The 57,671-nt window shown below is 44.7% G+C and carries 49 protein-coding genes, 8 tRNA genes, 1 rRNA gene, 6 pseudogenes and 1 riboswitch (1 of these 65 running past the window's edge); of the genes and pseudogenes, 8 read left to right on the top strand and 56 right to left on the bottom strand.

The window, feature by feature from the left end:
* Positions 1-66: pseudogene (locus tag H8S54_RS17480) on the top strand (sodium ion-translocating decarboxylase subunit beta); its annotated part reaches 1,059 nt to the left of the window's first position; the annotation flags it as partial.
* Positions 67-494: 428 nt separating this feature from the next.
* Here the strand turns inward: H8S54_RS17480 and H8S54_RS17475 are convergent.
* Positions 495-1,346 (bottom strand): annotated as a pseudogene (locus H8S54_RS17475) (ATP-binding protein); the annotation flags it as partial.
* 35 nt (positions 1,347-1,381) lie between these two features.
* Positions 1,382-1,825 carry a DUF1700 domain-containing protein gene (locus H8S54_RS17470; RefSeq protein ID WP_021926365.1) on the bottom strand — a complete coding sequence of 148 codons (444 nt, stop codon included), beginning with the start codon at positions 1,823-1,825 and terminating at the stop codon, positions 1,382-1,384.
* Between the two features lie 268 nt (positions 1,826-2,093).
* Positions 2,094-2,176, top strand: a riboswitch (ZMP/ZTP riboswitch).
* A gap of 124 nt (positions 2,177-2,300) precedes the next feature.
* Between H8S54_RS17470 and H8S54_RS17465 the strand changes: the two genes are divergently transcribed.
* Complete coding sequence (locus tag H8S54_RS17465; protein ID WP_021926364.1) at positions 2,301-3,986, top strand: formate--tetrahydrofolate ligase; 1,686 nt, start codon at positions 2,301-2,303, stop codon at positions 3,984-3,986.
* 103 nt (positions 3,987-4,089) lie between these two features.
* On the opposite strand, the gene H8S54_RS17460 is transcribed toward H8S54_RS17465, so the two are convergent.
* The 4 genes from H8S54_RS17460 to H8S54_RS17445 form a co-directional block, all read right to left on the bottom strand.
* Positions 4,090-4,962 carry a phosphoribosylaminoimidazolesuccinocarboxamide synthase gene (locus tag H8S54_RS17460; protein WP_021926363.1) on the bottom strand — a complete coding sequence of 291 codons (873 nt, stop codon included), beginning with the start codon at positions 4,960-4,962 and terminating at the stop codon, positions 4,090-4,092.
* Positions 4,963-5,225: 263 nt separating this feature from the next.
* Entirely contained in the window at positions 5,226-5,519 is a 294-nt protein-coding gene (locus H8S54_RS17455; RefSeq protein ID WP_262579337.1) for a GGDEF domain-containing protein, read from the bottom strand.
* Positions 5,520-5,554: 35 nt separating this feature from the next.
* A complete protein-coding gene (locus H8S54_RS17450) occupies positions 5,555-6,301 on the bottom strand; it encodes a tetratricopeptide repeat protein (RefSeq protein ID WP_117853115.1) in 747 nt (248 codons plus the stop codon).
* Positions 6,294-6,722 carry a GGDEF domain-containing protein gene (locus tag H8S54_RS17445; protein ID WP_117853112.1) on the bottom strand — a complete coding sequence of 143 codons (429 nt, stop codon included), beginning with the start codon at positions 6,720-6,722 and terminating at the stop codon, positions 6,294-6,296. The genes H8S54_RS17450 and H8S54_RS17445 overlap by 8 nt, the downstream gene beginning before the upstream one ends.
* Positions 6,723-6,954: 232 nt before the next feature.
* On the opposite strand from H8S54_RS17445, the gene H8S54_RS17440 reads away from it, so the two are divergent.
* Positions 6,955-7,755 (top strand): Cof-type HAD-IIB family hydrolase, encoded by an 801-nt coding sequence (locus H8S54_RS17440; protein WP_186901922.1) that lies wholly within the window; start codon positions 6,955-6,957, stop codon positions 7,753-7,755.
* A gap of 78 nt (positions 7,756-7,833) precedes the next feature.
* On the opposite strand, the gene xylB is transcribed toward H8S54_RS17440, so the two are convergent.
* The 4 genes from xylB to H8S54_RS17420 all read right to left on the bottom strand — a co-directional run bounded on the left by xylB (position 7,834) and on the right by H8S54_RS17420 (position 12,519).
* Positions 7,834-9,294, bottom strand: coding sequence for a xylulokinase (xylB, locus tag H8S54_RS17435; RefSeq protein ID WP_021926358.1), 1,461 nt, complete (start codon positions 9,292-9,294; stop codon positions 7,834-7,836).
* An 83-nt stretch (positions 9,295-9,377) separates the two neighbouring features.
* Entirely contained in the window at positions 9,378-10,859 is a 1,482-nt protein-coding gene (locus H8S54_RS17430; protein ID WP_117853106.1) for an L-fucose/L-arabinose isomerase family protein, read from the bottom strand.
* 63 nt (positions 10,860-10,922) lie between these two features.
* Complete coding sequence (locus H8S54_RS17425) at positions 10,923-11,540, bottom strand: DUF4867 family protein (RefSeq protein ID WP_186901921.1); 618 nt, start codon at positions 11,538-11,540, stop codon at positions 10,923-10,925.
* A 121-nt stretch (positions 11,541-11,661) separates the two neighbouring features.
* A complete protein-coding gene (locus tag H8S54_RS17420) occupies positions 11,662-12,519 on the bottom strand; it encodes an AraC family transcriptional regulator (RefSeq protein WP_186901920.1) in 858 nt (285 codons plus the stop codon).
* A 227-nt stretch (positions 12,520-12,746) separates the two neighbouring features.
* On the opposite strand from H8S54_RS17420, the pseudogene H8S54_RS17415 reads away from it, so the two are divergent.
* Positions 12,747-12,980 (top strand): annotated as a pseudogene (locus H8S54_RS17415) (type II toxin-antitoxin system HicB family antitoxin); the annotation flags it as partial.
* Here the strand turns inward: H8S54_RS17415 and H8S54_RS19520 are convergent.
* Positions 12,894-13,100, bottom strand: a pseudogene (locus H8S54_RS19520) (DUF6783 domain-containing protein); the annotation flags it as partial. The pseudogenes H8S54_RS17415 and H8S54_RS19520 overlap by 87 nt on opposite strands.
* On the opposite strand from H8S54_RS19520, the pseudogene H8S54_RS19515 reads away from it, so the two are divergent.
* A pseudogene (locus tag H8S54_RS19515) lies at positions 13,065-13,142 on the top strand (DUF6783 domain-containing protein); the annotation flags it as partial. The pseudogenes H8S54_RS19520 and H8S54_RS19515 sit on opposite strands and share 36 nt — an antisense overlap.
* Positions 13,143-13,198: 56 nt before the next feature.
* Here the strand turns inward: H8S54_RS19515 and H8S54_RS17410 are convergent.
* From H8S54_RS17410 to H8S54_RS17390, 5 genes and pseudogenes are all read right to left on the bottom strand, one after another.
* On the bottom strand, positions 13,199-15,718 hold the full coding sequence (locus H8S54_RS17410; protein ID WP_186901919.1) for a glycoside hydrolase family 3 protein: 2,520 nt from the start codon (positions 15,716-15,718) through the stop codon (positions 13,199-13,201).
* Positions 15,719-15,731: 13 nt separating this feature from the next.
* The gene (locus H8S54_RS17405) at positions 15,732-17,300 is read right to left on the bottom strand and encodes an alpha-L-rhamnosidase-related protein (protein ID WP_186901918.1); all 1,569 of its coding nucleotides are present in this window, start codon (positions 17,298-17,300) and stop codon (positions 15,732-15,734) included.
* Positions 17,301-17,471: 171 nt separating this feature from the next.
* Positions 17,472-19,028, bottom strand: a complete 1,557-nt coding sequence (locus H8S54_RS17400) for a glucosyltransferase domain-containing protein (RefSeq protein ID WP_186901917.1) — start codon at positions 19,026-19,028, stop codon at positions 17,472-17,474.
* A gap of 190 nt (positions 19,029-19,218) precedes the next feature.
* Positions 19,219-19,452 carry an HPr family phosphocarrier protein gene (locus tag H8S54_RS17395; RefSeq protein WP_021926350.1) on the bottom strand — a complete coding sequence of 78 codons (234 nt, stop codon included), beginning with the start codon at positions 19,450-19,452 and terminating at the stop codon, positions 19,219-19,221.
* 23 nt (positions 19,453-19,475) lie between these two features.
* Positions 19,476-20,734 (bottom strand): annotated as a pseudogene (locus H8S54_RS17390) (MFS transporter).
* A 307-nt stretch (positions 20,735-21,041) separates the two neighbouring features.
* Between H8S54_RS17390 and H8S54_RS17385 the strand changes: the two are divergent.
* Positions 21,042-22,106 carry an AraC family transcriptional regulator gene (locus tag H8S54_RS17385; RefSeq protein WP_117853097.1) on the top strand — a complete coding sequence of 355 codons (1,065 nt, stop codon included), beginning with the start codon at positions 21,042-21,044 and terminating at the stop codon, positions 22,104-22,106.
* A gap of 50 nt (positions 22,107-22,156) precedes the next feature.
* Here the strand turns inward: H8S54_RS17385 and H8S54_RS17380 are convergent, their stop codons facing one another.
* The 12 genes from H8S54_RS17380 to H8S54_RS17325 form a co-directional block, all read right to left on the bottom strand.
* Positions 22,157-22,429, bottom strand: coding sequence for a hypothetical protein (locus tag H8S54_RS17380; protein ID WP_186901916.1), 273 nt, complete (start codon positions 22,427-22,429; stop codon positions 22,157-22,159).
* A gap of 641 nt (positions 22,430-23,070) precedes the next feature.
* Positions 23,071-24,318: an AGE family epimerase/isomerase gene (locus tag H8S54_RS17375; RefSeq protein WP_186901915.1), complete on the bottom strand. Its 1,248-nt coding sequence runs from the start codon at positions 24,316-24,318 to the stop codon at positions 23,071-23,073.
* Positions 24,319-24,564: 246 nt separating this feature from the next.
* A complete protein-coding gene (locus tag H8S54_RS17370; RefSeq protein ID WP_021926343.1) occupies positions 24,565-24,987 on the bottom strand; it encodes a flavodoxin in 423 nt (140 codons plus the stop codon).
* Positions 24,988-25,080: 93 nt separating this feature from the next.
* The gene (locus H8S54_RS17365) at positions 25,081-25,632 is read right to left on the bottom strand and encodes a DUF3793 family protein (RefSeq protein WP_021926342.1); all 552 of its coding nucleotides are present in this window, start codon (positions 25,630-25,632) and stop codon (positions 25,081-25,083) included.
* 10 nt (positions 25,633-25,642) lie between these two features.
* Positions 25,643-25,930, bottom strand: a complete 288-nt coding sequence (locus H8S54_RS17360) for a DUF2325 domain-containing protein (RefSeq protein WP_021926341.1) — start codon at positions 25,928-25,930, stop codon at positions 25,643-25,645.
* 367 nt (positions 25,931-26,297) lie between these two features.
* On the bottom strand, positions 26,298-28,382 hold the full coding sequence (locus H8S54_RS17355; protein ID WP_243176885.1) for a heavy metal translocating P-type ATPase: 2,085 nt from the start codon (positions 28,380-28,382) through the stop codon (positions 26,298-26,300).
* An 80-nt stretch (positions 28,383-28,462) separates the two neighbouring features.
* Positions 28,463-28,786 (bottom strand): DUF6110 family protein, encoded by a 324-nt coding sequence (locus H8S54_RS17350; protein WP_021926339.1) that lies wholly within the window; start codon positions 28,784-28,786, stop codon positions 28,463-28,465.
* Between the two features lie 241 nt (positions 28,787-29,027).
* Positions 29,028-29,435: a metal-dependent transcriptional regulator gene (locus tag H8S54_RS17345; RefSeq protein ID WP_243176883.1), complete on the bottom strand. Its 408-nt coding sequence runs from the start codon at positions 29,433-29,435 to the stop codon at positions 29,028-29,030.
* Positions 29,436-29,535: 100 nt separating this feature from the next.
* Entirely contained in the window at positions 29,536-30,009 is a 474-nt protein-coding gene (locus H8S54_RS17340) for a Fur family transcriptional regulator (protein ID WP_186901914.1), read from the bottom strand.
* A 152-nt stretch (positions 30,010-30,161) separates the two neighbouring features.
* Positions 30,162-32,315, bottom strand: coding sequence for a ferrous iron transport protein B (feoB, locus tag H8S54_RS17335; protein ID WP_186901913.1), 2,154 nt, complete (start codon positions 32,313-32,315; stop codon positions 30,162-30,164).
* A 179-nt stretch (positions 32,316-32,494) separates the two neighbouring features.
* Complete coding sequence (locus tag H8S54_RS17330; protein ID WP_021926335.1) at positions 32,495-32,716, bottom strand: FeoA family protein; 222 nt, start codon at positions 32,714-32,716, stop codon at positions 32,495-32,497.
* Positions 32,717-32,742: 26 nt separating this feature from the next.
* Entirely contained in the window at positions 32,743-32,955 is a 213-nt protein-coding gene (locus tag H8S54_RS17325; protein ID WP_021926334.1) for a FeoA family protein, read from the bottom strand.
* A gap of 334 nt (positions 32,956-33,289) precedes the next feature.
* Between H8S54_RS17325 and H8S54_RS17320 the strand changes: the two genes are divergently transcribed.
* The gene (locus H8S54_RS17320) at positions 33,290-34,183 is read left to right on the top strand and encodes an LD-carboxypeptidase (RefSeq protein WP_186901912.1); all 894 of its coding nucleotides are present in this window, start codon (positions 33,290-33,292) and stop codon (positions 34,181-34,183) included.
* A 210-nt stretch (positions 34,184-34,393) separates the two neighbouring features.
* Here H8S54_RS17320 and H8S54_RS17315 read toward each other — a convergent pair whose 3' ends face one another.
* The 4 genes from H8S54_RS17315 to asnB all read right to left on the bottom strand — a co-directional run bounded on the left by H8S54_RS17315 (position 34,394) and on the right by asnB (position 40,953).
* A complete protein-coding gene (locus tag H8S54_RS17315; RefSeq protein ID WP_117853082.1) occupies positions 34,394-35,566 on the bottom strand; it encodes an NAD(P)-dependent malic enzyme in 1,173 nt (390 codons plus the stop codon).
* 232 nt (positions 35,567-35,798) lie between these two features.
* A complete protein-coding gene (locus tag H8S54_RS17310; protein WP_186901911.1) occupies positions 35,799-38,132 on the bottom strand; it encodes an ABC transporter permease in 2,334 nt (777 codons plus the stop codon).
* An 11-nt stretch (positions 38,133-38,143) separates the two neighbouring features.
* Positions 38,144-38,842, bottom strand: coding sequence for an ABC transporter ATP-binding protein (locus H8S54_RS17305; RefSeq protein WP_186901910.1), 699 nt, complete (start codon positions 38,840-38,842; stop codon positions 38,144-38,146).
* Positions 38,843-39,063: 221 nt separating this feature from the next.
* Positions 39,064-40,953: an asparagine synthase (glutamine-hydrolyzing) gene (asnB, locus tag H8S54_RS17300; protein ID WP_021926329.1), complete on the bottom strand. Its 1,890-nt coding sequence runs from the start codon at positions 40,951-40,953 to the stop codon at positions 39,064-39,066.
* Positions 40,954-41,303: 350 nt separating this feature from the next.
* Between asnB and H8S54_RS19510 the strand changes: the two genes are divergently transcribed.
* On the top strand, positions 41,304-41,396 hold the full coding sequence (locus H8S54_RS19510; RefSeq protein ID WP_408610300.1) for a DUF6783 domain-containing protein: 93 nt from the start codon (positions 41,304-41,306) through the stop codon (positions 41,394-41,396).
* On the opposite strand, the gene lepB is transcribed toward H8S54_RS19510, so the two are convergent.
* The 24 genes from lepB to H8S54_RS17180 form a co-directional block, all read right to left on the bottom strand.
* Positions 41,380-41,937, bottom strand: coding sequence for a signal peptidase I (lepB, locus tag H8S54_RS17295; protein ID WP_021926327.1), 558 nt, complete (start codon positions 41,935-41,937; stop codon positions 41,380-41,382). The two genes, H8S54_RS19510 and lepB, sit on opposite strands and share 17 nt — an antisense overlap.
* Positions 41,938-41,950: 13 nt before the next feature.
* Positions 41,951-42,391 carry a helix-turn-helix transcriptional regulator gene (locus tag H8S54_RS17290; RefSeq protein WP_021926326.1) on the bottom strand — a complete coding sequence of 147 codons (441 nt, stop codon included), beginning with the start codon at positions 42,389-42,391 and terminating at the stop codon, positions 41,951-41,953.
* A gap of 219 nt (positions 42,392-42,610) precedes the next feature.
* Entirely contained in the window at positions 42,611-43,915 is a 1,305-nt protein-coding gene (locus H8S54_RS17285; RefSeq protein WP_117853076.1) for a DUF4179 domain-containing protein, read from the bottom strand.
* A complete protein-coding gene (locus tag H8S54_RS17280; RefSeq protein ID WP_186901909.1) occupies positions 43,912-44,469 on the bottom strand; it encodes an RNA polymerase sigma factor in 558 nt (185 codons plus the stop codon). The genes H8S54_RS17285 and H8S54_RS17280 overlap by 4 nt, the downstream gene beginning before the upstream one ends.
* A gap of 218 nt (positions 44,470-44,687) precedes the next feature.
* Positions 44,688-44,761 (bottom strand) — tRNA-Arg (locus tag H8S54_RS17275).
* A gap of 173 nt (positions 44,762-44,934) precedes the next feature.
* Positions 44,935-45,384 (bottom strand): hypothetical protein, encoded by a 450-nt coding sequence (locus H8S54_RS17270; RefSeq protein WP_173765102.1) that lies wholly within the window; start codon positions 45,382-45,384, stop codon positions 44,935-44,937.
* Positions 45,385-45,509: 125 nt separating this feature from the next.
* Entirely contained in the window at positions 45,510-46,901 is a 1,392-nt protein-coding gene (locus tag H8S54_RS17265; protein WP_021926322.1) for an aminopeptidase, read from the bottom strand.
* A 229-nt stretch (positions 46,902-47,130) separates the two neighbouring features.
* Positions 47,131-48,861, bottom strand: a complete 1,731-nt coding sequence (locus H8S54_RS17260; RefSeq protein ID WP_186901908.1) for an ABC-ATPase domain-containing protein — start codon at positions 48,859-48,861, stop codon at positions 47,131-47,133.
* Between the two features lie 589 nt (positions 48,862-49,450).
* On the bottom strand, positions 49,451-50,182 hold the full coding sequence (locus H8S54_RS17255) for a histidine phosphatase family protein (protein ID WP_021926320.1): 732 nt from the start codon (positions 50,180-50,182) through the stop codon (positions 49,451-49,453).
* 44 nt (positions 50,183-50,226) lie between these two features.
* On the bottom strand, positions 50,227-50,943 hold the full coding sequence (locus tag H8S54_RS17250; RefSeq protein WP_173765099.1) for a GDSL-type esterase/lipase family protein: 717 nt from the start codon (positions 50,941-50,943) through the stop codon (positions 50,227-50,229).
* Positions 50,944-51,129: 186 nt separating this feature from the next.
* The gene (locus tag H8S54_RS17245) at positions 51,130-51,444 is read right to left on the bottom strand and encodes a hypothetical protein (RefSeq protein ID WP_186901907.1); all 315 of its coding nucleotides are present in this window, start codon (positions 51,442-51,444) and stop codon (positions 51,130-51,132) included.
* A gap of 166 nt (positions 51,445-51,610) precedes the next feature.
* The gene (locus H8S54_RS17240) at positions 51,611-52,369 is read right to left on the bottom strand and encodes a sugar phosphate isomerase/epimerase family protein (protein WP_186901906.1); all 759 of its coding nucleotides are present in this window, start codon (positions 52,367-52,369) and stop codon (positions 51,611-51,613) included.
* Positions 52,370-52,437: 68 nt separating this feature from the next.
* The gene (locus tag H8S54_RS17235) at positions 52,438-53,682 is read right to left on the bottom strand and encodes a heme ABC transporter ATP-binding protein (protein WP_243176882.1); all 1,245 of its coding nucleotides are present in this window, start codon (positions 53,680-53,682) and stop codon (positions 52,438-52,440) included.
* The gene (locus H8S54_RS17230) at positions 53,679-54,719 is read right to left on the bottom strand and encodes a FecCD family ABC transporter permease (RefSeq protein ID WP_021926315.1); all 1,041 of its coding nucleotides are present in this window, start codon (positions 54,717-54,719) and stop codon (positions 53,679-53,681) included. Before H8S54_RS17230 ends, H8S54_RS17235 begins: the two co-directional genes overlap by 4 nt.
* A 121-nt stretch (positions 54,720-54,840) precedes the next feature.
* The gene (locus H8S54_RS17225) at positions 54,841-55,752 is read right to left on the bottom strand and encodes an ABC transporter substrate-binding protein (RefSeq protein ID WP_186901905.1); all 912 of its coding nucleotides are present in this window, start codon (positions 55,750-55,752) and stop codon (positions 54,841-54,843) included.
* Between the two features lie 278 nt (positions 55,753-56,030).
* On the bottom strand, positions 56,031-56,657 hold the full coding sequence (locus tag H8S54_RS17220; protein ID WP_021926313.1) for a lactate utilization protein: 627 nt from the start codon (positions 56,655-56,657) through the stop codon (positions 56,031-56,033).
* 74 nt (positions 56,658-56,731) lie between these two features.
* Positions 56,732-56,817, bottom strand: a tRNA-Leu gene (locus H8S54_RS17215).
* Between the two features lie 3 nt (positions 56,818-56,820).
* Positions 56,821-56,893, bottom strand: a tRNA-Val gene (locus H8S54_RS17210).
* A 39-nt stretch (positions 56,894-56,932) separates the two neighbouring features.
* Positions 56,933-57,006: transfer RNA gene (locus H8S54_RS17205), tRNA-Asp, on the bottom strand.
* 20 nt (positions 57,007-57,026) lie between these two features.
* A tRNA-Ile gene (locus tag H8S54_RS17200) sits at positions 57,027-57,100 on the bottom strand.
* Between the two features lie 4 nt (positions 57,101-57,104).
* A tRNA-Thr gene (locus tag H8S54_RS17195) sits at positions 57,105-57,177 on the bottom strand.
* 79 nt (positions 57,178-57,256) lie between these two features.
* Positions 57,257-57,328: transfer RNA gene (locus H8S54_RS17190), tRNA-Glu, on the bottom strand.
* 18 nt (positions 57,329-57,346) lie between these two features.
* Positions 57,347-57,419, bottom strand: a tRNA-Asn gene (locus H8S54_RS17185).
* 84 nt (positions 57,420-57,503) lie between these two features.
* Positions 57,504-57,671, bottom strand: a 23S ribosomal RNA gene (locus H8S54_RS17180); the annotation flags it as partial.

The following is a 57,671-nucleotide window of genomic DNA, read 5'->3' as shown; positions in this document are numbered from 1 at the left end:
GGTGCCAATGTATCCGGACAGATTGCCTCAGTCATAGCCGGAGGCATGGTCATCAATCTGGCTGCTTCCTGCGATCAGGCAAACACCGTAATGGCTGCCCTTACCATCATGGGAAAAGGCATGGCAGGAATCTTCGCCGCTATCCTGATCATCCTCCTTCTGGTATGGATTCTCAGGAAAGTCAGCCGTTAATCCTCCTGTGACTCATCTTCCTCTTTCTCCCTGTCATAATTTTCCAGGAAGGAATGACGGACGCCATACTGCTTGTAGCCAACAACGGTATCAATATTGACGTTCTCAACGCTTTTGAAAATATTGCCTTCTACAAACGGGTTCACCTGCTTCAGGTCGCGGATCAGTTCCTTAATCTCCACACGCTTGGAGCGGTTCTCGTTGTTGCAGGTGGTACAGGTATCTGTAAACTTGCATGCGCACTGGATAAAATGCAGGTCATTGTAATCCCGCCATGCCTTGATGTCGTCTTCACGCACCAGATACAAAGGACGGATCAGCTCCATGCCCTCAAAATTGGTGCTGTGAAGCTTCGGCATCATAGTCTGCACCTGCGCGCCGTAAAGCATTCCCATAAGAATGGTCTCAATTACATCATCATAATGATGGCCCAGGGCAATCTTGTTGCAGCCCATTTCTTTTGCAAAGGCATATAAATGGCCTCTTCGCATTCTGGCGCAGAGATAGCATGGAGACTTCTCTACATTAAATACAGATTCAAAAATATCTGACTCAAAAATGCGGATGGGAATGTTCAGCTTCTTCGCATTCTCCTCGATCACCTGGCGGTTGGCCGGGCTGTAGCCAGGATCCATAACAAGGAACTTCACCTCAAAATCAAATTTATTGTGAAGCTTCAGTTCCTGGAAGCATTTTGCCATAAGCATGGAGTCCTTGCCGCCGGAAATACAGACTGCAATCTTATCTCCCGGCTTCACAAGCTCATAGGTATTGATAGCCTTGGTAAATTTGGACCAGATTTTTTTCTTAAATTTCTTGCGGAGGCTGATCTCCACATTCTTAGCAAAATCCTCATCCTGGGAATTCTTCATCACGTCCATAAGCCAGGCAATATAGCCGCGCTCCAGGCTCACTGCATCCAGGCCTTCTTCCGTCAGATTCTCAGCCACTTCCTTGCTGTTGATTCCGCGGCTGCAGCAGATGACAAGCTTCTTCGCCTTATCCACATCCGGATTGCTCAAAATTTCTTCTGGCTTACAGGCAACTGCGCCCTTCACTGCGCCATGGGAAATCTCGATTTCATCGCGGATATCAATGATCTGATAAGAATTTTCGGGTAACTGTTTTAATTCTTCTATTGTTATACTGCTCATTGAAAAACCTTTCCTCTAAAAAATGTCTTAATCCATTAATTCCGGTTCTTGATCAGTGACAGGATAAACAGGATCACTGCCAGAACAGCGAAGAACGGAATCACCGCCACCAGAATATGGAACAAAAGAAATACGATGATCAGCAGGCCTACAACGCCAAGCAGCTTGCTGTACCAGGTATCAAAGCGCCATACATGGGCATGCTTCCCGCCGGAGCTCTGTGTGTCCTCTGTCTCGTCTGAATAAGTGCTGTACTCTGCATAGTCAGCCTGACCATCATCCACATCTGTATCAAGTAAAGTCCTGGCGATCAGCCTTGGATCTCCAAGCTCCGCAAGAACCTGCTGTTCATCACGGCCGCTTCTCACCTGGGACTGAATATAATCCTCATAATAACGCACATGTGCAGCCACCTTGCCCTCATGCATCTGACCGGACAGCTGGCTTCTCAATGTATCCAGAAATTCAGTTCTGTTCATCTGATTGATTCAACCTTTCTATAACAGATTTGTCATTAAAAATTTCATATTATATTCTAACAATACTTGTCCCCATACGCAACTGTCCAAGTCATAAAATTTTTATGAAGCCCTTCTGAAAGCATTCTAAATTACAAGATATATATGGAATGTCTTTTTAAATTTTTGTTACTTTTCACAAATATGCTGTTCGTTTTTTGACAATAATGCTGTTCGTTATTTTCTTGACAAGATGTTTTTTTAATGATACAATTAATGCATCAATTGAAAAGCTTCTGAATACTGACGGATCGTGGAGTTTACCACAAGGACTTCGGAAGCAGATCATAGCCGACCGTCTGGGCAGTATTTGAACTTTCAGATACTGTCCTTTTTTTACCGGGCGGTACCTCTTTTACGAGGGATAATGCCGCTGCCTTTTTAAGGAGCGGTATTGCAAACCATTTAATCTTACACAACGAAAGGAGCTTTTATTATGGGGTTTAAAAGTGACATCGAAATCGCACAGGAATGCGAAATGAAACCAATTACTGAGATTGCGGCTAAGGCAGGTATTGATGACAAGTATCTTGAGCAGTACGGCAAATACAAAGCAAAAATCGACTACAATCTGTTAAAAGAAACCGACAAGAAGGATGGCAAGCTGATCCTTGTTACAGCCATCAACCCGACTCCGGCAGGAGAAGGAAAAACAACTACAACTGTTGGTCTTGCAGATGCTATGCAGCAGATGGGTAAGAGTGTTATGGTTGCACTTCGTGAGCCATCCCTTGGACCGGTATTCGGTGTAAAGGGCGGCGCAGCAGGCGGCGGATATGCACAGGTTGTTCCTATGGAGGATATCAACCTTCACTTCACAGGTGACTTCCATGCGATTGGCGCAGCTAACAACCTTCTGGCAGCAATGATCGACAACCACATTTTCCAGGGCAACGCTCTGAACATTGACCCACGTAAGATCACATGGAGAAGATGCGTAGATATGAACGACCGTCAGCTTCGTAATGTAGTAGACGGACTTGGCGGAAGAACAAACGGTATGCCTCGTGAAGACGGCTATGACATTACCGTTGCTTCCGAAATTATGGCAGTTCTCTGCCTGGCAAGCGACATCACAGACCTGAAGAAGAGACTTGCCAGAATGATCATTGGTTATACATACGGCAAACCATCAGAGCAGAAACCAGTTACAGCTGGTGACCTCCACGCAGAGGGTGCTATGACAGCACTTCTGAAAGATGCCCTGAAACCGAACCTGGTTCAGACTCTTGAGCATGTACCTGCAATCGTTCACGGCGGACCATTTGCAAACATCGCTCACGGATGCAACTCTGTAACCGCTACAAAGATGGCTCTGAAGCTTGCTGATTATGCAATCACAGAGGCTGGATTCGGTGCTGACCTTGGTGCTGAGAAGTTCCTTGACATCAAGTGCCGTATGGCTGACCTTCATCCAAACGCAGTTGTAATCGTTGCTACCGTTCGTGCTCTTAAATATAACGGCGGCGTTGCAAAAGCAGATCTGAACAACGAGAACCTGGAGGCTCTTGAGAAAGGTCTTCCGAACCTGCTGAAACATGTAAGCAATATCAAGAACGTTTACAAGCTTCCATGTGTTGTTGCAATCAACGCATTCCCGACCGACACAAAGGCAGAGCTTGACCTTGTAGAAGCAAAATGCAAAGAGCTTGGCGTTAACGTTGCACTTTCCGAAGTATGGGCAAAAGGCGGCGAAGGCGGCAAGAAGTTAGCAGAGGAAGTTATCCGTCTGGTTGAAGAGCCGAACGACTTCACATATTCCTACGAGCTTGAGGGCTCTATCGAAGATAAGCTGAACAATATCGTTCAGAAGATTTATGGCGGCAAGAGAGTTGTTCTCACAGCCAACGCTCAGAAACAGGCAAAACAGCTGGAGGCTCTTGGCTTTGGCAACTGTCCGATCTGCGTTGCAAAGACACAGTACAGCTTAACAGATGACCAGACCAAGCTTGGCGCTCCGACAGACTTCGAAGTAACTGTTCGTAACCTGAAGATTTCCGCAGGTGCAGGCTTCATCGTAGCCCTTACCGGCGAGATCATGACCATGCCAGGTCTTCCGAAGGTTCCGGCTGCTGAGAAGATCGACGTAGACGAAACAGGCAAGATCACAGGACTGTTCTAATTGAAATTTAACTATAAATTCCCGGGAGAATATTACCTCCCGGGAATTTTTTTGCAAAAAATCGCCGGGGAGCAATTCCCCGGCTGGTTTTGGTTTTATGTAATTATTTCAGCTTCTTGCCTGTGAGCATCTCGTATGCCTGCAGGTATTTGTCGATGGTCTTGTCCACGATTTCCTGTGGGAGAGTCCAGTTGTTGTCCGGATTGGCTTTGAGCCAGTCGCGGGCGAACTGCTTGTCAAAGGATGGCTGGCCATGTCCTGGCTCATATCCATCTGCCGGCCAGAATCTGGAGCTGTCCGGTGTAAGCATTTCATCGCCAAGCACAATGTTTCCATTCTCATCCAGACCAAACTCAAACTTGGTATCTGCAATGATGATGCCCTTGCTCAACGCATACTCTGCACATTTTTTATATAATGCGATGGTGTAATCACGGATCTTCTCGGCATATTCCTGACCATGTCCCGGATAGTATTTCTCAAGGTGAGCAACGCTCTGCTCGAAAGAAATATTCTCGTCATGGTCTCCGATCTCAGCCTTGGTAGAAGGTGTGTAAATAGGCTCAGGCAGCTTGTCTGATTCCTTCAGTCCCTCCGGAAGAGTAATTCCGCAGACTGTGCCGTCCTTCTGGTAGCTTGCCCAGCCGCTTCCGGTAATATATCCGCGAACGATACACTCAACCGGAATCATATCCAGCTTGCGGCACATCATGCTGTTTCCGTCAAATTTCTCCTGCTGGAAAAACTCCGGCATGTCTTTGACATCAACAGAAAGCATGTGGTTTGGCAGGATGTCCTGAGTCATATCGAACCAGAACTTGGACATCTGTGTGAGAACAGTGCCCTTCTTAGTCACTTCGTTGTTCAGGATCACGTCAAAACAGCTGATACGGTCTGTTGCAACCATGATCAGACTGTCTCCGTTGTCGTAAATCTCGCGCACTTTGCCTTCTTTAACTGGCTTCATTTCCTGCATAGCTTTACACCTCGTCACTTTTCTTTTTTAGTTTTATCTGCTGGAAAATATTTTTAAAAACAGTTCTTCCTGTTCCTTATTTTCCATTTGCATTACCTTATTATTTTACCATTTCACAGGGCAAAAAACAATTCTCCTAATTGCCGAAATCACAGCTTCTTTTGCAGGAATCCATGTGAATCTTCACAGAACTGAAACAAACTTTCAGATTTCCATGTATCCGACTGGTTTTTCTCTCCTTACAGGCACTGCCTGCAGCCGCGCTACTTAAATACATATCGGTTTTTTCCATTTTTCTTCGCCACATAAAGATTATTGTCCGCACTGCTGATAAACTCAGCCAGGCTGTAACCACTTTCCACGGTTTTGTTTACCACTCCCATGGAAATAGTCACATGCTGGAAGACCATATGATCAAGAAAAGGCATCTTCGCACTGTTAATATTGCAGAACAGCTTTTCTATAAAGTCCCTTAATTCTTCGTCAGATTTATTAATACCCAGAATTACAAACTCATCTCCTCCATAACGGCTTACAAAATATTCCAGCTGAAGCAGACAGGATGCCAGACAAATAAAATGCCGGAACGCTTCTACATCTTCAAAATTTTTTCCGGAAGTGACAGTATATTCTCTGCTTCTTTGATTGCAGCAGCTTTATTTCCTGTTTCCACATAAACACGCACAGAATCTACTATTCTGTTAATCTCTGCTGCCGAACAACAGTCCTGGGATTTTCCGTCACTTTCCATAGACGCCATGTCAAGATACTTTCTTGCCTGTTTATATTTCTTTTCCCCCAGATATCCAACAGCAAGATTTACAAGATACTGCTTTTTATTGTCAATTTTTTTCGAATCCCTTTGTTCCCTCTTTTGACAAAGTTCATATACTTTTCTAAAATATTCTGCCGCTCCTGCAGCGTCTCCCGCGTTATTCAGCAAAGCTCCAATATTGTTATACACCATTCTCATCATCACTTTGTTACCACATTCGCGGGCAAGCTTTAGCGACTTATAATAATAATCCAGGCCCAACAGGTCATCTCCCTGGTTTACATAAATAATAGCAATAATATTATAGGTTTTCATCAGAAGATCCTGATATCCATATTTTTCCTGAACTTTTTTTGCAAGCATCATATTGGCCAGAGCTTTCTGGAACTCGCCCATGGAAAACATGGTATCCCCCATGTACAGACGGGCATATGCTACCTCATAAGCTTCTTCATTGCTGATACCATGCTCCAGAATTTCACTGCAAATATTGTATGCCTTTCTGGGATCTGAAAATCTGTATTCAATTACTTTCTCGCACTTTTTTTCAATTTCTTTATCCATTTTCTTCTCCCTGGAGGGATTCTACGATTACAAAGCCATTTTTAGAATTTTTCTTCAAATCATAGAGCGCCTTATCCGCCGCTTCCATAACTGACATAGTCTGGGATCCGCCGATTGCCAGCAGGAATTCATCCCCTGCTACATGCCCATAAGTATCATTATATTCTTTGAAAAAGTCCACATCAATGATCAAAACGGCAAATTTATTCCCCACAGCTTTTGCATCAGAAAATGCCTGAACCATATATTTTCGGATGCCCCGTCGGTTCAGCACGCCTGTAAGCTCATCATATTCGCTTCTTTTATACAGAGCATTCCGCCACGCTTCCATATTGACCCGTTTGCTGGATTCTTCCTGAAGTTCGATTCGTTTCCGCAGGCGCTTCACAACCGTTTCTCTGGATGCCGCCTTAAATTTCATATATTATCCCTGTCCGTCAACATTTTCCAGACAATTTCTTTGCACAAAAACAGTCCAAAAGTGATTGCCAGGCACTTCGTAAACTCCAGGCAAATCCTGCCCGGGCAATCTTTATACATGTAAAAGCAGTTGAAGAGAGGTCACAGGTATCGTATAATTATTTGCATCACCAAAGACACATAAGGCCATTAAAAAAATGATTTTTCAAACAGGCTCGATTCAGGAGAATACTATGAAATACAAATTTGCAGCCGCCGATATGGACGGCACTTTATTAAATGATTCTAATGAGATCACTCCACATACAGTCAAAATCATCCGCCAGGCAGTGGATAAAGGGCTGATTTTTTCCATCTGTACAGGCCGTCCCATTCAGGGCGTATCCCGCTACCAGAAGCAGCTTGGCATTCAGGGGCCTGTGATCACCTACAACGGCGCTATGATCCTGGATTCTGCAACAGAAAAAATCCTCTACCGCCAGGAGCTTGCATCCGATGACGCCCGCAAAATCCTGGAAGCAGGCATCCGCTATGACACTACCATGTGCATCTGGTCTGATAACAAATTATACGGAAACCAGTTAAATGACCGCATCCACGAATACAGCCAGGCAACCAAAGTAACGCCTCTTCCCATTTCCTCCATAGAACAGCTTCTCTCCCAAGGCATTACCAAAATCCTGTGGTATGATGATGTGGAGAAAATTCAGCAAATAGAAAAAGAGCTGCGCAGTGCAGCCCATTTCCAGAATGTTACTTTTTGCACTTCCAAGCCTTTTTACCTGGAATTTTTCAACAGCAAGGTGTCCAAAGCCGCTGCCATTGACAGGATTGGAGAACTCTACGGCTTTTCCCCTGCCGAAACCATTGCCATTGGCGACGGTTTCAACGACCTCCCCATGATCCGCTACGCTGCCCTGGGCGCGGCCATGTCCAACGCCCCAGACGGGGTAAAGCAGTATGCAGACTATGTTGCAAAGCATACGAATAATGAAGACGGAGTGGCTGAGGTTCTGGAAAAGTTTGTTCTATAAGGTTCTCAAAAGCAAAACAGAGCGGTCATAACGCACCGCTCTGTTTTGCTTTTTGTTTAATCTTAAACTTCCATATTCTTATTTAAATAATGGTTTCATTGTCGGATACAGCTGTCTGAATTTCTGGTATCTTTCCTCATATTTGGCAGCCAGTTCCGGAGTTGGTTCTACGGTATCTACTACTTTGGCAAGTTTTTTGCCTGCTGTCTCAACATCCGGGAAAACGCCGCAGCCTACCGCTGCAAGCATAGCGCCGCCAAGGGACGGTCCCTCTTCCACTTCCAGGACATCCACCTTAATGTTCATCACATTTGCAATAATCTTTTTCCAGAGAGGGCTCTTTGCTCCGCCGCCGCAGATCTTGGTACGCTCGATCTTGATGCCAAGGCTCTTGGCAACCTCAAGGGAATCACGAAGTGCAAACGCAACCCCCTCCAGAACAGCCTGTGTCATATCTGCTCTTGAAGTGTCCATGGACATTCCGAAAAATACGCCTCTTGCATCCGGGTCATTGTGAGGAGAACGCTCTCCCATCAGGTATGGAAGGAAGTAAACATGGTTCTCTCCAAGCTTTGTGATCGGTGCCTGCTCTGCTGCGAAATCCTTGGTTCCAAGAATCTCCTCAGCCCACCATTTGTTGCAGGAAGCAGCGCTGAGCATGCATCCCATAAGGTGATAGCTTCCGTCTGCATGGCAGAAGGAATGAAGGGCATTGTTCTCGTCTACGCCAAAATTCTTGCTGGAAATAAATACAGTTCCAGATGTTCCAAGAGAAATGTTGCACTGGCCATCGCCAACCGTTCCGGTTCCAACAGCTGCTGCCGCATTGTCACCTGCTCCTGCGATTACTTTCACATTCTCGGAGAAACCAAGCTCTTTCGCAACCTCTGGCTTCAGGGTTCCCACAACCTCCCAGCTCTCGTAAACCTTCGGAAGCTGCTCTTCCTTCACGCCGCAGATCTCCAGCATTTCCTTAGACCAGCAGCGGTTCTTCACATCAAGAAGCAGCATACCGGATGCATCAGAAACATCTGTGCAGAAGGATCCGCTTAAGCGGTAAGCAAGATAATCCTTCGGAAGCATGATCTTTACAACCTTCGCAAATTTCTCCGGCTCATTTTTCTTCATCCACAGGATCTTCGGAGCAGTAAAACCGGCAAACGCAATGTTGGCAGTGTACTGGGAAAGCTTATCCTTGCCGATTACATTGTTCAGATAATCAGTCTCCTCAGAGGTACGCCCGTCATTCCAGAGAATTGCAGGACGGATTACCTGGTCCTGATCGTCCAGAGTTACCAGGCCATGCATCTGACCGCCAAAGCTGATTCCAGCAACCTGTGAGCGGTCGATTCCCTCAGTCAGTTCCTTCATTCCCGCCATGCTCTGGGTGTACCAGTCTTCCGGATTCTGCTCAGACCAGCCCGGATGGGGGAAAAATAAGGGATACTCTTTGGAAACAATATTACAGATTTTTCCGGATTCTTCCATAAGAAGAAGCTTCACTGCGGAAGTACCAAGGTCAACACCGATAAAATACATTTTGTCCTCCTTACCAAAACAGCCGTACCGCATAAAGTGGTACGGCCGTTTTTATACGCCTATAAATTATTAACGTTACTTAATTAGCCCCATGGATTCTCAGTTGGATATCTTACACCAGCCGGCTGGTTGTAACCGATCTTCTTCACATCAAGTCCAAGGAATTTCACTACTTCATAGAATGCTTTTCCGTAGTGTCCAAACATAACTGCGCCATGATGCGGGAAGTTGCCCTCGATGAGAACGTGACGGTAGAATCTTCCCATCTCCTTGATTGCGAAAATACCGATACCGCCGAAGGATCTTGTAGGTACATCAAGGACTTCACCTTCTGCAACATAGGAAACCAGTTCTCCTTCAGAGTTGCACTGCAGACGATAGAATGTAATATCAGATGCAGCGATATCTCCCTCAAGAGTTCCTCTTGTAAAGTCTGGCTCAGATCCTGCCGGCTCAAGAAGTCTGTGCTGGATCAGCTGATATTTAACTGCTCTGGACTCGCACATCTTGCATGCCGGAGTATTTCCGCAATGGAAGCCCATGAATGTATCTGTCAGCTTGTAATCATATCTTCCCTTGATGTCCTCATCATAAATGTACTGCGGAACAGAGTTGTTGATGTCAAGGAGTGTAACAGCATCCTGAGAAATGCAAAGTCCGATGTACTCGCTGAGTGCTCCGTAAATATCAACCTCACAGGATACCGGAATTCCTCTGGAAGCAAGACGGCTGTTTACATAGCAAGGCTCAAATCCGAACTGTGACGGGAATGCAGGCCAGCATTTGTCAGCGAATGCAACGTATTTTCTTGCACCCTTGTGAGCCTCTGCCCAGTCAAGAAGAGTCAGCTCAAACTGTGCCATTCTCTCGCTAAGGTCAGCATAGTATCTGCCTTCGCCCATCTCTTTTGCCATATCTGCGCAAACTTCCGGGATACGAGGATCGTTCTCATGCTCTTTGTAAGCAACCAGAAGGTCAAGCTCAGAGTTCTCTTCGATCTCAACACCCAGCTCATAAAGTCCCTTGATCGGTGCGTTGCATGCGAAGAAGTCCTGCGGACGCGGTCCAAAGGTAATGATCTTCAGATTGCGAACACCGATGACAGCACGTGCAACTGGTACGAAGTCTGCGATCATCTTCGCAATGTCATCAGCTCTTCCTACCGGATATTCCGGAATATAAGCCTCAAGATGACGCATCTTTAAGTTGTAGGAGCAGTTCAGCATACCGCAGTAAGCATCACCACGTCCGTTGATCATGTCGCCGTCGCCTTCAGCAGCTGCTACATACATGCAAGGTCCGTCAAATCTCTCTGCAATCAGAGTCTCAGGAGTCTCAGGTCCGAAGTTTCCAAGGAAAACAACCAGTGCGTTGCACTCTGCCTTGTTTACATCCTCAAGAGCCTTCTCCATGTCCTTCTCATTCTCAACAGTTACTGGACATTCATAAAGCTCTCCTTTGTAAGCTTCCATGATAGCTGCGCGTCTCTTCTCGGAAAGCTCGATTGGGAAACAGTCACGGCTTACTGCGATTAATCCAAGTTTTACTACTGGTATATTATTCATAATAGGTATTCCTCCATATTTAAATTTTCTTATTATTTGACTGCTATAATTAATTTGAAAAACTTAGTCGATTGTGATGTTCTCACCTTTCAGGCCATTGAATGCGCCTTCGATCTTCGCATCCTCATGGGCGATCAGCCATTTGTTCTTGGCTGTCATCAGGCTGTCCTCTCCGGTCTTCTCAGTTGGGAAAGTAAGCTCTGTGTTGGTTCCCTTCGGCAGTACAACAACGCACTGGAAACCGCCTTCGTTCACATGGCATGGTGCATAGTGAAGTGTGGTTGCGTAAACTTCAATTCCGGTTCCTGCAGGTACCAGGAATGCCTCGATCTTAGATGTGTCATATGTATGATCCGGCTCGATGTCCTGCTGATGTCCAATCAGAAGAACCAGGTCTGTTACTGCCACATTGATCTCGGAATTGCGGTGATACTCCACTGCATTTAATTTCTTGTTATGTCCGTTGCAGTATCCGATCTGGATAGGCAGTCCGCCGTATCCCTTGTTCTGCAGGTCTTTCATAACATCCAGTGCTTCCAGCTCCTCCACAGACGGAACGTAGATTACGTCCTCCGGAACCGGTGTGTGTTTCATTTCTTTAATAAGGCTTGTAAAGTCGTATCCCTCCAGCACCTGTCCGTATTTACGGAATGCCAGATCTGTTACTTTCTGAATCTTCACGTTTAACCTCCTTTTGCCTGACCTCAGGCTCTTTTTTAAGCTGAAAAAAGCATACCATATCCTGGCATGCTTTTCGACGGATTTCTTGTCTTATCTATAGCACTTTTTTGACCTTTTGTTATCAGCGAATGACTGCAAGCTTTTGTCTTAGCTCGCTTGGAAGATCCCCATACTTTTTCTGGAATTCCCGGGAAAATGCCCTGCTGCTTGCAAATCCGTTGTCCAGGGCAATCTGGCTGATGGTTTTCTCTGTGTTACTCAGCTCCCTGTAGGCGTAGGACATACGGATTTCCTGCAAATACGCCTTAAAATTGATTTTCGCATACTTTTTGAACATTCGCGACAAATAGGCATCGGAATATCCAAAAAGGGCAGCCATGTCAGAGAGTTTCATTTCTTCTGTATAATGCTCCCGCATATAACTGGTAATTTTTGACAAAGCATCCAGACGGCGGCTGTCCTGGATTTCCTCCTGGGCGGCTTCTGTCTCACGGTAATCCCGTACCATAAGATACAAAATATTGTAATACAGCGCCATGGTCCGGTACTCCCAGCCCTCTTCCTTTGCCCGGTATGCCTTGTACAGCTCTTCTATGAAAAAGGCCAGCTTCCGGTTATCCGGTGCCTTGTTTTTCCGATCCTTGGCTACACGGGCAGCGCTTGTGAAACGGATGAAGCGCTGTGCCGTAAAATATTTCTCAAACTGCTTCAGAGGAATCTGCAATACCACAGTTTCGTTTTTGCCTGGCGCATGGATGGAATGAATCTCATTGGAATTAATAATAATCAGTCCGCCCGCCTCCAGCGGATATTCCTCATCATTCAGGAAAAACGTCAGCCCGCCTTTCAGCACTGCAAAAATCTCAATGGATGTATGCCAGTGCTTCTCTCTCTCATAATTGCCATGTCCGCCCTCAAATAAAAATATTTTAAATGGCAGTCCCTCATTAGGTATGATCAGTTCATGCTGAAATTCCATGGTTCACCTCCCGCAGTTGTTTTTCTAAAATACGATCGTTTTTCAACAGTATTGTGTAAACTACTTCTACATGTAAGAATATCATTTTACAGAAGTTTTTACAATCCCGTTCCCTTTTTCCATTTATATAAATATGTTGCTGTTTACTCTCTTGTATTTCCATACTCAAACGCTTATAATATTTCTAAAAATGGATTTTATTACTTTATTTTCCTGGGAGGTTTATTATGAAATTTATATATCCTGCAGTTTTTAAGAAAACCGAAGACGGCCGCTACAAGGGAACTTTCCCCGACCTGGAGGGCTGCTTCGGAGAAGGTGACACCTTAGACGAAGCCATCGAAAATGCCAACGCCGCTGCTTTCGACTGGATCTCAGTAGAGCTTTCCGAAGAAGTCCCGGAACTCCCGCCCATTACCGACCCTGACGACATGGAACTGGAAGAGGGCGATGTAGTGCGGAATATTCAGGTGAATATACGGTTGTATGAAGGATGGGATGAATAGAATTCTTCTCATTCCAGCTACGGCAACTGAATTCGTGTAAAATATACTGCAAAGTGGGGCGTGCAAATTGCGGAAATGATTTTGGTTGCACGCTCTAAATCAATGAATATTTCGTAAAAGAATCCCCCGGAGCACCATATGTCTCCGGGGGATTCCTTTATATAAAAATTTATTTAATTTTCCTCATACTGATTGGATTTCCAGATTACGCTGACCAGCCTTGCGATGCAGGCTTTCAGATCCTCCAGCTTCAGAGTCCCTGCTTCCAGTTCCTTTTTCATATTGTCATGGTCGCCAAAGCAGCCTGGCATAACCAGGTCGTTTCCGGCGCGCATGCAGCCAGAAGCTGTACAGCTGTCATCACGTTCAGTTGTTGTCCAGTCGGTCATGATGACACCGCCAAAGCCCCACTCATTTCTTGCCACCTCTGTGCAAAGATCATAATTGTTGGCAGCGTGAACGCCGTTGATCAGATTATAACTTGTCATAATGGAAAGAGGCTGAGATTCTTTCACTGCAAGCTCAAAGCCCTTCAGGTAAAGCTCACGGATGGTTCTCTCAGAAACAATGCTGTCAGAGCCCATACGATTGTCTTCCTGGTTGTTGCAGGCAAAATGCTTGATGGTAGTTCCGCATCCATAGTTGGACTGTACGCCATTTGTCATGGCAGCTGCAATGGTACCTGCTACATACGGATCCTCGGAATAGTACTCAAAGTTTCTTCCACAAAGAGGATTTCTGTGGATATTCATTCCAGGAGCAAGCCATAAGGTAACTCCGAAATGCTCCATCTCTTTTCCGATCATAGCGCCCACTTTTTCAATCAGGGCTGTATTCCAGGTCTGTGCCAGCATGGTTCCCACTGGAATTGCCGTACAGTACTGGTAGTATCTGTCGCCAGGAAGCTCAGTAGGACCATTGTAGAAAAGTCCGCCTTCCAGACTGAATTCAAATGGCATGGAAATGATCTTTCCTTCATTTACATTGTAATATTTCATAAGGCGAAGGCCAGCCGGGCCATCTGCAAGAACAATACTTGCCAGACCTTTGTCAATAGCACATCTATGTGTCTCACCTGCGGAGCCTGGTACGGAAATTCCGGCTGCTCCCAGGTTTCCACCCTGTGCTTTTCCAGGATCACCGGCAGCCAGATTAATAAGCTCTTCAACAGAAAGAGTATTTACAAATTCCATTGCCTCAGGTGCAGCCAATTCACTGTTCTTACGGTATACAATTTCCTTTGTCTTAAACTCAGCTGCTTTCAGTTCCAGAACCGGAAGCTGCTTTGACCTGGCAAGCGCAGCCTGTACAGCTTCACGTTTACAGGTTGCACCTGCTGGCTGCTCTAATTCTTTTAATGCATCCTTTAGCGGAAAAAGATTCTTCACTTTTTCCAGAACTGCATCCTGATCCAGCTGCAGCCCGAATGTCAAATTGGCACTTTCCAGGCTGTTTCCAAGAAAGATTCCATAAAATCCTTTTTCCAGAACCCATGCTGCTTTTTTCTCATCATAGGATGTTAAGCATTCTGCCGGGATTTCCAGCGTGATGCTCTGTGCCTCTCCTGGCTGTAACAGTTCTGTTTTTGCATATGCGATCAGACGATGTGCTTCTTTTTCCATGGAGCCACCAGGTAAGGAAGCATATGCCTGTACAACTTCCTTTCCAGCAACAGCACCAGTATTCTTTACAGACATGGAAACCTTCAGAAGATTTGTCTGTTCTTTTTTAATTGACGCATTCTGAATTTCAAATGTGGTATAGGAAAGTCCGTATCCAAAGCCATAGCGAACCGGAATTCCAAATGTATGAAAATAGCGATATCCTACATAAAGCCCTTCCTCATAGAACTCCTTTTCCACATTACCGTTATTGTGGGAAAAAGTAGCCGCGCTTGGATAATCCTCATATTTATATGCCCAGGAATCCACCAGCTTTCCAGATGGATTTACCTTGCCGGAAATGACATCTGCGAAAGCATTTCCTCCTTCCATTCCAGGCTGTACAATCACCAGAAGTGCTTTGATATTGGAAAATTCATCCATAAAGGAAAGGTCCACCTGTCCGCCTGCATTGATAACAATAATAACATTTTTGTAATATTGGCAAAGATCTGCCAGCATCTGGTGCTCGTCATCCTTCAGATAATAATCTCCTTTATCTGCATTGCGGTCTGCGCCTTCTCCGGCAACACGGCTCAGTACATAGATTGCAGTGTCTGTGCTTTCATCAGCTTCCGGTACCTTTACAGGATCACCAGTTGGCATAATAAAGGGTGTTGTACTGTAAACCGTAAAAAAGTCCATCACATCACCGCCAGTCTGGCTGGCTCTTGCATTAATATCATTTTTCCAGTCCTGACGGGCTTTCTCATAAATCTGATCGTAGCTGCTGATCCAGTCTTCATTGGTGATTTGGTAACCTGCATTTTTCAGCCCCTGCCAGATAGAAATGTTCTCACGCTCATTTACATCACCGGAGCCAGTTCCACCCTTGATTGTTCTGCCTGCGCCTGCACCATAAACAGCAACTGCACTTCCCGGTTTCAGAGGCAGTATCTGGTCTTCATTTTTCAGAAGAACAATTCCCTCATCTGCTGCTTCTCTTGCTATCTGGCGATGTTCATTCTCCCATGACGCAGCTTCCGGGTTAGTTGTTCCTGAAAAAGTTCTTTCTTTTAAAACACGTGTCATAATTATTTCCTCCTCAGGCAAAATATTTTCTCAAAAGATAAGTCGGAGTACAGCTCCACGCATGGCAGTAGCTGTTAACAATACTGCTTCCATAAGGAGACTCTGCCGGATTTTCCGGATTATAAAGCTCCCAGAAGGTGTCTGCTCCGTGGCTGATCATTCCGCCCCAGTAGTATTTCATATAGTCAAGAGCCTGCTCTTTTTTCCCGCAAAGAAGAAGTGCTTCTACATAATGATGATTCATATACGGGGAAACCATACCTTTTTCCGGCTTCATGTCTGTTATTTTTTCAAGAATCTGTGCGCCGTCTTCTTTGTCTACTGCACCAGCAAGTACCATCCAAACCTGGCTTGCATAATTAATCTGTCTGTCCGGTCCACTTACAAACAGTCCGGCTTCAGAATCCAGAAGATATTTTTTTGCTGCTTCTGTTTTGGCTTTTTCTTCCTTTGCAAGCTCTGCTGCTTTTTCGGTATCCCCAAGGATTTCAGCAATTTCACGTACCTTTTTCGCACAATAAATATATACGCCCTGCATCGCAGCCTGCTTGTCCAGGCCATCAGTCCAGTCGATAAATGCCCAGAAGCCTTCGCCGCAGATCAGAAGATCTTTCTCGTCAAACTGTTTTCCTGCAAGCTCCATCTGGCGGTAAGCACATTTGCTCAGGTCACGAAGAGTCTCCATGTCACCGGAAGCCTTATAGTAATCAAGAAGTGCGGCTCCGTAGAACATAGAGTAGTCCAGAAGGAAGGTATCATCCACAATAAATTTCGGCTCTGTAAACAGGCAGGCGCTTACCATTCCGTCATCTCTTGTCTGGCCTGCAAACAGGTAAAGACATCTTTTTACCAGGTCATAGTTTTTAAATGTATCATAATTTGCCAGTGCCTGAAGTCTCAGGTCTCCCAGCCACAGTCTGCGGTCACGTTTCGGGCCGTCTTCAAATACAGACTGCATGCAGTTCATTAAAGTACGCAGGCTGACCTTGTCCAGTGTACGGATCATTTCGTCATCACTCTTGATAGGCTTTACCTGATCCATGTTTACAGAAGAAACACTGACACAGGTTACATCCTCCACAACCATCTGCCATTTCAGGGAAGTATCGATTGCCTCGATTTCCAGATAGCGGAAAGCATAGCGTCTTGGCAGCTTCAGTTCTGCTGGCAGCACATCAATATGAATAAATTCTTCCTGGATCCATCCGCGGCTGATCCATCCGTCATAGTCTGCGGAATCCTCCGTCATCTCTTTTGCAATCTCTCCGAATTTCAGACGGAAAAATGCAGGTGAGTCCTGCGGGCTTCCTACAGAAGCAAGCTTCAGAGTTACATATCCAACCTGGTGATCTCCAAAGTCCAGGCACAGCTTGTCCCCTTTGGCAAGATGGTAGCTGGAAAGATTTTCAATGGAGTCTTTGACAACTACATCTGGATATATGTTTTCTGTTTTTACAACATCCACGATAGAAACTGGCTTTACAACGGTCTCCTGAAGCTTCGGTGCGCAGGCCTCTGCTTTTTTTACAAAATCATCGTTGGTTACACGAACCATATTTAAATCAATGCTTACTTCTGGCATAATTCTTTTCTCCTTTCGGTACTCTTCCTTCGATGGGTTTACTTTACCTCTTTTTTAGGTGTTTTCCAATTGTTTTTTTTGAGATGAAATACTGACCTTTTTTACGAATTTTACAACAAAAAAGCAGCAACTCCATGCTCACATGAAATCACTGCTTTAACCCATAGCTTTTTAGTCAGATAACTTGATAATAACGGTGTCCTTATAGATTGCAATTGATCCGTAATCCGGATAACAGGGCATATTTTTTACATAAGGATCTTTTCTCAGTTCTTTTACCTGGTCATTGTCAACAAGGTTTGGTACATATCCCATGTAATGCCAGAACCAGGATTTTCTGGAATAATAGTTTACAAGCGGTTTTTCTTCTGTAACTCCGTTGCCTCCATAGTGGAATTTATTGGAGTCCTTCCACTGATTATGAAAGGTCTCATCCGATACTTTTCCAATAAACGCCCAGCTAAGAGAGGTATTAAAGCCTTCCGTCATTCGTACCTGTGTCAGCATGGAACTTAAATATGCTTTGGTTTGTTCTGTATTGTAATACATTGCCATATAATTTCCATTGGACAGCCAGACATATTGAACCGTGACCAGAATCAGAAGTGCTGCTACGCTGTTTCGTCCATACAGATACAGCTTTCGGCGGGAAAGCTTATTGATTTTCACATCTGCGTTTTGAACGATCAGATCCATAACCATAACCGGCACCAGAAAAATGAAAACAGAGCCATATACCATCATGGTATAGATTTCGCTCTCAGAGCACATAATGGTGATGCCGTTTACTGCCAATGGAAAAATCATGCACAGCAAAATACATTCTAAAATCAGGCTCACTCTGGCTTTCTTTGCCCAAAGTAGATAAACAATCCCCACAAATGAAATTATTGCAAGAATCACAATTGCGATTCTGACAACAACTGTAGATGAAATTCCATAATAATCAATGAATGGCATCTTTACGATATCTCCCACCGCACGCTTCAGAAGTCCCGGAAGACTGCGTAAAGAAATATTTCCCATATTATTAATTCCCTGATAATCAGACAATTCGGCGCCGTGTTTTGCCAAATTCCATTTCATACAGCCATAATATGCTGCAAATCCCAGAATCATAGTAAAAAGATCAAGAACTCCTCTGCAAAGTACCGTAAGCAATCTGGATTTACCCGACAGAACCTCTTTTAACAGCAAAATAACAAACAAACTTGCAGTCATTGGCAGATAGGCCTGATAGATTCCAAGGGATACTGCAAGGCAAAGAGTTCCGCCGACGAGACCGATCCAATGGTATTTTCTGGCCACCCAGACGGCCAGGACTGCTAAAAATGCTGCGAGGGAATTATATTCTACCACATACATAAAGAACATGGAACTGGTAACAACAGGAAAGCTGATAAAAATTCCTGCAAATACACAGCAAAGCGGTACAGACTGAATATTCAGTACATCGATGATCAGGCAGACACTCACGGATAAAAGAAAAATGGCAATCAGCCCGTTCACCATAGGAATATTATAGTTCACGCCGTACTTTATATGAAGCTGGGACAATAACTCAATTACCCACCTTCCTGATGTAACACCTGTTCCAACACCCACTGGTGTCTGTGAGATATTATCGTAATTCTGCAGTACATTGGTAAGTGCAAATAAATGTGCCGCAAGACCTACGAAAATACTTGTGAAGAATGTGTATTTAAAGCGTTTTTCTGTAAGTTTCATTGATACCCCCTTATTTTTATAAATAGCACTTTACTTATACTGTTATTGTGCACATTCTGTAAAAAATGTCAAGCCATACAAACATAACAGAACAAAGTTCAGGCGGCATTCTTTTCTCAACGCAGCAAACGCCCCGGAATGATTTCCGGGGCGCATGGGATTATGGCAATAATCGGTTTTCGTCTGGCAATTATGCTTCTTGAACAAATTCCGCAAATGCTTCTCGCACCTTCTGCTCATCATCTGTATCTGCGTTAAGCACCAGCGGCTGGCTCAGGTCCAGGCTGAAAATTCCCATGATGGACTTGGCGTCCACATAATATTTTCCGCTCTGCAGATCCATGTCGCAGTCAAATTTGCTGCAGATTTTGTTAAATTTATCGGCATCCTGCATGGACACGATTTTCACGTTTAATTTTACCATCTTCTAATGTCTCCTTTCAGGGATTATGCTGCTCTTCTTTCATCTAATTCCTTGATGATCTGCGGGTAAATTTTATCAAGGTTATAGAACATCATGGTGATAATTGTTGCAATGTTCATCACGATGGGAACCCAAATGTACATGGTTGTGATGTAGCTCTGTGCAGTTGCAGACTGTACGGAAAGAACTGCGTCAAATCCGCCGAACTGAAGCAGTGCTGCACCAATACTGCTGGCAATTGCCATGCCCACTTTTCCAATAAATCCGTTTACTGCGGAAAGAGTTCCCGCTGTATTTACACCGCTCTTCCACTCGCCATAGTCAACCGGGTCAGGCTGCATTGCAAAGTGCATGCTTCCTTTCAGACCGTATCCGGCTGCTGCGACCACTGCACCGCCGATCAGCACCGGAACATTGGTACCCCCAAAGAAGATGATGAGAAGACCGCCTGCATGTACCATGCTTCCCCGATCATCAGGTTTCTCTTGCTTGTAAGCTTTACAAGGAATGGAGCCAGAAGGTTGGTTACAATTGGCACCAGTGTTGTAATGGTGGCAACGATCTGAACCATGCTGGTGTTCTGTACTACATAGGTAAAATAGTAAATAACTGCACTTGCCTGAATTACATATCCGCCGAAAAACCATACAATGTTCAGCGCAAATAATTTCCACGGGCCATTGTGAAGCAGACAGGAAATGTTTGCTTTCAGGCTAACTTTTTCCGCCTGTACCATAACACGTTCTTTTGTGTTAAAGAAGCAGAAGAAAAATGCCAGGCAGCCGATCACACCGAAGATGATCATAACAATACGGAAACCAAGGGCTTCATTTCCATTTCCAAATTTATCTACAAGAGTTAAGGCAAAAGCACTTACAACCGTAGAACCAACAGAGGAGAAGAAGGTTCTGCAGGAAGCAAGAACGGTTCTCTCATGCGGGTTTTCACTAAGCGCCGGAAGAATGGATGCCATTGGAATGTTGACAATTGTGTAGGATGTTGACAGTAAAATATAGGTTACGTATGCGTAGATCAGCATTCCAGTCTGTCCTATATCCGGTACAGAGAAAGCAAGGACTGCTGTTACGCCAAAGGGAATTGCTCCAAACAGGATCCAGGGTCTTGATTTTCCCCATCTGGTATTGGTCTTGTCAATGAGATAGCCAACGATCAGATCGGACACACCGTCAATAAATTTGGTTACCAGGAACATAATGCTGACTGCCCCTGCATTTAAATGCATTACATTTGTGTAAAAATACAGCAGATACAGGGAAATCATCTGCCAGATCAGATTACATGCAAAATCAGAGGAACCATAGCCGATTCTCTGACGCCAAAGTCCGATTTTTACTTTTTTTCCACTTCGTTCATTTTCATTACCTCCGTCTTTTATGGTTTTACTTTACCCTTTTTTACAGGTTTCTCCAATTGTGATTTTTTTTGCGAAATACTGATTTTTTTTATGATTTTTTTTCGGGAAAATATAATCTTTTTTCTATTACAGCTTCGGTCAACTATCACTTTTCTTATAAAATCAGATATGGTATACTCAGCTTATCTATAGACAACGCAATGAGGATCGTACTATGAAATTAACCAGAAGTGAATTTCAGAATTACATACATTCTTACGAACAGGATGAGATTTTTTACCGTGATCTCTATTTTGCAGAGAAAGAGCATCCAGAGACGTTTCGAGAATACTGCCAGAATCTGGACAGGGAAATGATCGCCCAGCGCAAGCTTTATGTTCCTGCCCTTCGCAAGGAAGGGTGGCTCCCTTATCTGAATGAAGGAACTTTATTCCAGGATTTTACAGGGGATATTATGCTTTCCAAGCACTACCGCTACACTCCAGCCTTTGCCCATGAGCATGAATTTTTTGAAATTATGTGCATTTATGACGGCACGGTAAAGACCACCATCCAGGGGATTCCGCATACTTTGCAGCAGGGAGATGTGTGCATTATCCCTCCTCACACCAGACACAGCGTGAGTATTTTTGATGACAGCATTGCCATCAATATTCTGGTGCGGACTTCCGCTTTCCAGTCCACCTTTTTCCAGACACTGACTGCAGACAGCGCACTGTCCCAGTTTTTTACCCATGTGCTCTATCACAAAACAGAGGGGAATTTTCTGATTTTCCACACTGGAAATGATAAAATTGTTATGAAATCTGTGGAGAAGCTTTTTATAGAATATCTTGGCCATGAGAAATACAGCTATACTTTTCTCAACTCCATGCTGATCTTATTCTGGGCCAAGCTTCTTCGCTACCACGAAAATGATATTGAATCCATCCTCACAAAGGAGACTACTGGCAGTTCCATGACTGAAATTCTGAACTACCTGAACCAGAATTTCCAGATTGCATCGCTTAGCGACACTGCTGCGCATTTTGGCTACAGTTCCTCTCATTTCAGCAAATTAATAAAGGAAGGTACCGGGCGTACCTTCCTTCAGATCATACGTGATATTAAACTAAACCAGGCCTGCCGCGCCCTCCGGGAAACCACACTGAGCATTCCATCCATCTGCAAGCTTGTGGGGTATGAAACAACGGAGCATTTCATGCGCACTTTTAAGAAAGCGTATGGGATGACACCGGGGGAATATCGGAAAACTTCCAGTTCGCTTTTGGAAAAATGACTGGTTCAGTTCTCATGCATCAGTTTTCCCAACACGTATTCGTCCTGGTTTTACTTTCCAAGCAACTGCTGAAGTTCTTTGATTTTCTGATGAGCTTCTTCTAATTGCTGCTCTTTAGATTGAAGTGCTTCTTGCTTCATGTTCAACTCTAAGCTAAGTGAATCAATTGACTCCTGCTTCGTACTTACCTCCGCACTTAGCGACTCAATCGTTTCTTGCTTCGTGCTTACCTCCGCACTTAACGAATTAATCGCCTCTTGCATCTGATCTACCATGTACTGCACGGTGTTTCGGTCAAGTATTTTAAGTTCTGCTGAATACATTTCCATCATCCTTTCCACATTCTGGCAAATGTAATATAAATGCTCGTACATGACTTTGAACTTCGGGTACTCTGTAATCAGGCTGATCATCAGCTCCGGCGAGTCTGGGCTTAGAAATACAAGCCATGCTTCAAGCAGGTTCCTTATACCGTTATTGTGCACAGTCTGCGAAAAAATGTCAAGTGGTATAAACACATATAATGGGTATATACATCTGGATATTTGTGGAACTGTACCGGGCTTTTTTCAAAAAGCACTATGGTATAGACACCTTTTATACTGCCGTAAAAGTAAATCTGCTGAATAATAGGAAAATACTGTTTCAGCTTATTTTCCATAAAGTCTCTCCTGTCTTTTCACAAGGCATTGATGCGCATCAAATGTAGTCCGTTTGTTTCGAGAAATATTCGCTTCGAAATGAAGCAAAGAAAATTCTTTTAAAAGAAATGCTCTTATAAGATAGAAAAAGTTTATCACAGAACAGGAGTAAAACAAAGAAAAATCGTTCGACAAAATTCGGCATAAAATTCCGACCGGGAGAAGGTGAGGAAAACAAACGAAAACCTTGAATCGTCCCATTTAGTGCCATAGAAAATTCAAGGTTTTCGTTGGTTTACATGATAATATTATGCATCAAAAGCTTATGCGTAATCCTGCTTTTTCACCGCAGCCGCAACAGACAGGCCAGGATTGCAGTAGGGGATCAGGGTTGCCTGGAGGGCGTGGTAGATGTCGGATTTGCCGGGCCAGACGGTTGTCAGAAGATGGTTCTGGCGGTCAAGCTGATGGAACCAGGAGCCGTTTACATGATCCAGGACCTTTTCATCCAGATATGCCATAAACTCAGAGTAATCTGCTGTGTATTTTTCTTTTCCGGTTACACGGTACAGAACTGCAGACGTATTAATGGCTTCAGCCAGGGTCCAGTGCATTCTGTCGTGGACGATAGGGTTGCCGTCCCAGTCAGTAGTGTAAACGATTCCCGGTGCGCCGTCTGCGTTCCAGCCGTCTGCGATCGCACGGTTATAAAGATTCTCCGCTGCCTGAATATATGGAGCGGCACCAGTCTTGTCCTCTTTGTATGTAGAAAGAGCCCACTGGGTAATCAGTCTCGCCCATTCAATTCCGTGGCCAGGAGTGGCTCCGTATGGCTTGAACTGATCGTCAGGACGGTCTTTGTTGCATTCCAGATCCGGCTCCCAGTTGCTGTAAAAATGCTCTGGAATCCGCCAGCTGTTATTCTTCGCCCAGCTGATCACATGGTCAATAATTCTGCCTGCGCGGACGCGGTATTTCTCATCACCGATTGCATCTGCCGCTGCAAGAAATGCCTCAACAGTGTGCATATTTGCGTTTACTCCGCGATAGGGATCCAGTTCCGTAAATTCTGTATTCCAGGTATCGCAGGAAAGTCCCTCTTCCTCATTCCAGAAGCGAAGATCATAAACCTTAAGGGCATCTTCCAGAAGCTCTTTTGCTCCCTCTCTGCCTGCAAGAATGCCTGATGTGGCAGCCAGAATTACAAATGCATGTGCATAGCACTGCTTGGTAGGAACAATCTCTCCGTCCTTGGTAAGGCCTGCGTACCAGCCGCCGTTTTTGTCATCGTGAAGTTCCCCGCGGATTCCCTTCAGTGCCGCGTCAACCAGAGCTTCGCTACCCTCATGTCCCAGCATGGAGCCAATGCTGTACACATGGGTCATACGGCATGTGATCCATGTTTCGCGGTTTCTGTCTTTCCATGGAGTTCCGTCATCCCCCAGGTAATAGGAGCTTCCTCCTGGTGATGGAAACTGATGTCCGAACTTCAGCAGATCCTCTCTGATTTCTTTCATAAATGCCTGGTTTTCTTCGGTTCCAAACTGGTATTTTCTCTCTGTAACGTCCATTTTTTATTCTCCTTTATGAACTAAAATATTGTCCCAAAACCTACTTATACACAAAGGTATCACTATCTCTGGTACCATCTTACTCTATCTTCCAGTCTTTGAAAAGAGGGGGAATTTTTTGTTTTCCGGGGGATTTTTACGCACTAAAAAACCTCCCTCCCAGGCATTTCGCGGTACGCCGGGACGGAGGTTTCCTTATGCTCTTATTTTATATTCTTCAATATACTTATGTTCTTTATAAAACAATTAGCAGATTGCTTTTCCAAGCTCGATGCATGCAGCCTGAGCTTCATCATCCGGATCCTCGTTGCAGATCACGCTGTCAACAGCAAGTGCAACGCCATCGTTCTGGCATTTCTCTTCCCAGCTGCGCATCCACTCGCCGTCTCCCCAGCCATAGGAACCAAAAAGTGCTACTTTTTTGCCTGCAAGCTTTGCCTCACATGCTTCAAATACTGGCTGGAATACGGAATCCTCAAGCTCCTCATCTCCCATTGCAGGGCATCCGAAAGCTACGCCATCAAAACCACTGATATCTGTTCCGTCAAAATCGTCAGCGCTGATTACTTCTACTTCTGCTCCAGCAGCCTTAGCACCCTCTGCTACTTTATTTGCCATTGCCTCTGTATTACCGGTTCCGCTCCAATATACAACTGCTACTTTACTCATGACTTCATTCTACCTCTTTCTTCTTAATAATTTTGTTGCCAGCCCCCGAAAACTTTCTTGTATTCATTTCCCATCGCCGACTCTTTATGTATGTTAAGCAGCCACTGTCAGCTGCAGAACACTCCTGCCTTTTTCCCATAAATTTCGGTAAACTTCCCGGCATTTATGATACTTCTGAAACATTTTCAATGCTTCACATTCATTGCAGTAAACTTTCCAGCAGCCGGAACATTTATAATTCTGTCCGCCGTTCTGGATAAAACCAATCACATCTCCAAGTGGATAATCAAGAAAAATCCCAATCTCATGAGGAAAGCCCTGTGCTGCTTCAAAGCGCTTTCTCAAAAGTGCAAGGCACTGATCCGGCTCCCCGTTTTGGTAACCATATTTTTTCAGAAATCTGGCTACGCCCGGGCGCTTCAGATTCTCTGCCAGCCTTTTTTCACGGTATACGTAGATTAGTGCGTGATTCTTCCATTTGCGAAGAGCCATCAGCTTTACTCCTTTTGGATTCATCATCTGGTTCCAGATGACAAGCTGAAGATCAATATTTTCTCCCTCTTCACAGCACGCATTAAAAAGATTTGCAGCTTTCAGGGAAGCAAGAGTTGGAGCACAATGCTCAATGAGACATTTCTCGATCATGACGGCCTCCTTATGCCATTACACAGTGCTCATCAAGAGCGCATTTTAAAGCACTTGCGCTGCTGGTATGAACACGTGCTACCGGGATGTTATTTTTCTTAGCTTCCTGGGAAGCACTGATGACCATTTTATGAGACACGGTGTTGGTAAAAAGCACCATCAGATCCGGACATCCAATCTTCTTGCGGATTGCGCCGTTCTCCTTTGGAAAAACTTTTGCTTTATAGCCATAATCTTTGCAGATATCCGTGTACTGACACACCATTCTCTCGTTGCCGCCAATAATTACAATACTCATGTGAACTGTCCTTTCCGGGTTTTTAAGCATTTATGATAAGCATTTCCAATTACAGGATTCTTATTCCCCTTATGTTTCTTATCTCTTATTTTTGTTAGCTTATTCTAACCCTTTCTTAAAAAAATTAGAAGTTTTCACTTCTATCTCTATATTTTACGGTTACACTCATGTATTCGCCACAGGATATCCTGCGGGTTTCAGGTTTATACGCTTTAGTTAGCAAGTGCTAACTTTTATGATGTTAGTTTAACCTAATCCTTTACTGCTGTCAAGTAGCAAAATAAAAAAAGAGAGCTAATGAAAAATAGTCTCATTAACTCTCTAATAGGTCCTAACTAAACCAGTTGAGCGACATCCTGCAAAAAGATCAGATGTCTTCTGTCACCAGATTCTTCATGCTGTTCATACCGATCAGCAGTGTAGAGGTATTGTGAAGCAGTGCGGATGTAGTCGGCTGCAGGATTCCGGCAACGCCAAGCAGAATCAGACCTGTGTTAAATCCTACGATAGTTCTGTAGTTATTATGAATACGCTTCATCAGTGCATCACTGATATTCTTCAGAACTACGATGCCTTCCAGGTTGTCTGCACCGATGGTAATATCTGCGATTTCTCTTGCAATTTCAGCACCTTCGCTTACCGCAATACCTGCATCAGCTGCGGAAAGTGCAGGAGAATCGTTGATTCCATCACCAAGCATCACAACCTTACGGCCTTTTGCCTTCTCTTTTTCTACAAAGCTTGCCTTATCCTCAGGAAGAACCTCAGAATAATACTCGTCAACGCCAACTTTTGCAGCAACAGCTTTGGCTGTACGCTCACTGTCTCCGGTCATCATAACAACCTTGGTAAAGCCGGCTTTTTTCAGTGCTTTTACCACAGCCGGTGCTTCCTCACGAAGAGGATCCTCGATGCAGATGACTGCAGCAAGACTGCCTTCAATTGCAAGATACAGATGGGAATACTCATTTGGCAGATTCTTAAACTGCTCTTCCATGCCTTCCGGAATGGTGCACTTCTCATCTTCAAATACAAAGTGGGAGCTTCCGATAATGACCTTCTTGCCCTCGATGGTTGTAGAAATACCATGCGCTACAATATATTCTACTTTGGAGTGCATTTCCTCATGGTCCAGCTTTCTCTCTTTCGCCGCATCTACAACAGCTTTTGCCATAGAGTGAGGGAAATGTTCCTCCAGGCAGGCTGCAATTCGAAGAAGCTCATCCTCGCTCTTTCCATCAAATGAAACCACCTTCGCTACAGTAGGCTCTGCCTTTGTAAGAGTACCAGTCTTGTCAAATACGATGGTATCTGCGTCAGCGATTGCCTCCAGGAACTTACCGCCCTTAACAGTGATCTTATATTCTCCGGCCTCGCGGATCGCGGAAAGTACGGAAACCGGCATCGCCAGCTTCAGTGCACAGGAGAAGTCAACCATCAGTACGGAAACTGCCTTGGTTACATTTCTAGTAAGAAGATAAGTTAAAGCAGTGCCGCCAAGTGTGTACGGAACCAGTCTGTCTGCCAGGTGCTCTGCCTTGCTCTCAAGACCGGATTTCAGCTTCTCAGTATCTTCGATCATCGCTGCAATCTTCTCATAACGGCTTGCTCCGCCTACTGCTTTTACAGTAAGGACAGCTTCGCCCTCTTCTACTACAGTACCTGCGTATACGGAATTTCCTTCCACTTTTCTTACCGGAACGGATTCGCCAGTGAGAGAGGCCTGATTGACCATTGCCTCGCCTTCTGCGATCACACCATCAAATGGGATCACATTTCCCATATGTACCACAACCATGTCGCCAGTCTGGATCTTGTCTGCGTCCACAAGAACCTCTGTGCCTTCGCTGCGCAGCCATACCTTACCTGTATTCAGGGACATAGTGCGTGCAAGGTCATCCACAGATTTCTTGTGTGTCCACTCCTCAAGCAGTTCGCCGATTCCAAGCAGGAACATAACAGAACCTGCAGTGGAGAAGTCGCCGCGGAAAATGGATACGCCAATGGCTGTTGCATCCAGTACCGGAACTTCGATTTTCCGTTTCCAGAGGGTCTTAATTCCAAGCCAGATGTATTTCACTGACATTGCAGTGGTGTAAATTACAGACCATGGATACGGCAGAAGAAGCTTTCTTCCATAATGGAAAAGAATCTTATCTACCAGTTTCTCCTTGTATGTCTCATTTAATGCTCTTCCGGAATTCTCCAGAACCTGTACCGGAACAGAAACTCTTGTGTATCCAAATGCCTGAATGGATTTCAGAAGCTCATTTCTGTCTCCTGTATAATAAATCAATGCGTCACAGGTACGGTTAAATACCTGTGCTTTCTTTACACCGGACAGATTCTCCAGATAATACTGAAGGGTGTCTGCCTGATTGTAATTCATATATTTCTGAAAAAGATGGACCCTGATACGTCCTTTCTTCTCATGCTTAATCGTAAATTTCAATATGTTCACCTACTTTTCAAAGCAAGAGGACTGTCGTAAAAATACGGCAGTCCCCGGTATGCATCTGTTTGATAGACAAATTACTCAGCAGCTTCCTCTGTTGTCTGTGCCTCGTCTTCAGTCTCCTTGAACTCAGTCTCGCCCTCGGAAGCCTCATCCTCGAATGGCTCCTCTGCTGCCTTTCTGTCCTCGTTGATCTGCTGTGCATCTGCATAGATGTCACCTGCATTCTCCTGAACAGTTGTAACCGTCTTCATTACGCAGTCCTTTGCTCTTAAAACAGCAGCTGTGCACTCTGTGTAAACTTTCTTTGCATCTTTGCTGGAAAGGAGCTTGATACCAGCAGTTCCGAATAAAACACCTGCTGCAAAAAGTCCTGTTTTGTCCCATTTAAAACTTGCCATGATTAAATTCCTCCTCTTAAGAACATTTATTTTTATCTACTTGTTTTCGATTTCTCGTATTATATATCAGGTTTTTTTCAATTTCCAGTGGTTTTTTGTTTGTTGAAAAACTTTCTCAATTATTTTCTATGTTTCATACAACTAACGTTTGTTACCTTTGTGCACTTTGTCTATATTGTATAATTAAACCCTCGCTTGTAATCGTCTGCACATCTTATAAAAAGCATCTTTCAACCATACCCTAATTTTCGACGCTTTTCGGCATGGCGTTCAAATAACTCTTAATTCCCTGAAAGGTTTCCTCGCTGATCACGTGCTCTACTTTGCAGGCATCAGACTCCGCGGTTTCCTCAGATACATTGGCACATCTGGAAAAAAGCTGTGTGATCACGCAATGCTTTTCATACACCCTTTCTGCAATTTCACGGCCTGACTCCGTAAGAAGCAGACGTCCTTTTTCGTTTCTTCTGATATGCCCCTCCTTTTCCAGCTCTGTCATGGCCCTTGTCACGCTGGGCTTGGTGATTCCCAGATGATTTGCCACATCCACAGGTCTGACATCGTCCGGTGATTTCCGGTTCAGCACCAGAATTGTTTCCAGATAATCCTCCCTGGACTCCTTCATTCCCTCTTTTTTCATACACCACATGATTGCTCCACCTCCGCCTTTCTTTTGGGCCTCGGCTCACAATACTGACGTATCCCGATCCCTAGTCGGCATTTGCCTGTCCGTTTCATTGCAGACAGCTTTATACCTGGCAATTCGACATTGTCATCTCAATACTTTCAATATCCTGATCTCCGATATAGCCCATATTTTTAAGTCCCGCCTTTACTACCTGTTTCCAGACTTCAGAAGGTAACTTACAGACTGTATCATCACTCAGCCTTACTGTGCAGCCATTTGCCTGACAGCAGGCTTCGCAGCCGGATATCCGGTACATATTTTTGCGGCTGATCGCGCCAATACGCTCCAGCATATTTACCATGCGGTAAATGGTTGCAGGACCAATGTTCTTATCCTTTTCCTGCACCTTGTAATAAATCTCCTTACAGCAGGAGCATTCTTCTGCCAGAATAATGTCCAGGATCAGCTGGCGCTGTCTGGTAATCCGGCAGCCCTGCTCGCGCAATCGTTCTATGATCATATCTTTTTGCATCTGTGTGCGCTCATATGCTTCATTGTTCTGATATGCTTTTTCTCTTACTGCTTTTTCCATCATTTTATCGCCATCCTTTTTCTGAACTTTTGATTGTTTGTTATTCTGGAATTCTTATATAAAAAGAAATACGATTTTCCATTTCTCCTTATATAAAAATTCCAGCCTGTATCTTTAAAGAATACAGGCTGAAATATTTTTACAAGACCTTTTGCTTAAGCAATACTTTTTGTATTTACTTTTAAGCTGTTGCTCTCTTTGTATGGTCTGAAGAGCAGGTACAGGAATGCTGCAACCAGAACAAATGCTACAACTGTTCCCAGTCCAAATCCGCCGCCTGTAAGCAGTGTACCAATCTGATAGATGCAAAGTGCAACTACATAAGCAAGACCGCACTGATATCCGATTGCGAACCAGAACCATTTAGCGTTGTTCATCTCTCTCTTGATCGCACCCATAGCTGCGAAGCAAGGAGCACACAGAAGGTTGAATACAAGGAATCCATAAGCAGCAACAGGAGTCATAACTGCTGCAAGATTTCCCCAGATCTCTGCTCCATCCTCTGCAACCTCAGCAAATCCGAAGAGCATACCGAATGTAGCAACGACGTTCTCTTTTGCGATAAGACCGGAAACAGCAGCAACTGCCATCTTCCATCCTTCGCCGGCGTTTGTCCATCCAAGTGGAGTGAAGATCCATGCGATAGCAGAACCGATCTTAGCAAGAATACTGTTGTTCAGCTCTTCTACCATTCCGAAGGAACCGCCTTCCCAACCGAATCCCATAAGGAACCAAAGAACGATGGTGGAAAGAAGAATGATGGTACCAGCTTTCTTGATGAAGGACCAAGCTCTCTCCCAAACGCTTCTTAATACGTTTCCAACTGTCGGCCAGTGATATGCCGGAAGCTCCATAACGAATGGTGCCGGCTCGCCAGCAAACATTTTTGTTTTCTTCAGGATGATACCGGAGCAGATGATTGCTGCGATACCAACAAAGTAAGCACTTGTGGATACCCATCCACTGTTGTCAAAGAATGCACCAGCGATCATAGCGATGATCGGGAGCTTAGCACCACAAGGAACAAATGTTGTGGTCATGATTGTCATTTTACGGTCACGGTCGTTCTCGATTGTACGGGAAGCCATAACTCCAGGAACACCGCATCCAGAACCGATCAGCATTGGGATGAAGGATTTTCCGGAAAGACCGAATTTACGGAAGATTCTGTCCATGATAAATGCAACACGAGCCATGTATCCGCAGGACTCAAGGAATGCAAGAAACAGGAACAGAACTAACATCTGCGGTACGAAACCAAGTACAGCACCAACACCGGCAACAATACCGTCAAGGATCAGTCCCTGCAGCCATGCAGCGCAGTGTACAGCTTCCAGAGCGGACTCGATTGCCGGAGGAATGATCTCACCGAACAGTACATCGTTTGTCCAGTCTGTTACGAAACCACCAACTGTACTTACAGATACATAATAAACAATCCACATTACAACTGCGAAAATCGGAAGAGCTAACCATCTGTTGGTTACGATTCTGTCGATCTTATCAGAAGTTGTAAGTTTCTTTCCTGTAGAAGATTTTGTATAGCACTGTCCGATAATGGAGGAGATGTATACATAACGCTCGTTTGTGATAATACTCTCTGTATCATCATCAAATTTGTCTTCCAGAGCTTTTACTTCGTAGGATACATCTGGAACACTCTTCATCTGCTCTACGATCTTTTCATCTTTCTCGATGAGTTTGATTGCAAAGAAACGTTTCTGAGCGTCTGCAACAGTTCCTGTCAGTTTGTCCTCAACAGATTTGATTGCGACCTCAACATCCTGTGCGAACTCGTGAACCGGAACGGTTTTCTTTTTGCTCTGTGCTGCGCTGATTGCTTTCTCAGCAGCTTTCATGATTCCGGTTCCCTTAAGAGCGGAAATCTCAACTACTTCGCAGCCAAGCTTTTTGCTTAATTTATCAATATGTATTTTGTTTCCGGATTTCTGAACCAGGTCCATCATGTTGATGGCCATAACAACCGGAATACCAAGCTCCATGATCTGTGTGGACAGATACAGGTTACGCTCAAGGTTTGTACCATCTACGATGTTGATGATCGCATCTGGCATCTCATTAATGAGGTAATTTCTGGCTACAACCTCCTCCAGAGTATATGGAGAAAGGGAATAGATTCCAGGAAGGTCCATGATTGTTACATCTTTGTGGCCTTTCAGTTTACCTTCTTTTTTCTCTACTGTTACACCAGGCCAGTTACCAACGAACTGGTTAGAGCCGGTCAGTGCATTGAATAATGTGGTCTTGCCGCAGTTAGGGTTACCTGCAAGTGCAATCTTAATCGACATTTTCATGCCTCCTCTTTCTTTCCAGATTTTCTTTCTTCAATTGTCCGGCGGATCATCTGTCTGGATGCTTCTTATCCATTAACCGCCACTGCTGATTGTTTCAATCAGCTTTCATTTGTTAGCGTCATCGCCTATTTATTAGGATCCGCTAACCGACCAGGTAAAAAAATGACCGACGCTTATTCTACCTCGATCATTTCTGCATCGACTTTTCTCAGAGACAGCTCGTAATCTCTTACGGTTACCTCGATAGGATCGCCGAGCGGTGCAACCTTACGTACATAGATCTCTACACCTTTGGTGATTCCCATGTCCATGATACGTCTCTTTACCGGGCCCTCGCCGTGCAGTCTTTTCACTTTGACAGTCTGGCCTACGCCAACTTGCCTTAATGTTTTCATAATACTAGACTCCTTTTTTCTGGATTTCAGACCATGATCCGATTCGCCATATCTTTGCCAATGGCAACTCGGGAATCCTTCACATTCACGATCATGTTACCGCCAATCTCGCTGACGACAGTTACAGTAGCCCCCTGTACAAATCCAAGATTCTCAAGAAATTTACGGGTTTCTTCTTTTCCGCCGACTTTTTTGATCACCTGCGGCTCTCCTTCGTTTACCATTGATAACGGCATCATATCATCCTTCCTTTTGTGCTTTAGAAACACCTATTTATTATTATGTTTCACTTACGTTGATTAGTATATTCTAATTTATATAAGCTGTCAATAATTTATTTGCACTTTTTTCTCATTTTTTTCCATTGAAAATTCGTTGATTCTGCCCAGAATTTTTGTAATTGTTTCGGAAACATTGGGGAACATGGTAGAATTATGGGAAATATTTGTTTATAATATAAAGAAATAACTAAAAATTTGTGACTGAGTGTGTTTTTATGCTTAGTGCACAGTTTTTAATGGTAAAATATATGAAAAATTACATGTATTTTGATTGCAGAAAGGATTCTTTTTTATGAAGCAGGGAAGTAAAGTTGGGATTGTCTGTTGCTCTAACGGACTTGACCAAAAGCAGGCCGAAACGGTTGATCTGCTGGTTCAGATTCTGGAGAAATCAGGGTTTGTGCCGGAGCTTAGCCCTTATCTGTATGGGGATGAAAATGGGATGGTCGGAACTGCCAGGGAGCGTGCCCAGGCGTTAATGAATTTTTACAGGGATGATTCTGTGGAGGAAATTTTCGATGTGTCCGGCGGGGATCTGGCCAATGAGATTCTGCCTTATCTGGATTTCCAGACCATTGCCTATGGGAAAAAGCATTTCTGGGGATACAGTGATCTGACTACTGTTTTGAATGCTATTTATGCACGCACGGGTAAATTTTCCGTACTTTATCAGGTACGAAATCTGACTTATGAGCACAGCCAGGAGCAGATTACGGATTTTCTGGAGACTGTGCTTGGCGGAAGCTCTGCCCTTTATGATTTTCCCTGTGAGCTTGTCCGGGGAACGCATATGGAAGGCATGGTTGTGGGCGGGAATATCCGCTGTCTTTTGAAGCTTGCAGGAACGCCTTTCTGGCCGGATATGCGTGAGAAAATTCTGCTGCTGGAGTCCTATGGCGGCGGGGTTCCCCAGATGGTGACTTACTTAAGCCAGCTTAGTCAGATGGGAGTTTTTAAAAAAGTAAACGGGATTTTGCTGGGGACATTTACGAAGATGGAGGCCAGTGAATGCAAGCCGGATATGGCAGAACTGGTGCTGAAATTTGCAGAAAAAAGGACGCCGATCGCGCAAACCAAATTTATTGGACATGGAACGGATTCCAAGGCGATTCGGATTGGGCATCATTTGAAGCTTTATTCGGAGGAAGCGAATAAGAGGATTTATAATACCATTACCCGTACGTGATTTCACAAGGCATATTCATCGCAGGTCGTCGCAACACTCCACCGAGCTAACTGCCAACTACGACTAAACATCTCAGGAGAGCCTTCGATGTTAAGTCTTCGTAGGCAGTGGATCTCGTTTCCGTTAAGAGCGCTCCTGAAATGACCTGCTCACGAATATGCCTTGCAAAATCACTGGTTACTGGTAAGTTTTTACTTTAAAATTTATACTTTAGATTCTTGCCACACCGCTCTTGATCGCTGCTTCTGCAGTTGCTTTGGCAACGGCGTCTTTGACGCGGGAGTCGAAGGCAGCCGGGAGGATATAGTCGGCGCACAGCTCTTCATCGCTTACAAGACCTGCGATGGCGTAAGCTGCGGCGATCTTCATCTCATCGTTAATGTCGGAAGCGCGGACATCTAATGCACCGCGGAAGATTCCAGGGAAGCACAGAACGTTGTTTACCTGGTTTGGATAGTCAGAGCGGCCGGTGGATACAACGGCTGCACCTGCTGCCTTAGCCTCCTCCGGGAAGATCTCAGGAGTAGGGTTCGCGCATGCAAAGATGATCGGGTCTTTTGCCATGGTGCGCACCATATCCGGAGTAAGGGTTCCCGGTGCGGAAACACCGATAAATACATCTGCGCCTTTGATTACTTCGCTTAAGGTTCCCTTTTCATGATTGGCATTGGTGATCTTTGCCATCTCTTCCTTGATCGGGTTCAGACCTTCGCGTCCCTCATAAATAGCGCCCTGGCGGTCTGTCATAATGACATTCTTAAGTCCCATGGAAATCAGAAGCTTAATAATCGCAATACCAGCAGCACCTGCACCGGAAGTAACGATCTTAATGTCTTCAATCTTCTTTCCAACTACTTTCAGTGCATTGATCACACCGGCAAGAGTGATAACGGCTGTTCCATGCTGATCATCATGGAAGATCGGGATATCGCAGCATTCTTTCAGCTTTTTCTCAATTTCAAAGCATCTTGGTGCGGAAATGTCCTCCAGATTCACACCGCCGAAGCTTCCTGCCAGCAGGCGGACGGTCTGCACGATCTCATCTACATCCTTGCTGCGCACGCAAAGCGGAATGGCATCTACATCACCGAACTCTTTAAACAGAACGCATTTTCCTTCCATAACCGGCATGCCAGCCTCCGGACCGATATCGCCAAGTCCCAGAACTGCAGTACCGTCTGTCACAACTGCAACAGTATTCCAGCGTCTGGTAAGCTCATAGCTTTTATTAATATCTTTCTGAATCTCAAGGCAAGGCTGGGCAACACCAGGGGTGTAGGCAAGGCTTAATGCATCCTTGGAATCAACCTTTGCTCTTGATACCACTTCAATTTTACCTTTTAACTCATAGTGCATTTTTAAGGATTCTTTTGCGTAATCCATGTTCGTATCTCCTCTTCTTGAAAAACTGTGGCGGGCATGCTGAATGATCATATTCAGCATGCCCCTGTCGGATACAAAATATCCACTTTGGGCTACAAGGGAAAGTATATACGAAACAGACCAAAATCACAACATGAAATTGTGAATAAATCTCTCAATAAATAAATCAAACCGGGCTCCTGTCAGATCAAGAGTCCGGCCTGAAATCCCTCAATATTCTATTTTGTTTTCCTTATTCCACATTCTTCAGCGCTACATCCATCGGAATCTTCCGGATTCTTCTAAACTGAAGCACCGCTACCAATATATATGCGCCCATGCCCATGGCAAACATTTCCGGGTAAACCTTCGGTTCCAGATACAGGGTCAGCCAGCCGGAGAAGGAGGACATCAGATAACTGTAAATTCCATGTATGGTCCAGGTGGATAGCACCAGACTAAGTAAAATACTAATAACCACTACCCACGTGGTAGAAGTCAGATACAGCCTCATGATTTCCCGATTCTGATAGCCTAGAATTTTTACCATGGAAATCGCCGTTGCGTTCTTCTCAATAATCAGCTTGGTCAGCAGGTAAATCAACAATGCAAACAGAATCACAGAAAAAACATTGATTAGCTGGAACATCTCGCCCATGGAAACATCCAGCTGACGGCTGATTTTGGTAAGATCATCTTCTGTGATGGTCGCTGCAATCAGATCCTCATCCAGATCCGTGATCTTTTCCTGGGAAAAATATCCGTTAAAGTAATCTTCGCTTTTCCCAAATGTCTTCCGGAAGGAATCAACCGGCATGAACACAGCCAGTGCACCAGGATACTGGTAAATGCCCCGGACAGTTAATTCATATTCCTCGTTTCCGTAGGACTCCTTCAGTAAAATGGTGTCGCCGCTTTTTACCTTATATTTCTCAGAATAGCCATCGGAAATCAGCACGCCGTCGGTGGGCAGTTCTGTGCTTACATAATCACTGTCATCTTCAATTCCATAAACGGTGATGGTCTCTCCATCTTTTCCCGGCACAACGTTTTTCACAGATTCCAGGCAGAGTTTTTCTGCGGATTCTTCATTGGTTTTTAAGGACGGAGTCAACAGCTTCTCGATCATTCCCATCAAAGTAAATTTCTCATCCTCATCCGGCTCTTCCGGTACGTTGAGAATATACTGATAAGGCGCGAGCATATTCGCCACAGTTTCTTCCTGATAATGATCCAAAAGAGGCTTCATCATCATTCCGAACAGCAGCAGTACATTAGCAAAAAAGATTCCCACAAACAAGGTCAGGTAACTGGATTTGTTCTGCAGGATAATGCGCAGGCGAAAACGGCTGAAAAATTTAAAATTAGGCAGACGCACTGCTTTTTTCCTGCGGGAAGTGCTAAGATCATGACGCAGGAATTTTAGGGGTGACAGCTGAAGCTTTCTGGAAATCAGAAGCAGATTGATCACCAGCATCAGCGCTACGGGAATCACCGTAGTAAGAATAAATGCATCTGCATTCCAGCGGGTCTCGTAGGTTGGAAGGCTGTAGCTTCCGTAATACATAGCGGCACACATGCCCTTAAAAACAGTATATCCCAGCACATTTCCAAGCAGCGCCGCAATCACAGTCACGATGATTGGCAGGGAAATATAATGGCGAAGCAGTTCCCCTCTGGAATAGCCGGATGCACGCAGGGTTCCGATGACAGAGGCCTCTTTTGCAATGGTGTTGTTAATGGTAACCGCAAATACAAAGGCAATGATCACAATAAGAATATAAAGCAAAACCTCCATCATCGCCTTATCGCTGCCCATATCATCCCCGGTGAAATGAATGGCCTGGTTCGCATAGCCCGGAATTACTTCTGTTACCTTCGCGTATTTTACAAGAATATCAATGAAATCCTCGGACATGTTTTTGGCTTCGATGTCATCCTTGGGCTCATTGGCGTACTGCCAGGAATAGCGGTATTCCAGATGGGTAGTGCCGAACTGGTCAGCCCCCTCTTCTGTCATAATGGCAACGCCGAATTTTACTGCATCGAACATCATGTCGCTGTTGTTGGAAAATAAACAACTGTAGTCGGATAACGCTATCAGTCCTGTAATGGACAGTTCTTCACCTCCAACTTTGATCTTGTCTCCTACGGTCAGGCTGTTGTTGTCCGCATACATACGGTCAATGGCAATCTCATTCTTTGCCTGGGGCATTTCCCCTTTCATCAGGCATACAAGGTCCATATCCGTACGGTCCTGGTAAATTCGGATGGTTCCGTTTTCCGTTCCATCCAGATCCGTATCCACCGACTCGTCTCTGTAAAAATTTTTACAGATCCGGACATCTCCTTTTTCCTCAATTTTCTTTATTGTGCTTTCGCTGGCTTCTGAGGACAGGGTAAAATTGCCATGCTCAATGTTGTATTTCTCAAAGCTCTCATCATAGGCTGCAAGCATACTGTCATCTGCAACCAGAAAACCGGATACAAATCCGATGGTCAAAGTCATAAACAGAAAGATTACAATGTATTTTCCAAAATCACTTTTTAGCTCTCTTGGAAGACGTTTCCACAATGGATTTCTCATAGTGCACCGCCTTACCAGTCAAGATCGTCTGCTGAGACTTTTGACTCATTGAGATAGTTTCTGCGGATCTGGCCGTCGCGAAGCTTTACCACACGGTCTGCCATATTTTTGATGGCGTCATTGTGGGTAACCATGATGATGGTATTTCCATATTTCTGGTTTACCTGCTCGATCAGCTTCAGAATTTCCTTGGAAGTGTTGTAATCCAGGGCACCTGTTGGCTCATCACACAGAAGAATATCCGGATTTTTTACAATGGCACGGCCGATGGCGGTTCTCTGCTGCTGTCCGCCGGAAAGCTGATTTGGCAGCTTATGCCTGTGCTCGTATAGTCCCAACGTATGAAGAAGCTCGTCAATATCCAGCGCCTTATTGCTCAGATATGCGCCTACTTCAATGTTTTCTTTGACATTTAAATTTGGGATCAGATTGTACATCTGGAACACGTAGCCAAGATGCTTCCTGCGGTAAAGGGTCAGGGCCTTTTCTTTCATATCCCCTGTTTTTTCCCCGTTTATGGAAATATAGCCCCCGTCCGGCTCATCAATTCCGCCGATAATATTCAAAAGTGTGGATTTTCCGGAACCGGATGGTCCCAGAAGGACGCAGAATTCTCCTTTTTCCACGGAAAAATCAATTCCCCGCAGTACTTCTGTCCTGCTGTCGCCAGATCCGAAGCCTTTCTTTAATCCTTTAATTTCAAGAAACATAACTCTTCCTCCCAGACAGATTGCTCTTTTGTTAGTCCATGCTAACTTGTTCTTATCATACTTCTTTTGTCTGAAAAAGGAAAGGTGGGAAGGTGAGAATAATTCTCAATATAATGAGTTTCGGGGATTTCGGGAAAGATTTTGGTAAAAATGACTGTTGGGTTTATATTTTCGATATATAAGAAATCAGAGTCAAAAAATCTTTGACCCTGACTTGATGCCTACACGAAAAAGCGATGATACCAGATCAGGAAAGCCAGGACGGTCCAGATCTTGCGGCTGTTGTCTTTTTTTCCTTCTTTGTGGTCTTTCAGAAGCTCTGCCAGTTTCTCGGTATGGAAAAACTGCCCGGCTTCCCGGGATGTGAACATTTCCATCACCATCTGGTACCAGTCATCCTGCCGCAGCCATACGCGGATGGGAATGGGAAAGCCCAGCTTTTTTCTGCCGTCAGTGTCCTCGGGGATGTAACCGGATACGGCTTTGCGGAAAATATATTTGGTAGTGCCACCTGCAATCTTGGCGTCTTTGGGAAGGCCGGCTGCCAGATCAAAGACTTCCTTATCAAGGAACGGCACCCGCACTTCCAGGGAATGAGCCATACTCATCTTGTCGGCTTTCTGGAGGATGTCGCCGGGAAGCCAGTAGTTCAGGTCGATGGACTGCATTTTCTCCATATCCTGTAAAGGATGTCTACGAGATGATTTTTTTGTTTTGGTTCCAGTCGTTTCTGGTGTTCCAGTAATGTCTGAATCTTCTATCTCTTCATAAAACGGGCGTAAAAATTCCTGGGTGGATGGCCCGGTAATGCCATTTTTTAGAATCTGTTTTTTCTCTTTCTCCCGGAAAATATAGGCGTTTCCGATGAAACGCTCTTCTACTTTCATTCCTGCACGAATCAGGAAATCACGACCTTTGACATCGGGAAGCTTCGCCGCCAGCCTGCCTATTGCCTTTCTAACCTGGAATGGAATCCAGGATACTGCTTTCAAAGACTCTGGTTCCCGATAGATATTGTAGCCGCCGAAAAGCTCATCGGCTCCCTCACCGGAGAGCACTACTTTCACATGCTTGGCAGCTTCCCTGGACAGAAAATACAGGGCGATTGCGGAAGCGTCTCCCAATGGTTCATCCATGTGATACATTACATCCGGAAGGGAATCCCAGAATTCCTGCTTGGAGATGATCTTTACATGATGCTTCAGCCCGGCTTTCTTGGCAACTTCTGCTGCCTTGCTGACTTCGTTGTAGCGGTTTCCTTCATCAAATCCTACGGTAAAAGCCTGGTCTGCACCTGAAGCGGCAGACAGATAGCCAGAGTCCACGCCGCCAGAGAGAAAGGCACCAACTTCCACATCACTGAGCATGTGATGCTTCACGGAATCTTCCAGAACGTCTGACAGCTGTTTCTGAAGGGGCTGCAGATTAGGACATACTCCCGGCGTAAGCCTTGGCTGAAAATATGTTTTAATTTTATATTTTCCATCTTTATAGAGCAGAATATGGCCTGGCATCAGCTTGTAAATCCCTTTGAAAAAGGTCTCTTCCAGAGGAGAATACTGAAAAGACAGATACTGCTCCAGCGCCAGCTGATTCACTTCCCTCTTATAGCCTGGAAAAGCAAGAATACTCTTAATCTCAGACGCAAATACAAAATGTTCCCCAATCTGGGCATAATACACAGGCTTAATCCCAAAGAAGTCCCGGGCAAGCATCAAAGTCTGCTCTTTTTCATTCCACACCGCAAATCCAAACATTCCCCGCAGCTTGTCCAGGGCTTTTTCCCCGTACTGCTGAAGGGTATTGACCAGAACCTCCGTGTCGGAATAGGTGCGAAATGTAATCCCAGCAGTCTCTAATTCCTCGCGCAATTCCTGATAATCATAAATTTCTCCGTTAAATACAATATGCAGACTGCCGTCTGCGCTTTCCATGGGCTGCTGCCCGTCTTCCAAATCTATAATGCTAAGTCGTCTGAATCCCAGAGTAATTTCTCCACCACAAAAAGAGCCTTCGCTGTCCGGGCCCCTATGTTCAATGGATTTCATCATCTTCTCAATGACTGCTTTCTGATCCTGCCTGCGACCTGTAAATCCACAGATACCACACATGTCTTCCTCCGTATTTTGCCGCTGCACCAACTGCAAACAGCTATATATTTTTCTTTTCCCTTTACGCTTTCTCTTCCCCTTGAGAATGCAGATGACACAGAACGTGTCCTAAAATGAACTTATCATTATGGTATTGCCGCTTAAACGGCAGTTTCCTTTAGAATTAAAGTTTTGATTATTGTAGCATAGAATCATTTTGATTATGTATTATAAGTTTTCCCTGCCTGATGGTCTTGCCGGTACATCTTAAAATGCCGCACTTTTCTGGGTGCGGCATTTTATACGACATTTGGAAAATTCTTCTGTAACATAAGGCATGCAGATTATAGAAATAATTTTAGATCTAGAGCGTGTTTGAAAAATCATTCCTGCAATCTCCCACAAATTGTGACGCACATCTTGCAGAAAGCCTTTTTCAAACACGCTCTAGCCCAGCCACTTGATGGATGGATAATATCTCACCACAGCTTTTCCCACAAGCTGGTCGAAGCGGACGAATTTATTTTTCCAGAAACGGGAGTCGTTGGAATTATTCCGATTATCGCCAAGCATAAAATAACAGTTTTCCGGGACCTTGTATGGGCCGTAATTTCCCGTCATCTTCTCTGGAATAAAGGAATCGTCCAATGGAGTACTGGAGTCGTTTATATAGACCTTTCCATCTTTAATTTCCACAGTTTCTCCAGGAAGCCCGATTACCCGCTTGATAAAGAGACGGCTTTCGTCATCCGGAGATTTGAATATTACAATATCGAACCGGTCAGGATCCTTGAACTTTTCGGAAATTTCATAGCCGAACAGATTCAGGTTAATTCCGTACGCCAGGCGGAAGCCAAAGAGACGGTCTTTGACCATAAGTGTGTTTTCCATGGAGGGCGAAGGGATTTTCGCGTTAATCAGAACAACATTATTGATAACCAGAGTAATCGCCACTACTATGACAATCAATTTCACATAACTTAATAATTCACGCCAGATTTTCATGCCTTTTCCCCCCTCAACGCTCTTCGTCTTCTTTCATATATCGAAACAGTTTTTTATCATATTTAGCTTCACGGTACCATCCGATTCCGATCATGACCACGCCTAACGCAATGGTAACCGTTCTGGCCATAGTATCTGCTGAGAACAGGCAGGTAATCACAATTCCGGTACCTGCGCCTGTGAAAAAATCAATAACAGATTTTTCCCGTTTCAATGTTCCCAGCACTCTTTCTTTATCCATGGTTTTTACCATCTTGACATCTTCTTTTATTAAGACGTCCAGGGAAATGTCGAAACGGTTGCTGATGTCTATAAGAATCTGCAGATCCGGATAGCTCTTCTCATTTTCCCAGTTGGATACGGTCTGCCTGGTGACGTGAAATATTTTTCCAAATTCCTCCTGGGTTAATCCTTTTTCTTTTCGAATTTTCAGTATCTGACTGCCTATGTTCATATTTGCTTCGCTCCTGTTCTTCCAGTCGTTTTTGCTTTCTTACATGAGATTATAGAAAAAAAACGGCCAAATGAAAAGCAATTTGCCTTTTACACCAGAAAAACAGACGCGCAAAGCTTCTTTGACAAGGGATTTTTGAGTTAGAATAGCATTTTCAGAGTGTATTTCTGTAAATATGAGATGCTTTTTGCAGCAGGCTCTGGCATTCATTCTCTCCTATCATTTAAGTTGAATCTTAATCTTATTCCCAACGGCAATTCCATAATCTGAGTCATCCTCAATGCCAGCTTCTCCCCAGGCATCACTTTCTTCTGTTCCATAAAGCTCGTCATCCGCATTTTCTTTTGGATCCATGTTATCCTGTATCTCTATTTCAGTAGGCGCGTCTGCCCCTCCAATAATTGCGGTTTCAACTGGATCATCCGTAGTCAACACTGTTCCATCGTCAAAAATAATATCCGCATCTGACGCCATGTAACGCTCACGAGCATAAAGCTGCAATTCCAAACCATCGCTGTCAATGTCCGGAAGCAAAAGTACAGGGCCGTCAGAATCCAGCTGATACATACCCCAGAAACTGGTTTTGAAGCTCCAGTGAGGTTTGCCATCCCCCGATTCATTGCTTAGTTCATACTGCACCTGATTTCCTTTACTGTCTGTTCCGACAAGTATCATCTCATAATTATTGTACAGTTTTTCCGCAAGTTCTTCCGGAATTTCTGCTGTCATTGTACTTTGCAGTTTATTCATGGAAAAATCGGTTAATTTAATGGTTCCTTCATCCGTTTCAATGGAAACGTCTTCCAGTTTTTTGTGAACAGTCTGCTTCATAAGTTCCTCATGCGGGATAGAAAAGTCAAACTCAAACTCCGCGAAATAATCTTCGCCTAAATTTTCATCTCTATAGGCACCAAGCACCAAATGTACTTCCGGATTCTCCCCCAAATCTCCATCAGTGGAAAAGCGGGATTCCAGAACAGCATCATAGACATTTTCATCCAGTCCTGTATTTAATAATTCTTCTTCTGAATACGGCAGATAGCTTCCGCTTTCGTACTCATTCATTTTCTGCCCGTTTATGGTAGTTTTGTGATAATCAATATCAAGTTGTGTATTTGCAAAAGTCAGTGCATCCTGATCAGGATCTGCCGCTTCCTGACCAGAAGCTGTTTTTTCTGCATGCACCTTTGCCAGCAAAACTCCATCATCCAGAACTACCTCTTTTAAGGTTACGGTAATTCCTTTGTCCGTCTGAGAAGTGTTTAATACTTCTGTGTAGGAAGCAATACTCTTGGGAAAACCTAGCGTCTCTTCTATAGACAATGTAAGATTTTTCATTGCGGCCTGTACCTTCGGGTTTGAAAAAATTACGGAGCCCAATGCCACGATCACGCATGCTGCTGCCGCTCTGCTCCAAAACGTTGGTGTCCAGATGTTCTTTTTTCCCTTCCATTCCTCTTCTGCTTCACTGATGTACTTCGAATCAATATTTCCGAATTCTTTTGAAAAATCAAATTTCTTCATAGGCGGCCTCCTTCTTTTTCCAGCACCTTCTGCAGTTTCTTTCGATTTCTGTACAGATTCATTTTTACACTTCCAGCTGACATATGATGTCTTTTGGAAATTGCGGCAATAGAATCCAGAAACCAGTATCTTCTTACAAAAATATCCCGGTCTTCGGCTTTCAGCTTTCCAAGAAAATCATTGATGATTTTCAGCAGCTCTTTTTCTGCCAGCTGATCGTCCATGGTATACGCAATATTTAGCTGATCCATTTCACCAAGAACATCTGCCATATGAACGTCCGGACGCTTCCCGGCATGCTTTTTCCTCAGACGGTCAATACTAAGATTTCTTGTAATCTGACCGCAAAACTGGGCTAAAGCCAAAGGGCGTGCAGGAGGAATCCGCGACCAGACCGAAAACCAGGTGTCGTTCAGGCATTCCTCGGCATCCTCTTTATTTGCAAGTAAATTCCAGGCAATCTTATAGCAGTAGGAATGATATTTCGCACTTACTGCTTCAATTGCTTTCTCATCTCTTGCCAAAAATAAATCTATAATCTCATTGTCTTTCATTTACAGATTATCCTCCAGGTTTCTAGAGCGTGCCCCCAAAAGGCTTTCTGCAAGATGTGCGTCACAATTTGTGGGCGCGCTATAAGATTGTAAGGCGCCTTGTGAATGGAAATCCTCCATTGGAATTTTTCCATTCATAGTATATATCGTAAAAAACGAAAGATGGTAACAAAAAAAATCGGAACCACTGATTTCTCAATGATTCCGATTCTTAGTTACGTGTGTTAGAGGATTCGAACCCCCGGCCTTTTGGTCCGTAGCCAAACGCTCTATCCAGCTGAGCTAAACACACATTTGATTCTTACGAGTTTCTTACGCTCTTGCGTTTCTCCCTCGCAACAATGAGTATTCTACACGATACCTACTGTTTTGTCAACACCTTTTTTGAATTTTTTTATTTATTTTTTTGTATGTTTTTTTCGTGTTATTGGTACGATTTGATGTGCAACCCATACTACCGTTATTTTACTGCTTTTCGGCGTTCTTTGCCTGCCAGTTGAGGATGGCTCCTACCATGTAAATTGCCGGGAACATGAGCATGCGGATTACAGATGCAGGATCAAATTCGCCAAAATTCATAGTGACGATCACTTCCGCAATAACCTCCGCAACCAGAAGGATTCCCATTCCTATGCACATTCCTGCGTTTTTTATATTGCCTGCCTGTTTCACGCCCACTACGCCTGCTGCCAGGTAGATTACTCCTGCTGCCAGGACCATCACTGTACTTGCCACCAGCTGGGTATAGGTCATATTATTCTGCTGAAGATACTCTATCACCGCACTGTCAGCGCTGCCTCTTGTTGCCAGGGAAAGTGTGTTTCCGCTGCCAAATGCCAGCATTACCCCCAGAAAAAGGAGGAGCATGCCGCCCACTTTCAGGATGGTTTCCCCAGGTGCCTGTTTTTTTATCATACTGTTTTCTCCCCATTTAAATATTCATCTGCGTTATTTTCCAAATTTGAATGGCTCACTTAACTGCCAGAAAAATATCGGACAGACATCATGTCAATGTCTGCCCGGTACTTTCATTCATTCTATTATGCATCCAGAAGGAATGCCTTGTAAGCCTTATAAGCTTCGTATACATCTGCCTTGCTTGTAACCTCCCACGGTGCATGCATGCTGAGAACAGATACGCCGCTGTCGATTACTTCCATTTCATAAAGAGCAGCAATATAAGCGATGGTTCCGCCGCCGCCCACATCTACCTTGCCAAGCTCTGCAGTCTGGAAAAATACATTGTGATCGTTGAAAATCTTGCGGACTCTTGCCACATACTCAGCGTTGGCATCATTGGAACCGGATTTTCCGCGGGCTCCAGTAAACTTGTTCAGCACAATACCTCTTCCAAGATATGCAGAATTCTTTTTCTCAAAAGCTTCTGCAAATGCAGGATCATATCCAGCACTTACATCAGAGGAGAGCATGCTGGAATTCTTCAGCGCCTTTCTCAGTCTCAAGTCAGAATACTGTCCCAGTGCATCCAGAACATCTGCTACGCTGTTCTCAAAGAAACGGGACTGCATACCGGTAGCTCCTACGCTTCCGATCTCTTCCTTATCAACCAGCAGACAGCAGCTTGTACGCTTTGGAGCTTTCATCTCAAGAAGGGCCAGAAGGGAAGTGTATGCGCAAACTCTGTCATCCTGTCCGTAACCAGCAATCATGCTGCGGTCAAGTCCGCAGTCACGGGCCTTGCCAGCCGGCACAATTTCAAGCTCTGCGGAAAGGAAATCTTCCTCTTCCACACCATATTTCTCATTCAGGATGCGAAGAACATTCTCTTTCACAGCTTCTTTCTTCTTATCATCCGGAAGATCTGCAAGAGGACGGCTTCCAATGAGGATATCTAGCTTCTCACCCTCTACAACCTCGGAAGCTTTCTTTGCCATCTGCTGTCCTGCAAGATGAATCAGAAGGTCTGTGATATAAAGAACCGGATCTTCCTCATCCTCACCGATTGTTACATTCACAACGGTTCCGTCCTTCTTCACGATTACGCCGTGCATTGCCATAGGAAGGGCAACCCACTGGTATTTCTTCACACCGCCATAATAATGGGTGTCAAGATATGCAAGGTCTGTATCCTCATATAACGGATTCTGCTTGATATCCAGTCTTGGGGAATCGATGTGCGCGCAAAGGATATTCATACCTTCTGCCAGATCGTCCTCTCCAATATGATACAGGGCAATGATCTTCTTCATGCCAACTGTGTAAACCTTATCTCCTGCTTTGAGAGCCTCGCCTTTTTTCACCTTTTCTTCCAGGGAAACATAACCAGCCTCTTCGGCTTCTTTCACGATCTGTGTGATGCACTCACGCTCTGTTTTTCCCACATTTAAGAAATGACGGTATTTCTTTGCTACATCTTCCAGCTGATTCATATCAGCCTCGGAATATGAAAGCCATGCATTTGGACGTTCCATAAATCTATATCCACCTTTCTTCTGTTATCCTTGCAACACCAGGCCAATTCCAGAGCATGCAAACCGCAGAAATCATTTTTTCCACCGCTCTGGTCCCGGCGTTTTCCTCATCCAAAGTTCATTATAACGTATAACGAACCAAAAAGCTACTGACAAATGTGCTTTCCTGCACAAACTGATGGAGGTTTATTCCTGCACGCATGGGCAGCGCCGCGACAGTATTTCGCGTTTATGGTCTTCTGTAACGGTTGAAGCAGGCGTAAATTTCCTGTTTGCGGGGTACCGCATAGCCACAGGAAATGTAACCTTCTGCAAGGAAAGACATGTCTTCTTTTTCCAGTCGGTCACACAGAATCTCCACAATCTCCGGCAGGGTTCTTTTCCCGTCGATCAGTTTCTCTACGGCATACTTCAGAAGCCCGCCAAGGGCCTGGGTCTGCTCGCTGTCGATCAGCTGCTCAATATACCGCAGATCCACGTCCTGTTTGCCAATGGAAAAACCATCACGGCCGTGTACTTTTACCTTCAGGCGCTCTGGTTTATCCTGGGGCTTGAAATAGCCGTAATAGTCCTTTTTGGGGCTTTTGGACGGTGCCGCCTTGGACATGATCCGATGGCTGTGAGGCAGGCAGAATTCGGATGCTGTGCTTTCATTTAAAGGATAGTCCCCGCAAAGCTTCCGCGCCTTATCCGTAATATCCACAGGCCTGTAATTGTCCATCTGAATCACCGTATCCGCAATATGGAAAAATGCGCCGGAGCTTCCGGCCACCAAAATAGTAGAAATCCCTGCTTTCTCATACAGGTCACGGGCACGCTCCAGAAATGGAGTGATGGGCTCTTTTTCCCGGCTGATCACCCGCTGCATAAAGGCATCCCGTACCATAAAATTGCTTGCAGAGGTATCCTCATCCAACAGGAAAACATGGCTTCCCGCCTCGATTCCCTCCACAATTCCAGCTGCCTGGGAAGTACTTCCGCTGGCATCCTCTGTAGAAAAACAACTGGTGTCTTTTTTGTTTGGAAGATCATTGATGAACAGGGAAATATCCACATCCTTTATAAATCGTCCGTCCTCAGAACGCAGCTTCTGGGCAGTGGAATCGGTAATCACATATTCCCTGCCATCCCCCTGGATATGATTGTATACGCCCAGTTCCAGAGCATTCAAAAGGGTAGATTTGCCGTGATAGCCTCCGCCGACAATCAAAGTGATTCCTTTCGGAATTCCCATGCCTGTGATCCTTCCTTTGTGAGGAAGCGCCATGGTCACCCGCAGGCTTTCCGGGGAAGAAAAGTCCACGCAGTTTTTCATCGGTCTGGAAGAAATTCCGCTTTCTCTTGGCAAAACCGCGCCATCGTTTACAAAAGCCGCAAGGGAACGTCTGGAAATCTCCTCACGGATAAACTGCTGATCTTCTGCCAGAAATATGGCATTTTCCAGATCTTTTCCACTTAAATTCCGGTAGAAGAATGCTTTTTCCACACAAACAGGGAGAAACTCAAAGAAAATCTTCTCCAATTCACCTGAATTGATGGTTCGTCCATTCGCCGGGAATCCCACGAAAAATCTGGCAATGATTCCCTGCTCTGTAATCTCACAGGCAGTTCGCTCCAGAACCTCCTGTCCGCACTTCGTCACAGAAATCAGACCGCTTTTCCCGGAACCTTTGGCGCGGAATGTATAGCGGTTCACCTGCTGCTCAAACTGGCGGGTAAGATAATCCGCAAGCGTAATTCTGGTAAGATGATCTTTATAATACGCAGCGGGAAAGCCTGCTGCCTTATGGGAAATTTTTACGCTCACATGAGATGGGGATGCAAAGGGATCTCCCTGTACATGGTCGATTGCTAAAATATATTTCTGAAACTGGTAAACACCTTTCAAAGACTTGTAAGCAGGATAGCTCTTTCGGTTAATAGACCGCAGAAGCTCCTGCAGCTGAATTGCTGACTGCATATGGATCCTCCATTTTTTTGCATATTTTATTATAAAATGCCAATACTGCTATCCCCTAGTGTGCCGACAAGTTGATTCTTGTAACAATCTTGCAGGATAAATTTTTTATTTCAAGGCGGAGGAAGGAGGCGTAGCGGTGGCTACGGCGACCGACGACAACGCAGAAATAAGAAATTTAGACGCAAGATTGTTCTAGAAATCAGCTTGTCGGTACACTAGCAGCATTTAGCTTAATTGCTCAGGCATAATATTGTCTGTATCCTTTACTATAGTCAATCCTTCAGAACTTGTCCAGATATGCTTTTGCACAACGTAAAACCACCGCCCAGTCGACGTTCTTGCCAACAGACGGTGGTTTATTTATACATTTTTAGGGAAAGGAAAGAGTTTTTCTTAAGAGTTCTCTCTCTTAAGATGTATATATCATATCGCATAAATGTGAGAAATATTTGTCCAAATTCTAATAATTTTATAAAATTTCTAAAATGAAAATAATGAACTCGTAACTGAATACGAAACTTGCTATTACTGACTCTGTTTTTCCCTGTCGCCTATAACACAAATGGAATTTTTATTCAATAAAAAGTTCTTAATCGTGTCTCTGGTCTTTATTTCCATAGGCTTCGCAGAATCTTGCGGCGAAAGCCGGCGGCTCGTTGTTGGCATACAGGTGAGAAATATCACCGAAAGCGCTCATACGGAAGGCAGCGATGCCCTGACGGCGTTCTTCGGTTGTCAGGGTTGTCACAGATGAGGGCGCAGCTACACAGCCATGCCATAACACCATGGGAGATACATTCAGCAGATGGCTGAGAAGCACGCATTCCAGTCCGAAATGACAGAAGAAAATAATGGTGTCGTTATTTTCCTCATTTACTTTATAATAATGGCCTTCTCTCTCATAACCATGCTTTGCCAGAACCTTATCGAATTCTCCGGTCACATGATCGTACATTTCCTTCACATGACCTTCCTGCATGGCCTCGTTCTCAAACCAGTGGTCATACTGGAAAAAGCGCTCGTCTGCCATCCAGTCCTGGGGCAGCCAGTCCCATGCAATAATTTTCTTATCCTTCACATCCGGGCGCCAGATCTGGCAGGGGAATTCCTGAAGCCACTCACATACCACTGCGGTTCTTCCCATTTTTTTCAGGGTTGGGGCTGCGGTGTCCCTGGCTCTTCCAAGAGGTGATACATAAAATGCCTTCACATCCAGCTTAGAAAGCTTCTGGGAAAGATATTCCACCTCTTTCCAGCCTTTTTCCGTAAGGGAATCTATATCATAATCCGGATCACCATGGCGCACAATCAATACTTTCATAATGTCACTCCTCGTTTTTTATTATTAACGATTTTAGCATATCTTCACAGATAATTCACCATGATTTTCTGTTCATTCAAAAGAAACATCCGCGCTGCTGCCAGAAATCTCCCGGATTTTTTCTGCCAGTATCTTCGCTGCCTTTTTGTGAGACAGATGTCCCGGATGCTCTCTGGATTGCATGCCCTTATTTTTCTTAAAAAATCAATCACAGCCTTTTCAACCTTTTCCATATCCCGGGTGCCGCTGCCGTCATTGGTTCCCAGGTTTACCACAACTACATCTGGCTGGAACTTCTGGAAATCCCATTTTTCCAGAGCGCCCAGTTCTTTATTTCGCTCACCATTTAAAAGGCCGCACACCTGCTCATAATACAGCGGAATCGCCTGCTGCTCATTGCCTTCCCAGGAACAGAAAACGCCCCAGCTGCTCTGGCTGATGCAGTGATATACCGCCCCAAGCTCTTTTGCTGCCATATATGCATAATGATCCACTGCATTGAAGCAGAATGAATTCCAGGTCATCTCCCTCTCTGCGCCGCTGCATCCTTCCCCGGAAGTAATACTGTCCCCAATCACTTCCATTCTAAGCTTTGGCTCCTCAAGCGGGAAAAATTCACCGTCTGTCTCAACACTTAGCACCTGAAGCAATGTTTTCTCATCTGTAGGAAATGCAGGTGTATCCCTAAGAAACTTTACATTTCTTACCTTGTCCCCTTCCATATTACGGAAAAGACAGATTTCTGTTGCTCTTACATTCAATTCAATTCCGGAGGCTGTCCAGAATAAGGTAACGGTCTCCAGACTGTCGTTGGTTCTTCCAAGTACTCTTAAATATGGAAAAGATATTTATCCAAAAGCCAAAAAAGAGTTATTGCAATATGGCTTCCCAGCAGTTTTCTGCTTCTGGCACAGCCACACTTGCAATAACTCTTTCCTGTTTTAACTTTACAAAATTCCTGTTGTCGCAGCAACAGTGTCTTTGAGCATTCCAAGCCCCTTCAGCAGATTGATGGTATCCCGCACTCCTGCCGCATAGGACAGATCAGAATACCTCTCATCCCTTGTCTGCATGCAGGCGATATAATCGTCAATTACACGCTTCACAGTATGAGGGAGCTGCAGCTGTTCGTATCTGCCTTCCAGATATTTCAGATCTTCATTGTCCTGTCTGATATAGGAATCCTCTTCATCTACTCTATCCTGTTCCTTCACCATCTTCTCAATATTTTGAAGCATGATCATTCTTGTTGTCATTTCCATTGTATTTTCCTCCTGATATGTACTGATTACGCACAGTTCATTAGTAGCTTACTATTTTTCCCTTGCACTTTCCGTCATTATTCTACTTTTTATATCAGAATTTTGCAACAAGAATCGTCCGACAACTTGTACTATAATTCGACAAAAGAGGTCCATCCGGCACTGCTCATACTCCGCAAAAGTCACTGGCATACAGGCTTTCAAGGCATGCCTGTACGTCTTCTTTTTTCATGCATTCAATGGTCCAGGTACGCCCCTGATCCTGGGGCAAAAGCTTCAGGACTTCTTTCCATGGAAGATTTCCCTTTCCCAGACCAATATGAGAATCCCGGTCACCGCAGTTGTCATGGACATGGACATGAGACACATAAGGTGCCAGATTTTCCGCCCATTTTCGAGCATCTACGGTGGAATAGCAGTGCGCATGTCCTATATCCAGGCAAAGCTTGAAATTGGGCTGATTTACCCGCTGGTAAACATCCAGAAGCAGTTCCCAGTCGTTATCAAACACATTTTCCAGAACAATCTCGATTTCCCGCCTATCCTCCATAAATTCCTGCCAGAAAACAGACACATGATCTGCCCATCCTTCTTTGTAATAGGCATACGGGTTCATTCCTGAGTGAAAAACGATCTTCTTTGCACCAAGCTCCAGCCCGGCCTCATAGCACTGGGAAAAACGGGTCATGGTGGCTTCCCTTACCAGACTGTCGTAAGCGCAGGGATTCACATCCAGAAATGGGCCGTGCAGAATCAGTTGGTCCCTTCCCATATATTTTATTTTTTCCCGACAATACTCTATAGACCTGGAAAGCTGATCCAGGTTGTCCGAAATGGAAAAATCAATGCTCTCCACTCCTACACCGTATTTTTCCACAAAGAATTTCATTTTCTCATCCGGAATGAGATGACTGATGTATATCATTTTTGTTCTCCGTTACACTTTTTTATTTTGCTCAGCTGAAAATCGTTGGCAATGCTGCATTTCTGAGCTTACAGCCAGTCCCCGGCGTTGAATTTTTCATAAAAATGAATTTCTTTTATTTTCTGTATTTCATCCAGTCTTCTTTGCAGCTGTCCATGCGTAAAATCCTGGTTCAATATATTTTTATGAATATAAAGTTCTCCCTTCACGTGTTCCAGCCCGTCCAGATTGCGGATATTGGCCTCTCCGAAGGGAATGTCTGCAACGATCACCGCATCTGCATCTTTCATAAGCTCCAGATTCTTTGCCTGCTCCTCCTGGCCAACGGTCTGAAAAGAGCCGATTTCGACCCTTGGTATGTCCAGATATTCACAGATCTCAGCATCGTCACTTTCCCGGTTCACAACTCCTGCTGTCACAGCATGGCCCATGTTGGTCAGCTGCTCCAGAATACGTACGCCGCCTTTTTCCCCGCAGATCACATGAATTCTGAGAGGTTTCGCTGTCTGTTTCTCGTCCATTACGCGAATGGGAATAATTTCCGTTTTTTCAATCAGAGGATTGTTTTTCACAAGAAGCCTCATTTCATACAGCTCTTCCATTTCCTGACGATTGATGATTTCCCGGGGCGTCCCGTCTGCCTTGACTTTTCCATCCTTTAAGATCACAATTCTGCTGCAGAATCTGGATGCCAGATTAATGTCATGGAGAACAGCAAGCACTGTAATATGTTCTTTCTCATTCAACTGGCGGATCAGTTCCATTACTTCGATCTGATGATGGAGATCCAGCGCGGAAGTGGGCTCATCCAGAAGAATAATCTCCGGCTGCTGGGTAATGGCTCTTGCCAGAATTACACGCTGCCGCTCACCGCCGCTCAGCTGATTGTAAAGCCGATTTCGGAACATATCTGTCTTGGTCAGTTTCATGGCGCGCTCTGCGATTTCCCGATCTTCCTGGCTTTCACGATGGCGAAAATCGATGTAGGGATTTCGCCCCATCATTACAATATCCTCTACAGTAAAATCATAGTCCACATAATAGGACTGCGGAACCACAGCTACCATCTGCGCACGCTCCCGGGCTTTCAGCTTCCTGCTGTTTTTTCCGCAGATCTCAATCTCACCGCCTGTAAGGGGAAGAAGGCCGGACACACATTTGATCAGGGTAGATTTGCCTGTTCCATTAGAGCCGATTAACGCCACATACTCGCCTTTTTTCACCTGAAAGCTTACATCCTGCAGCACCACTTTTTCCCCATATCCTACTGCCGCATGAGAAAAGGAAAGCATTGTCTGATTTTCATTTTTCATACTACTCCCCCTCCCTTCTTAGATTTTCGAAGCAGATACAGGAAAAATGGACCGCCGCAGATGGATGTGATAATTCCCACTGGAATTTCTGAGGTGGTCAGACTTCTGGCAGCCGTATCGCAGATTACCATAAATGCGCCGCCAAATACCATAGATACCGGAAGCAGCCTGCGGTGCTTGGGGCCTGTGAGCAGGCGTACCACATGGGGAACTACCAGGCCTACAAAGCCAATGATTCCGGTAACAGAAATCACCGATGCAGTGAGAAGACTGGACGCGAACAGGACTTTTCTTTTTACTAATTCAATATTTACACCTAACTGGGTTGCTGTTTCTTCTCCAGTGAGCATTACATCCAGTTCCCGGCAGGAAAGCAGCATGATCACAAGTCCGATGAGCACCCAGGGCAGCACTGCCGCAATCTGGTTCCAGCCTTTTCCATTCAAAGTTCCCATGGTCCAGAACATAATCTGATCCATGCTCTGTTTGTTCATCATCATGATAAAGGACATCAGTGCAGAAAGTGTGGAGTTGATTGCCACTCCCGACAGCAGCAGGGTTGCCACTGGAACTCGCCTGCCCACCCGGGAAATACTGTATACCAGGAATAATGTGGCAAAGGAGCCTGCAAATGCCAGAAGCATAGTGCTGTTAAACACGCCTATGCGAAATGTAAAATGGCATACGATTCCTACAGCAGCGCCCAAAGCGGCTCCTGATGAGATGCCCAGCACAAAGGGATCTGCCATTGGATTTTTGAAAATGCCCTGGTATCCGGCTCCGCTTACCGCAAGGGCAGCTCCGGTTATGAAACCCAGAATAATTCTGGGAAAACGAATGTTCCAGATGATAGTAATATTGCCTTTTGAGATTTCTTCCAGACTTACATTAAGATGAAACAGTTTGTTCAGCAAAATGCGGTTTGCATCACTTATGGATACAGAAGCTGCACCTGTAATGGTACATACCCAGACAATTCCAAGACAAAGAAGAACAGCCAGCACAAGAAATCCGGTTTTGCTTTTTTTGTTTTTCATATAGTTTTCCTTTTTGTATTTGGAAGCCTTCTGAATTCTTAAATATGATGATACAAAAGCAGGGGCAAATTCCTTGCCCCTTACTTTGTACTTCCATTATTAAATTTCAGAATTCCAATATTTACTCTGCGATTTCCGGATAAACAAGCTCAGCAAGTACTTTTAAGCCTTCTACGTAACGCGGGCCTGGTCTCTGGATCATGTCGCCTTCTACGCTGGAACCATCGATATAGATGAATCCGCCGTCTTCATTCAGGCATGCCAAATCAGAAAGTCCTGCAGTCTGCTGTACATCCTCAAGTGTGGAATACAGGGAAATGTATACGTCCGGATTTGCTTCCACAACTGCTTCTGCGGAAAGCTGCGGCCATGCGCTGTCTGCATCGGCTGCCACATTCTCTACCTTGATCATCTGCATGGAATTGTCCAGAAGTGAAGATGGTCCGGCGCTGTAAAGGCTTCCTATATCGATAAATGCGCTTTTCTCTTCTTTCACACTCTCAAGCTCTGCGCTTAAGTCTGTCCACTCATCTTCCATGTTCTTTACAACTTCTTCTGCCTCTGCATCATGTCCGATGAGCTTTCCAAGTGTCTCGATGTTTTTCTCTGTGAACTCCAGATCACTTGCATTTGTGATAAAAATGGCGGTTCCGTTTTCTTCTAACTGCTGACGGATGTTGTCATCGATGAATCCGGATGCTACAACAAGATCTGGGGATTTGGATAAGATCAGCTCCATGTTTGGTTCCATGTATGTTCCGATAGAATCTACATCTGCAGCTTCTTCCGGATAATTGCAGTAGTCTGTTCTTCCAGTTACAGAATCGCCTGCTCCAAGAGCAAACAGGATCTCAGTGTCCACTGGTGCAAGAGATACAATGCGCTCTGGTGCTTTCTTCAGTGTAACTTCATTGCCAGAGTCGTCCATTACTGTAACAGGAAAAGCGTCTGTTTCCGCAAAGACAGTTGCACCTGATACCCAGACTGCACCTAATAAGGCAGTTGCTGCTGCAAATAATGTAGCTTTTTTCATTTTGGAAAATTCCTCCTGTAGGTTCATTTTATTTTTATCCGCGTATCTTTTATTGTACCTTATCTAAAGGGATAAAGCTAGTGTGCCGACAAGTTGATTCTTGTAGCAATCTTGCAGGATAAATTTTTTATTTCAAGGCGGAGGAAGGAGGCGTAGCGGTGGCTACGGCGACCGACGACAACGCAGAAATAAGAAATTTAGACGCAAGATTGTTCCAGAAATCAACTTGTTGGCACACTAGTTGTAGAGAGGGATTATTTTTTCCAAATTATTCTATATTAGAATCCCAGTGTATCATTTACCAGAATTACATGGATTCTGCCTTCGTGACGGGAATATCTTGTAATCAGGAACTGGCAGCATATTGTATCCGGGGATTTGCAGTCGAAGCATTTGCCGGTTTCTTTGCATGGAGTTTTGACATCGAATCTCTGGGCATTGGCTGGGGCTGCTACATTTCTGGCACGTTTCATTGCTGCGTCAAGGTCGGAACAGACTTTGTTCATTCCCACGATGAATACTACTTTTCTTGGACCCTGGGCAATGCAGGAGACACGATTGGAATTTCCATCAATGTTGACCATAACGCCATCGCTTGTGATTGCATTTGCGCTGGAAAGGAATACATCTGCATCATATGCCGCCATAAGGCTTTCTCTTGGAGACATTTTACTGCGGTCAAGGTAGTTGTAATTGCCATCTTCTAAGGCACTGATCAGCCCTACTTCGGAAGCGCTGGCACAGCCGCCCATTGCAATGGTGCTGCCTTCTGGAATAAGCTCTAATGCCTGCTTCACAGCAGCTTCTTTATCTGCCGCATAGTAGCCGGACATATTGCGGGACTCCAGCCCTTTAATCACCGTCTTCGCCAGGATCTCGTTTCTTTTCTTCATGTTTTCATCCATAATTTTTAACCTCCTGTATTGTGTATATTCGTATATATCAAAAAAGCCCTTGGAAATCCAAGAGCTTTTAATCATGCCGCAGACCGGAATCGAACCGGTACGGGTATCACTACCCACGGGATTTTAAGTCCCGGGCGTCTGCCAGTTCCGCCACTGCGGCATATGGGACCTATAGGGCTCGAACCTATGACCCTCTGCTTGTAAGGCAGATGCTCTCCCAGCTGAGCTAAGATCCCATAAATAAAAGATATTTAATTAGCTGTTAAAAACAGCAGCGACCCGGAAGAGACTCGAACTCTCGACCTCCGCCGTGACAGGGCGGCGCTCCAACCAACTGAGCCACCGGGCCAGGAAAATATTAAATTAAAATGGACCTTCGGGGACTCGAACCCAGGACCGACCGGTTATGAGCCGGTTGCTCTAACCAACTGAGCTAAAGGTCCAAAAAGCCGATAATCGGACTCGAACCGATAACCTGCTGATTACAAATCAGCTGCTCTGCCAATTGAGCCACATCGGCATAATACTTATGAAGTGTATTATACAACAAATGTCAGAGTAAAGCCACACCAAAATCACATTTATATTTAATTTTTCAATGACTCCAAGGGGATTTGAACCCCTGTTACCGCCGTGAAAGGGCGGTGTCTTAACCGCTTGACCATGGAGCCGAATGTTTCCATAAAAAACTCCCCCTGTTGGACTCGAACCAACGACACTTCGGTTAACAGCCGAATGCTCTACCGACTGAGCTAAGGAGGAATAAAGGTTTGCACCTTCAAAACTACATACATGTTACATCCTTGTTCGGAATTTGTCAAGAATCTTTTTTCAACCTTGCGATTGTTGGTCAAGCCCTCACCCTATTAGTAGCAGTCAGCTCCGTGCGTTGCCGCACTTCCACCCCTGCCCTATCTACCTCGTCGTCTTCAAGGGGGTTTACTTCTTTCGAATGGGACATCTCATCTTGAGGGGGGCTTCACGCTTAGATGCCTTCAGCGTTTATCCCTTCCG

Source organism: Blautia segnis, from assembly GCF_014287535.1.
Taxonomy (GTDB): Bacteria; Bacillota; Clostridia; order Lachnospirales; family Lachnospiraceae; genus Blautia_A; species Blautia_A acetigignens.
The sequence above is the reverse complement of the archived record's forward strand: the minus strand, read 5'-3'. Positions and strand labels throughout refer to the sequence as shown.

Coding starts and splice junctions, on each gene's coding strand:
- H8S54_RS17440 (WP_186901922.1), top strand. CDS start 6,955: ATGAAATACAAATTTGCAGCCGCCGATATGGACGGCACTTTATTAAAT.
- H8S54_RS17330 (WP_021926335.1), bottom strand. CDS start 32,716: ATGAAAACATTAAGGCAAGTTGGCGTAGGCCAGACTGTCAAAGTGAAA.
- H8S54_RS17445 (WP_117853112.1), bottom strand. CDS start 6,722: ATGAAATTTAAGGCGGCATCCAGAGAAACGGTTGTGAAGCGCCTGCGG.
- H8S54_RS17360 (WP_021926341.1), bottom strand. CDS start 25,930: ATGAGTATTGTAATTATTGGCGGCAACGAGAGAATGGTGTGTCAGTAC.
- H8S54_RS17280 (WP_186901909.1), bottom strand. CDS start 44,469: ATGAAAGACAATGAGATTATAGATTTATTTTTGGCAAGAGATGAGAAA.
- H8S54_RS17450 (WP_117853115.1), bottom strand. CDS start 6,301: ATGGATAAAGAAATTGAAAAAAAGTGCGAGAAAGTAATTGAATACAGA.
- H8S54_RS17470 (WP_021926365.1), bottom strand. CDS start 1,825: ATGAACAGAACTGAATTTCTGGATACATTGAGAAGCCAGCTGTCCGGT.
- H8S54_RS17395 (WP_021926350.1), bottom strand. CDS start 19,452: ATGGTAAAATTAAACGTGAAAATCGTGTCCATGCAGGATGCCGATAAA.
- H8S54_RS17220 (WP_021926313.1), bottom strand. CDS start 56,657: ATGGATGAAAACATGAAGAAAAGAAACGAGATCCTGGCGAAGACGGTG.
- H8S54_RS17410 (WP_186901919.1), bottom strand. CDS start 15,718: ATGACACGTGTTTTAAAAGAAAGAACTTTTTCAGGAACAACTAACCCG.
- H8S54_RS17385 (WP_117853097.1), top strand. CDS start 21,042: ATGAAATTAACCAGAAGTGAATTTCAGAATTACATACATTCTTACGAA.
- H8S54_RS17240 (WP_186901906.1), bottom strand. CDS start 52,369: ATGATATACATCAGTCATCTCATTCCGGATGAGAAAATGAAATTCTTT.
- H8S54_RS17460 (WP_021926363.1), bottom strand. CDS start 4,962: ATGCAGGAAATGAAGCCAGTTAAAGAAGGCAAAGTGCGCGAGATTTAC.
- H8S54_RS17310 (WP_186901911.1), bottom strand. CDS start 38,132: ATGAGAAATCCATTGTGGAAACGTCTTCCAAGAGAGCTAAAAAGTGAT.
- asnB (WP_021926329.1), bottom strand. CDS start 40,953: ATGTGTGGTATCTGTGGATTTACAGGTCGCAGGCAGGATCAGAAAGCA.
- H8S54_RS17260 (WP_186901908.1), bottom strand. CDS start 48,861: ATGCAGTCAGCAATTCAGCTGCAGGAGCTTCTGCGGTCTATTAACCGA.
- H8S54_RS17370 (WP_021926343.1), bottom strand. CDS start 24,987: ATGAGTAAAGTAGCAGTTGTATATTGGAGCGGAACCGGTAATACAGAG.
- H8S54_RS17245 (WP_186901907.1), bottom strand. CDS start 51,444: ATGGAAATGACAACAAGAATGATCATGCTTCAAAATATTGAGAAGATG.
- H8S54_RS17270 (WP_173765102.1), bottom strand. CDS start 45,384: ATGATAAAAAAACAGGCACCTGGGGAAACCATCCTGAAAGTGGGCGGC.
- H8S54_RS17320 (WP_186901912.1), top strand. CDS start 33,290: ATGAAGCAGGGAAGTAAAGTTGGGATTGTCTGTTGCTCTAACGGACTT.
- H8S54_RS17350 (WP_021926339.1), bottom strand. CDS start 28,786: ATGGCAAGTTTTAAATGGGACAAAACAGGACTTTTTGCAGCAGGTGTT.
- H8S54_RS17400 (WP_186901917.1), bottom strand. CDS start 19,028: ATGAAACTTACAGAAAAACGCTTTAAATACACATTCTTCACAAGTATT.
- H8S54_RS17305 (WP_186901910.1), bottom strand. CDS start 38,842: ATGTTTCTTGAAATTAAAGGATTAAAGAAAGGCTTCGGATCTGGCGAC.
- H8S54_RS17380 (WP_186901916.1), bottom strand. CDS start 22,429: ATGTATTCAGCAGAACTTAAAATACTTGACCGAAACACCGTGCAGTAC.
- H8S54_RS17325 (WP_021926334.1), bottom strand. CDS start 32,955: ATGATGCCGTTATCAATGGTAAACGAAGGAGAGCCGCAGGTGATCAAA.
- H8S54_RS17420 (WP_186901920.1), bottom strand. CDS start 12,519: ATGGAATTTCAGCATGAACTGATCATACCTAATGAGGGACTGCCATTT.
- H8S54_RS17290 (WP_021926326.1), bottom strand. CDS start 42,391: ATGAACATAGGCAGTCAGATACTGAAAATTCGAAAAGAAAAAGGATTA.
- H8S54_RS17405 (WP_186901918.1), bottom strand. CDS start 17,300: ATGCCAGAAGTAAGCATTGATTTAAATATGGTTCGTGTAACCAACGAT.
- H8S54_RS17375 (WP_186901915.1), bottom strand. CDS start 24,318: ATGGACGTTACAGAGAGAAAATACCAGTTTGGAACCGAAGAAAACCAG.
- H8S54_RS17430 (WP_117853106.1), bottom strand. CDS start 10,859: ATGAATAATATACCAGTAGTAAAACTTGGATTAATCGCAGTAAGCCGT.
- H8S54_RS17265 (WP_021926322.1), bottom strand. CDS start 46,901: ATGGAACGTCCAAATGCATGGCTTTCATATTCCGAGGCTGATATGAAT.
- H8S54_RS17315 (WP_117853082.1), bottom strand. CDS start 35,566: ATGGATTACGCAAAAGAATCCTTAAAAATGCACTATGAGTTAAAAGGT.
- lepB (WP_021926327.1), bottom strand. CDS start 41,937: ATGAAAATCTGGCGTGAATTATTAAGTTATGTGAAATTGATTGTCATA.
- H8S54_RS17235 (WP_243176882.1), bottom strand. CDS start 53,682: ATGAAAAATGAAAATCAGACAATGCTTTCCTTTTCTCATGCGGCAGTA.
- H8S54_RS17365 (WP_021926342.1), bottom strand. CDS start 25,632: ATGATCGAGAAATGTCTCATTGAGCATTGTGCTCCAACTCTTGCTTCC.
- H8S54_RS17225 (WP_186901905.1), bottom strand. CDS start 55,752: ATGAAAAAAGCTACATTATTTGCAGCAGCAACTGCCTTATTAGGTGCA.
- H8S54_RS17255 (WP_021926320.1), bottom strand. CDS start 50,182: ATGAAAGTATTGATTGTGCGCCATGGTGATCCGGATTATGATATAGAT.
- H8S54_RS17345 (WP_243176883.1), bottom strand. CDS start 29,435: ATGTGGTGTATGAAAAAAGAGGGAATGAAGGAGTCCAGGGAGGATTAT.
- H8S54_RS17340 (WP_186901914.1), bottom strand. CDS start 30,009: ATGATGGAAAAAGCAGTAAGAGAAAAAGCATATCAGAACAATGAAGCA.
- H8S54_RS17285 (WP_117853076.1), bottom strand. CDS start 43,915: ATGAAGAAATTTGATTTTTCAAAAGAATTCGGAAATATTGATTCGAAG.
- feoB (WP_186901913.1), bottom strand. CDS start 32,315: ATGTCGATTAAGATTGCACTTGCAGGTAACCCTAACTGCGGCAAGACC.
- xylB (WP_021926358.1), bottom strand. CDS start 9,294: ATGTATTTTATCGGTGTTGACCTTGGTACTTCCGCAGTGAAGCTTCTT.
- H8S54_RS17230 (WP_021926315.1), bottom strand. CDS start 54,719: ATGAAAAACAAAAAAAGCAAAACCGGATTTCTTGTGCTGGCTGTTCTT.
- H8S54_RS17465 (WP_021926364.1), top strand. CDS start 2,301: ATGGGGTTTAAAAGTGACATCGAAATCGCACAGGAATGCGAAATGAAA.